The organism is Pseudomonas sp. 9.3L (assembly GCF_058536285.1).
In genome coordinates this window covers 1,243,229-1,299,996 of sequence record NZ_JBZUBK010000001.1, presented here as the reverse complement: position 1 = coordinate 1,299,996, position 56,768 = coordinate 1,243,229, and the positions used below count along the sequence as shown (strand labels likewise).

Genomic DNA, 56,768 nt, shown 5'->3' with positions numbered 1-56,768 from the left:
CGCCGACGGTTGCGCATCCACCGCCAGGTACCACCAGTGGCCCTGAGCGAATGCGCGGCATTTGACGGCGTCTTTTTCGGTCATTACCACCGGCAGTGAGGGCGTGAACGCCAACTGCGCGGCACTGTACGTAGCATGGTCCGCAAAGGCGTGTTTGATCGGGCGCCAGTTTAACCCTTCAAGGGTAGAGAAGAAACGCTGTGGGTTACCGATACCGGCCACCGCATGAAGGGCCTGACCGGGAGGGAAATGACTGATCGGCACACGCTCGCCCGACTGCACATTCACCAACGCAGCAGGGCGCAATGTCATGCCATAACCGGCCGGGTTGTCTTGTGCCTGGCCGTTGTACAGCACCGCGTCTACCTCGCTCAGGCGCTCGGGTGGCTCGCGGAGCGGCCCGGCTGGCAGGCACCGGCGGTTACCCAGCCCACGCGTGCCATCGATCAGCACCAGCTCCAGGTCGCGGGCGAGCCTGTAGTGCTGCAGCCCGTCGTCGCACAGGATCACGTCCAGCTCATGCTCGGCCAGCAGTGCCTGTGCGGCCTGTGCGCGGTTTGGGTCGATGGCTAAAGCAACGCCGCTGCGCTGCACGATCAGCAGCGGCTCATCCCCTGCGACCTGCGCCGTGTCGGCTGCCTGCACCAACCAGGGAAAACGTGGCGGATGCGCGCCGTAGCCCCGGCTGATAACGCCTACCCGCAGGCCTGCCTCGCGGCACCGCTCGACAAGCCAGAGGATCATGGGCGTTTTGCCGGTGCCGCCGACGGTGATGTTACCCACGACGATGACCGGAACCGGCGCCTTCCACCCGCCAGGGCTATTGGCCTTGAACGCCGCTCGGCGCCGCCCGGCTACGTGCCGGTACAGCGCTTCCAGCGGAGCCAGCAGGTGCAACGCAGGGTGGCCGTTGTACCACGCGGCCAGCAGGCGGTCAGAGAAGGCCATTAATGAGCCGCCTGTGCCTCGACCGTGGTCATGCTCAAGCGGCTGAAGCCCAGCTTGCCTGCTGCGTCCATGGCGGTGATCACCGCCTGGTGCGGGGTTTTGCCGTCGGCGCTGATCGACAGCGGCAACGTGGTATCCCCACCCGACTCTGCCCGCAGTGCAGTCATCAACGTATCCAGGTCACTTTTAGGCAGGAGGTGCTTGTTGATCGCATAGTTGCCATCAGCGCTGATGGCGATGTCCAGGCGCTTGGGCGAATGCTCCTCCGGCGTGCCATTGACGGCTTCGGGTAGTTCCACCTTTAACTGGGTTTCACGCGTGAACGTGGTGGTGACGACAAAAAACAGCAGGAGGATAAACACCACGTCGATCAGGGACGTGAGGTTGATGTCGATGTCCTCGCGCTGCCGACGGCTGCGGCGGAATTTCACGCTTTGCCTCCGTCGATGTCCACTTCACGGTCCCCGTGAACCACTTCCACCAGCTTGATCGCGTCCTGCTCCATGCGTACCACCAGCGCTTCAATGCGGCGCTGCAGCAGGCGGTGGAAGAATACGGCAGGAATGGCAACCATCAAGCCTGAGGCCGTGGTAATCAGCGCCTTGGAAATACCGCCTGCCAGCACAACGGCGTTGGTGGTATTGCCCGTGGAGTTGAACGCGCTGAAGATATCGATCATCCCCAACACGGTGCCCAACAGGCCAAGCAAGGGCGCCATGGCGGCGATGGTGCCCAATGCCCCTACATAACGCTCAAGCTCGTGAATGACACTGCTCGCGGACTCTTCAATGCACTCTTTCATGATCTCCCGACCATGACGAGAGTTGGCCAGCCCCGCAGCAAGAATTTCGCCCAGTGGGGAATTGGCCCGAAGCTCTTTGAGTTTTTCGTTGTTGAGCTGTTTATCCTTGAGCCACTTCCAGACCTGAGCCACCAGGTGCGGTGGGCTAACCCTGCTTGCGCGCAACGCCCACAAGCGCTCGGCAACAATAGCGAGGGCTGCGATAGAACTCAGAATGATCGGAAACATCATCCAGCCGCCGGCTTTGACTAATTCCCACACAGTACCGCCCCTCCCGAGCAAATTTCGCCACTCTATCACACCCGCCTTCAGCCCACCTGCCCGGCTAAGGTTGGTGGGCGCCATTGGTCGGCCGCCAAAGGCGCAGCCGCTCTCGCCAATGGCGAGGGGGTTGCTCACCGCCCAGCTGTATCTCCACGGCCCCGTGAATCGCACTGTCAAATACCGTAATGACACGCTCATTCAAGCGCGCAGCTACTTCTGAGTGAGGATGGCCGAAGCGATTGTTCCAGCCTCTGGAAATCAACACGCCTTTGGGCGCGAGGGTGTCCAACAGGAGCGCAGAGCTTGAGGTGCGGCTGCCATGGTGTGGGGCCTGGAGCCAATCGGCGTTGAGGCCTGGCCAGGCACGGACCAGCGCGCGCTCGGCGCGGGCATCGATATCCCCTGTTAGCAACAACCTCTCGCCCCCGGCGACCACTAACAGCACGCAGGAAGCAGGGTTGCTGTCTTGGGCCGCGGGCCAACGCCACGGCACGAAGTCGACGCCATCCCATGACCAGGGTGCTGCGCCCATACAGGCCTCGGCCTGCCAGGCGCGGGGGGCCGCCTCAGGCTGCCCGGCCAGTACCCGCCGAGGGCCGAGCTGAGTAACCACGGCCGGGCTACCGCCGGTATGGTCGAGGTGGTCATGGCTTAACACCAGTGCGTCCAGCCTGCGCACCCCGAGCCGGCGCACGCTAGGCACCACGATACGCTCCCCTGCATCGCCCTGCGTATAGCCCGGCCCGGTGTCGAACAGCAGGCTGTGCTCACGGGTACGCACCAAGGTGGCAAGCCCCTGCCCCACATCTAGCTGAATCACCTGAGCCTTGCCCCACCCCGGTTTAGGCAGGGGTGCAAACCCCAGTTGAAGCAGCAAGGGTGCGCCCAACCAGCGTAGGGGGGTGCCGGCAGGCAGCAACAGCAACACCGCCCCGAGGGCCGCCAACAGCCACGCCCAGAGCGGTAACTGCGGCGCCAGCCACGGGTCGGCCGCCGTGGCCACCACGCCGAGCGTGGCCAGCAGCCAATCGAGTGCCGTGCCTGCCAGCCATAGCAGCTGTTCGCCACCCCAGGGCAACCACAGGGCCAAGGTCCCCAGCAAGGCTAATGGCAGGACGACCAGGCTTACCCAAGGCACCGCGAACAGGTTGACCACAGGCGCGCTGAAACTAATGGCCAACCCCAGAGCGCTCATCACGCTGGCCAGGCCAATGGCGATGCATACCTGAGCGCGTGGCAACGCCTGCCACCAGCGCCATGCCCCCAGGCGCCCTGTGAAGCTGGCCAGCAACACCCCTACGGCCGCAAACGACAGCCAAAAGCCTGGGCTTACCGTGGCCATGGGATTCACCGCCAAGACCGCCGCCAGTGCGACCAGCAACGGGGTGAACGTCCCCAGGCGCCGTAAACGCCAGCGCCACAGCAGCATGACGCAGATCATCAGGCAGGCCCGTTGCACAGGCACCTCAAACCCTGCCAAAACCCCATACCCGAGTGCCCCTACCGCAGCACAGGCACAGGCACAGGGCAGCCAAGGCAACTTGGAGGGCCACACGCCCAGGCGCGCCAAACCCACCACTAGCCCGTACACCAAGCCAGCCAATAGGCCCACGTGCTGGCCGGAGATCACGAACAAATGGACGGTTCCGGTGGCCTGCAGGACCTGCCATTGCGCTCGCGTCATGCCTGACCCGTCGCCCAGCACCAACGCTATTAGCGCGCCTACGTTGGGGTGTGCGTTGGACGTCAACAGGCGTTGACGGACGCGTTCGCGAATGCCCAGCGGGGCCTCAGCCAGACGATAGCCGTGCTTCACGCTACCGGTTGCGCCTGTGCCACGGGCAAACAGCCAGGCTTCGTAGCCGAGCCCGCCGGGGTTGACCTGGCCTCTAGGTATGCCGAGTTTCAACGCAAGGCGCCAGCGCTCACCGCTGCGTACAGGCGGGCCGTTGCGCCAGCTCACGCGGATGCTCGACGGCAAGGCGGCGCGGCGCGAGCTGGCATCGGCCAAGTCGAATAGCAGGCTTTGCGCCGCCCGCGTAGGCAGGCCGGTAACCTCCCCCTCCACCCACAGCGTTCGGCCATCCAAGTGTGCAGGCAGGCGCTCTTCATTCAGGCGAGCGGCGACCAGCAAGGCCCAGCCCACCCCCATCAAGGCAGCCCCACACCAGCGCCCAGGGCGTGGTGCCCATAGCGCCAGCCCTAATCCGGCGATGCCAATCATCGCCATCACCCAGGTTGGAGCCAGGCCAGGCCACCAACGCGCCCCCATGACACCCAGCGCGAACGCCAACAACCCTCCACGCATGCCCTACCCTCCTTGATTGCCCTGGAGGATAGTGCGGGGCAATCAAGTCGGCAGAGGAAGGCTGTTACCAGGTGTTAGGCAATTACGTACGCATGCCACGCCCACTGACTAACAGCTTGGCGCACGCGACGTACAACACCACCGTGGCCACCACCATGAAGGTGAGTGCGGTCCCGATCTGGATATCCGACACGCCAAGGATCCCGTAACGGAAAGAGTTGACCATGTGCAGCACAGGGTTGGCCAACGACAGTGTCTGCCAGATGGGCGGCAGCAGGTTGATGGAGTAAAACACCCCGCCCAGGTAGGTCAGCGGCGTTAACACGAAGGTGGGGATGATGGAAATATCATCGAAGTTACGCGCGAACACTGCGTTAACAAAGCCAAGCAACGAAAAGATCGTGGCGGTTAGCAGTACCACGACTATGGTCACACCCAAGTGATGCACTTGCAGGTCAGTGAAGAACAGTGAGAGCAGCGTTACGATCACGCCCACGGCCAGGCCTCGAAGTACGCCACCGAGGGTATAGCCGATCAAGATGATATGAGGCGACACCGGCGACACCATGAGCTCTTCGATGGAGCGCTGGAACTTGGCGCCGAAAAAGCTGGACACCACGTTGCCGTAGGAGTTGGTAATCACCGACATCATGATCAGGCCCGGCACGATGTACTGCATGTAGGTAAACCCGTTCATGTCGCCAATCTGGCGACCGATCAGGTTCCCGAAAATCACGAAGTACAGCACCATGGTAATGGCCGGGGGTAGCAGGGTCTGAGGCCAGATCCGCATGAACCGCCGTATTTCTCGGTACACGATGGTCTGCAACGCAACCATGTTGTGGGAAAACTCGCTACTCATACGGCCACCTTACCCAGGTTCTTCTCAACCAAGGACACGAACAACTCCTCAAGGCGATTGGTTTTATTACGCAAGCTGTGCACTTCGATGTTGCGCGTGGCCAACTGAGCGAACAGTGACGTGATGCCGGCGTTTTTATCCACCTGTACCTCCAGCACCCGCGGGTCGAGCAAGCGGCACGGGTAACCTACGAGTTCGGGGGCCACGGGCAGGTCTTGGCTGAGGTCCAGCACGAAGGTTTCAACCGTCAACTTGCCCAGCAAATTACGCATGCTGGTATTTTCCGCGATGGTGCCCTGATCGATGATGCCGATGTTGCGGCACAGCTGCTCTGCTTCTTCCAGATAGTGGGTAGTGAGGATGATCGTAATCCCCTTGTTGTTCAGCTCGGTGAGGAAGGTCCACATCGAGCGACGCAACTCGATGTCTACGCCCGCAGTGGGCTCATCAAGGATCAACAGCTTGGGCTCATGAATCAACGCCCGCGCAATCATCAATCGGCGCTTCATGCCGCCAGACAACGAGCGAGAAGGAACATCGCGCTTGTCCCACAGCCCCAACTGGGTCAGGTACTGCTCAGCCCGCTCCTTGGCAACCTTCTGGGAAATACCGTAGTACCCCGCCTGGGTCACGACGATGTCGAAGGTTTTTTCGAACTGGTTAAAGTTGAACTCCTGCGGCACTACGCCCAGCAGGCGCTTGAGCCGAGCGGGGTCACGGTCCAGGTCGTGGCCGAACACGTTGACGCTGCCGCTGGTTTTGTTCACTAAAGTGGACAAAATACCGATGGTGGTGGATTTACCCGCCCCGTTCGGGCCGAGCAGTGCGAAGAAGTCGCCTTCGGCAACGTCCAGATCAATCCCCTTGAGGGCCTGGAAGCCATTGCCATAGGTCTTTGTTAGCTGCCGGATGGACAGTGCGGAACTCATGTCAGATCTGTACCAGTGGGAGAGGTGGCCGAACGTTAAGGGCCGCCGGGGTGAATTACAATGTTTTGCCGTGCGGTTTCATCCTGACGAAACCCTGGGCGTGGGTACAGTCACTCCCCCTGATAGTCACTATCACGGGCAAGCCATTGCGCCCTTTGCCTAGCATCACCGACCGGCGCACAGCGCCTTAAGTTTCCCCGGCCCGCCAAGCGCAGCGCTGCGCCACTGCCAGGTGCGTTGAATCGTCGCCAGGACAATCAGCCAAAGGGCGCTTATACTGCCGCGCCTTTCACACAGGAGAACGGTGATGGCCCTTTCGATCCTTGAGCACCATTTGACGCTGCTGCGTCACCTCAGAAGCATACTTGAGGCATTGGGCGAGGCTGAACAAGTGCCCGAGGAAAGCCACGCGCTGTTCCTTGAACGTTTTGATGAATTGGTCGCCACGCTGGCCACCGACGAGCAAGAAAGCCTATACCTGGGGCAAGACTTGCTCTGCCAGACCATTACCCGGTACCCGCAGATTGCCCACTTGGTACCCCGTGACCTGCTGTGGTTTTTCGGTGGCGATTGCCTGCACTACATGCCCGACGACGAAATCGAGCTGTACCAGCAACTCGAAGAGCGTCGTTATCAGGCCGAGCAGGACGATGAGCCGTTCGACTGGAACCAGGAAAAGCAGTTGCTAGCGTTGCAGGAGGGTGGGGCCAAGCATTGATACGGCTTCGGTTCAAGGCTTCAAAGCACACTTGCCTGTTAATTTCGGTCCCTACCTTAGCCATGAAACTTCTTCAGCTAAGGTAGGAACCGGCCGGCTTGCTCATTGGTTGAACAACCTTTCATTGGGCGGGCATCCAAGCCGAACGCGAACGCTCGCCCCTATGTGAATTTCTTCAGCTTTTAAGTTTTTTTAAGTTCTACCTTGCTGCCCATATATATGGGCTCCTCAGGCTCATCAGGATTGGGATCTATTTTCAATGTAAATTTCACCTCCGAACCTATTTTAATCGCTGGATCTTTATCATAATTAAAGAAAATCTCTATATCCTTATATTTTTCGCATTCAAGAAAGCCGTAACCGCCCTCATAATTCAGTCTTTTTACCGTGCCTTCCAGCTCCGTTACCGTATCTTCGAAATCGTCGATCATGATATTCACCTAACTATTTGGTTTCACAATTACTTCACTACACCGGAACTGCTCACCCAGCATTAGATATTAAACACGGGCAAGCAGTGATATTGCATTAAATTACCCCCCATCAGCCAGTTAAACCAAGTACTGTCCAAAGATCGTACCTAGGATTGACAACAGGCTCCCGGTACGGCGTATCAAACCGGTACTTACCAGAAGCTCGCGGGCTTGTTGTCGACGTACCTTCCTCTGTGGCCAGTGCTATAGACGACTCCACCGTTCCGCGGAAAATATTAGCCGTTATTAACGTATCTTCGATTTCATTGACCCCAGATGCGAAACGCGACTGGTTTGCCCATTCATAAAACCTGGCCGGCCTTCCTGTCAGCTTCAGAGGGTCAGGGCCATCCCAAAGGCTCATGAGTTTGCCGAGCCACCCGCTACGACTGTACGTAGGCATCGGTTCCAGCCGGGCGGCGCGGGCGTCGAAAACGTTAATGTTTACTTGGCTAATAAACTTTTGCGCAGAAGCCTTGGCGTTGGCTGGGAGGTTACGCACAGCCTGAACCATGCTCAGCCGTAGCGATTGACGCCCAAGCCTACTGGTCAGCAGTTGTTTCATACCTCGCCCGACCGCTTTCACGCCACGCCCTATCACTCGCGCAGTACGCCCCAGTAGTGTGATGGTACCCTTGAGGGCACTGAGCGCTGTCTTCAGCCCTCCCCATGCGGCAGAGAGTACGCCGGACACCATAGAGGCAATACCTAACGCCTTGGACAACTCCGGATTAGACTTGGCGGTTAACACTGAGGCCACTTCCAGCCCGAATGAAAGCGCACTCAATGCTGTCAGAGCCGCGAACAACAGCATTGAGGCAGTTCCGCCTGAAAACACGCTTGCCGCTACGCCTACGACCGTCAACGCCGCTGATAACGCTAGCCCACGCCAAGTGCTGCCCACTGCCATCGTTTGAGTACCATCCAGTTCTATGTCGAGCTGACCTATTAGATGCTGCTTACCCCACCGGCTGATCATAATTGCCCCGCTAGGGTCATGCAGATTGACTGGGTCCGGGCAGTGCTGGTAGGGATTAAGGCCACCCTCCCCGCAAGGGGCCAACCAGTCTGGTTGAGCGTAGCGGCACAGGGCTGGGTCGTAACTGCGCCTGCCATTGCCGGCGTGGTACTGGCCAGTGACCGGATCGAGGCGCATCCCGTTATAGCCGCTCAACACGCCGGCCAATACCGCCCCCTCACCAAATGGCAGCCGTGGGGCCAGTGACAGTTCGCCTTCATTGACCTGGCCGGCTACCCCTACCTGAGGGTCGTCGATGAGCCAGCGCACCTGCTCCCCGTCGTACTGCGCGAGACCCGCCGAGAGGCTGGTGCGACGCGTAACCTGGCGCTCCTTATCGAACCAGACCTCGCCAATCAGCTCGTCACCCTCATAACGCAACTCGCGGGTGCTTTCATCCTGCGTTACCTGCTGCGCCACCAGGCGCTGATAACCATCGTATTGATAGCTCGCAAGAACGCCTCCACCGCTATCGCGGACTTCAGTTAGCTGGCCGCTGGCGTTGTAATCAAGCTGGCGGCGCTGGGTATCGCGCTTTAAGTACCCGTTGCCAGTCCAGGCTAAGGGCACGGACTCTTGGCCAAACTGTGCCGACGTCATCTGAGTAGGGTCATCAGCGCCGTCATAGGTAAACACCTGTTTTCGCACACTGCCGTCAACCAACGTGCTTTCGTAACTAGCCAGGTTATCGAGTGCATCCCACGTAAACGCTTGAGCCTTAATCGAGTTGCCGTCGGCATCTGTTGGGCAGTGCGCTGAGTTGTCGGCGTCACAGGTATAGTGTTGCAGCCGGTCAAGTAGGTCGTAAGTGAAACGCTCACTGCACCGAAGCTCGCCCTTTTCGTAACTCGCCTTGCTGGCCAATCGACCATCACCGCGCCAGGTCATGCGCTGCTCGAAACGCACCGCCCCGTTGTGCAGGAAAGTCCGCTTTATTTCCTGCCCCAGGCCATTGTGCTGGCTAAGCACCTGCCACTGCTCCCCTGCTTGAAGCGCATGAGCCTGGCGCGATTGCAAGTGGCCCAACGCATCGTATTGGTAGGACACGTCCTCGTGATCCTGGCATACGCGCAGCAGGCGCCCCTCAGGATCGATAAAGCCACGCTGCCAATGGCCATCCGCGCGCAATGACGCCACGGTCGCCCCCCGAAGGGTCTTCCAATCGGCGCTGCGCACTTGGGTGCGGGCCGTGGCCTGGGCAACCTGCACGCGGCCGGGCAGGTTGCCTTGGGTAAAGCTGCTCTGCCAGGCGTCGTTCGCACTGGCCCCTGATGCCACAGTGACGACATCGCCTTTGCGCGTAAGGCTGGCCACGGTGCTGTCCCCTGCTTTCCACTGCACGCCACCGGCATCGACATGGGTGTGCAGCGGCGTCTTATCTGGCAGCGTGATGGTGTCGCCATCGAACCTGTAGGTGCGCTTGCCAACGGTACGCGATTGCAACGTAGAGCCTTCATGCACAGCCTGGGTGGCGACGGTTTTGCCGTCCACTTTGAGATGAGTAATCTGGTTGCTGAACCCATGATAGGCACGCTCGATCAGCGTTGAGTCCGGCCGAGTTATTTTAGTGACTCGCCCGAGGGCATCGCGCTCGAAGGCGTAGCGGCGTGTTTCGTCGCCCACCACGCGCTCACTGCTTACCACGCGCCCATTTTTATCGAGGTGTTGGGTCAAGTTCAGTTGGTGCTCGCCCGCACCGTCCGAGCGTGTTTCTGTACGTTCGAAGGTGCCATCGGTTTTAGTCCGGTATTCAGTGACCCGTTGAGAGAGGCGTTGTTGTGACAGGCCTTGCTCGGCGGTTAGCCGAGTGGTGCTGGTGTGGGCCGTCGGAATAGAGAATAACTCGGGGGAAGAGATATAAAAACCAAATGCCTCGCCTTCCTGTGTTCCAAAAAGCCGTGTGAAGAAATTTGAGACAGTCACATCTTCTTCCTCAGGCATGCCTTTCAATTCATTAAAATCAAAAGATAGCCTTGAAACAGTTTCTTCTACTTTAAAAACCCCGCCTTTTAAAACCTCGCACTCGAGTGGACATTCCTCCTGACGTGGATAATATGCGTTCGGACCCATATTTGAAACAACCGTTTTCGTGGTTGTCCAGTATTTCTCTGAACATTCAGCATATCTGCTATCTTTGGCGCCTCCCGCCCCTTGCAATAATTTCATAAGCTTCAATGGATCATAAGTCCCCCATTCAAATATCCGCAATCCTGATTTAAAACCCCGATCCATAAGATCTTCTAATTCATTACCAGTTGAAGGAGCCTTGCCTTCGTAATTCTTCAGCCCCACTAAAACATCCAGAAACTCAATTACTGTTTCTTTGCTTGCACTACCAAAGCCCCGATAGGAGACTTCCCGGATTTCGGCCTCGCTTTCAATCAATCGGGTCTCAGCTTTACCTAATCCATCCTCAACAACCACGCCCTCGTTCACCCAAGGCTGACGCCCAAGGCGTGGCTGTACCTGTGCTCGTTCAATCACCGCCTGACCGCCTGGCAGATAGTCCCATTGGTAACTCCCCACCACGTCCGAATCATCGAGCCCTTGCAGGTAACGCTCAAACAGCGGCAGGTAACCACTTGAAAGAGCCCGGCGCCATTCGCTGCGCCATACCCGTTGCAAGCCATCCAGATAGGTTTGACTCTGGTCCTTATTCGAATGGTTGTAGGTATGGGTCGCTTTCGCCCCATCCTCGGAGTATTCAGTAGTGATATCAACATCGGCCTTACGCTCATTGACACGGCCCTTTTTGCCCGCCCTGAGACGGTACTGCACTTCCTTGACCACTCGCCCGGCAGCGTCATAGGCCCATACCGTTTCGGTATCGCGCTCAATGCGCGCCAAGCGGCGCTGGCTATGCCGTGAATACCGCTCCTCGCTTACGGTCTGGGTGCCCGCCAAGGTTTCACACGTAGTGCGCACAGTGATATACGGCTCGTTAGGGTTGTCTTCAAACCACTGAATGTCTTGCTGTTTGAACGTTTCTGTGCCGAGGTGGGCGAGCTGTGTGTCCGTGCTGGCCCACTGTTTAACCTTGCTGGCACCGCTCGGTGTCTTCTTGGAAGTCACGGCCGACACATGTTTGAGGCGCTGATGCCACCATACCTCTCCTTCACCCTCCTGGGCCCAGCTAATGTCGTCGGTGAGCTGCCCCTCGAATCTGCCTTCTGCGCTTATTCCCTCGATAACGAGCTGCTGTGCCGGCTCAAGCAAGGTTCGACCTGCGCGGTCCACCACGCTATAGCCGAATAATTTCAAACCCTGCGAATTGCCGAACTCATCACATTGATACTCAGCCATCAAAGGCCGTGCTGCGTAATCCGGAACCGCTGGACAAGCCAGTGTTGGAAGAACAGGCAAACCCAGGCCGGTCGAAACCTTCGCTGCAATGGTGTTGGTGCCGCCCTCTCTTGGGTAATAAGCGCGGTAGAAGGTGTGTTGACCTTCCATGATCATTTTCAGCGTCAAGCCATCGCCGTCTTGCTCCGTTAGCAGCACGTCGACTGCTTTACCGAGCGCTTTGCGCTGTGGTGCCGGCAGAACACTGGTCAGCTCCTCAATAGCCGCGATCAACTTCAGGTGGTTTGCTTTACCAAATTTCCAGAAGATTTCACCCGTTGCCGCTTGATGCTTCACTCGCTGCGGCCCAGTAATAAGTACGGGGGTGTTGCCAGCTTCTGTCTCCAGCTTAATCTGCGCAATCGCATTAATCAGGTCATCCCCAAACCCTGTGTAGCGGAGAATTTGTGTTTCCCCCCCCTTCTGCGCCTTGAATTCAAGCCATTGACTATCAGCGGACGCTGCCCCTTTCAAGAGCTCCTGACGCTGTGAGTTGGCGTCCTGGCCGAACGCCTGCAAGTGATGCTCGCGCGCGCCATGCGCACCTCGTTCGCCTGAAACAATGTACAACGCGTTGTCTGTGTTCAGTAAGCGGCCTTTGTAACGGTAGGTGCTCACTTGGTTCTCTTGGCCATGACCTGGTACCAAGGCATGCAACGCAGCCTTTGGCCATAAAGGCTTCTTATCTTTGGGTCGAATGCCCGGCCGGTACTGTACATATTCGACCGACCCGTCAAGCTCCTCTAGCCGGCAAAGTACGCGGTCTAATGTTGGATCCTCGGCATAGCCGCACGTCACCTTCTGCACAATTTCAGCGGCTTTTTCACGCGTAAGGGTGCACAGCAATTTGTTTTTCAATTGCAGTGCAACCCTAAAGCCCTCATCACTTTCCGGCCATACCTGCATGAGAACCCGGGCATCCTCGCCCTCTGGGGTAGTGTAATCAGCCGTGAACAGAGTACTTTCTCCACTCTTGATACTCAGCAGTTGGAATTGCCCTTTTACACGGTTCCACTCCAAATCGAGCACTTCGCCGTACCGTGATTCGATACGGGAGGGCAACAGTTGTACGAACGGCCGTTTGTAACTTTCAATACGCTTATCAAGGTCTTTCGTATTGCCATGCTTTTCCCAGGCACTCACTGCCTCGTCATAATCCAACCTTGCGCCAATGTAATAACCTGCCGGTGAAATCACCAAGAGTACCCACTGCGTCCAATGCTCGGGCAAAGCAGGGAACTTAGGCCGGCTCTTTTGCTTAATCGCTTCGAGCGCCTCAACTATCTTCTGATGAAACTCCTCATCATGTTCAATATCATCACTCTTGCCAGGCTTGCTCAGCACTTCCCGACGGCCGCTGGGCAGTTCAATCGTGAACTCGCTGTAATCCTCGGTGCAGTACATGCGGAACTGATCTTTCTTAAGCGGCTGTTCCTTCCCAAGCTGCTCCCACTCTGCCTCGGTAAAGGTTACTCGCACGCCACTGGCCAGCGTTAATCGACGCTCACGCACATCCAGGCTGGAAAAGCGCCAGGCCCAGCCGTCACCTAGCCCGGCTTCATTGCCGCGCAAGGCAGAATAATGCAGGGTCAGGTCGCATATTGGCCCTAGCCCGCTCAACCCTTGCAGCGTGGCAACCGGGTAGTGCGCGTGGAACAAGCCCGTGCGCGGGTCCACTCCTGTTTCAGTCTGTCCCAGGGTGTCGAACAGTTCAGAATGCTCGGTATTGCCGTAGTCTTCGCATAAGACACTGGTTGGCTTATAGGGCTTCAAGGTATCAGACGGTATGTAATTGATCGCCTGGACTGTGTGCCAAAATTGGGCCTTGTCGAAGAAACCAACATGGCCGACCGTTTCTGCCGCTGCCGCTGCCGCTGCCTCTGGCCCTGGCTTTGCCTGTTTCTCTCTCGTGCGCTCTGGGTCGTCCAGCGTGATTCTATAAGTGCTTTCAGTGATGCGCCCACTCCATGTAATGCTATCGGCGGTTACCGATTTCGGCCATACCATGCCCTCCTTTCTATCCGTTGGCACACATGCGGCCACTCGGTAGCCTTTTTCGAAGGCTGCTTGGGCCAAGCGGAACACACATTCGCCAGCACACAAACCAACCGTAATCTCCAATGAGCCAGCGCCGGAGGTATGTGTCACCGTTGGGGCAACGAAGTCGGCTGTCACCTTATCGTGGGGATCAAAATCGACTTGCAGTTCACAAAAACGAGGCATCCACAGCAGCCCGCCATCCGTATCGCTCTCCTGAACCTGCAGTTCGGGCCAGGCCTCGGCTTTTAGGAACTTGACCATGGCACTGCGCCAGGCGTTCTGAGCGAGCGGGGCACCGTCTTTACCCAGCGGTGGTTTAAATACCGCCTCATGCAACAGCTTGCCATTGAACGGATGGTGCATCGATACGCGCACGGCGTCTGTGATAGCCGCCCCCTCGGGCACCTCCACTACAGGGCCCTGCGTACGGTTGCCCGCATCCGGTAGCGAAGTGAATATGCGCAGTGCATCACCCCTGTGCCAAAGCCCAAGATTTTGGGTATCAGTGACAACGAGGTTATCCGTAGAGGGGCTAGCCGAACCTGCCCGCAGGTAGGCAGATACGCTTGACGCGTTAAGCTCGGTTGCCCATGGCGCCAGCCACTTACCACTGGCTCGTTGAGCACTGGTAGGGGTCCACTCGTGATGGCCAACCACACGGTGCGAGAACGCATCGTACACCCAGGCATGCAAGGTGGTTCCTGCTGGCAAAGCCACTGCACCGTCCACCTTGCGACTTTCCCACCAGCGCGCGACGGTCAGTGTCACGCTCAATTCAGCACACTGCGGTACCCAGAACGCGTTGTTGGTAGCCGCTGGCGTGATTTGGCTGCCATTGCGCCACTCGCCAGCCCGCACGAGGTGGCTGTCGCGATTGATCTGCTCGCACAGCGCCTTGACCCATCCCGCCTCTACGTGCGCCGTGGTAGGTGTAAAGAAGTGCTGCTCAAACAGCGCCTGTGTCTTGAGATCCCGAACCTGCAAGCACAGCGTCTGCTGTGCGGTGAGCTGAAAGGCGTCATTGCACGCCAGCGCCTGCACCAGGTTATTGGTAAAGGGGGCGTTGCTGAAGGCCCGATATTGGGTGTGGCTCCAAAGACGCAAGGGTGTGACCGCGGTCGACCAGCTATTATCTTTCCCCCACCCGCCAGCAGTAATACCCGAGCCTAACTTAACAATGTGGTTGGCGAATGCCTGCGGCCATTGCGCAGCCTGAAGTTGGTTACTTTGAGCAGTATAGTCAAATCGCGTTATCTCACCATCTCGGCGGTTGACTAAAAACGCGCTTAGTTTTTCGTTAGGGGCCAATGCACGGCCAGCCTTTATAGGGACGGTGCTGCACCAGCCATCATCGACGCTACCCACACGTGCCAGCGTGAAGTCGGTCATATCAGGTAGGTAGCCATCAGGTTGAGTAGTGATCAGGTACGGTACCGCAAAGGGTTCGAGCTGGGCCCTATCCACTTGGTCAAGGCCCGCATCTGGCTTCACCTTGCCCTTGACTCCGTTCAACAAGTACACCTTTCCGATAGCGCTAAACAACAAATGCTGTTTATCGAAAACCCCGACCCTCACTGGCAGGGGATGGTCCACTTTTAACCGGCCATAGTTTTTTTGGGCATCTTCATCAACAGTGAATATAAACTTCGGATAACTGCTATTAATGCCTTCAACCTGCACACAACCGTAAAACCAAAAAAAACCAGCCCCAATACCATTGAGCGTCTCGATCAATAAGGGCCCAGAGGCAGGTGTGAGCGCGCTCCACTGTGCTCGATCCACCAGCGTTGCGCCTGCTTCAAGCAATGCCTCGATTCGTGTAGCTTCTTCTTGAACTTTTATACCCAACTCAGGCACCTGCTTGATGCCTGCATATTTAATATGTTGCTTTTGTGGGGTCAGGAGGTCTAGCCCGTCACTTCCGGCAAAATAATACGTGGCTTTAACACCATCGATTGTAAGGGTATCACCCCTCTGAAAATGCTTCTCAAACTGGGACTGGGAGTATGCCATTACCTGATCCTCGAGCGTGTAGCTGCCTATGAAGGCATTACACGACTCAAATCGGGCCTGCACAACTAGCAAAGTACTAGGTTGTATAGGTCGATTATCAGACAGTGTGCGCAGCAAGCAATGACTGTATGAGCTGGCTATGGATCAGCTACCGCGGTATGGGCGAGCCTCCCTTTGGCTAACCAGGCGTTAAATCTGAGAAATTTCTGCCAGAACAGATAGGTAATGCAACGGCCATCCAACTGCTTCTTACCAAGAAAAGTGGCGAAGGGCGCAATGCTCGTGACATTACTATGGGTAATATGCATGAGTAAGATGTTTAGAATATTTCGCTGAAAACGAAAAAAGACGCCTAGGCGTCTTCTTCAATTATTTACAAACGCCAGCGGTTCGCTGCAAGCAAAAATTTGGATACTTGTCACGAGCGCCTGCATCGATCGGTGGCTGGCGTGGTTTCGCTACGCGTTTTCAACAAGAAGTTGCAATAGCGTCTTATCGGCTTTAATAACACCGCATGTCTGCAACAGATCGTTCAGCCCTCCTAACATCCCTATGTCGTCGCGCGTAGGCTTACCTGCCAACGCTCGTCTCAATGCCATAAAAATTTTCATTCGACCAAATTCCGCTTCTTCGAACTTAAGCCCTGGCTCAAGAATTTTGTGTGCCGCCTTTTCAAGCTCAGTCTCCAGGTGTTGTTGTAGATCCGCTTTATTCATCATGTGCTTTACCATTTGCAAATTGTTATAGAAGGGTGCAGTGGCGACCTATGAATGGCTCAGGCTATACCCTGCAACACCGTACTGATTGAGGCGCGGTAGCAGGATGATAATCAGAATAAGGACAGGATCATGCTAGCTGACAAAACTGCTAGGTAGGCTAAAGAAGAGACCTGATGTAAAGCTGTTTTGTTGGAAAATTCAGAACAAAAAAAGGGCCCCTAAGGACCCTTTTGTGGCTAGCCACCTAAGCGACTTACCTGAATATGGAGCGGGAAACGAGACTCGAACTCGCGACCCCGACCTTGGCAAGGTCGTGCTCTACCAACTGAGCTATTCCCGCAATGGCGTCCCCTAGGGGACTCGAACCCCTGTTACCGCCGTGAAAGGGCGGTGTCCTAGGCCACTAGACGAAGGGGACAACTGCCCGAAACAACCTTGGTTGTTTCAGCTACCGCGGCCGCGATGGCCTCGGGTTTTACCTGCACCGCTCTGAAGCCGTGCAACTGTAAACTGGAGCGGGAAACGAGACTCGAACTCGCGACCCCGACCTTGGCAAGGTCGTGCTCTACCAACTGAGCTATTCCCGCAATGGCGTCCCCTAGGGGACTCGAACCCCTGTTACCGCCGTGAAAGGGCGGTGTCCTAGGCCACTAGACGAAGGGGACACGCTACAACATTCACTACCTGCAACGCTTCACAAAGTGCTTTACGCTGCAAGTGGCGCGCATTCTAGGGGCGCTTTCGATAACCGTCAACCCCTCGATAAAAAATTATTCAAATCAAGGGGTTTGGTCATGCTACCCCTTCACCTGGCCTGGGGCTATGCTGCGTCAAAGCGCACGCGCATAATCGCCTTCACCCTGAGCTGGCTCGATAGGCTGCCCTGTCGCCCTGCCACGCCTGGCACTACACTTACGCTATCGTACAAACGAGGTTAGCCCCGTGACGCATATGATGATCGCTGCAATTGTGATAGCGGGTGTCGCGATACTCATCGCTATTGGCTTCCTCAATAATGTGGTGGAAGCCAATAAATCGGAAAAAGTCCGTTTGGGTCATGAGCTCAAAGACCGCCTGCGGCGTTGCGCAGAACTCAACGAGCGCTTTCCGGGCCAATTCATTACCCCCGAGCTGAAAATGCTCATGCACCGCCTTGAGCACAACGTGGTCAAGCGGGCTCTGGCGCTGAACAAGGCCAACCTGGACCTTAAGGAACGCTTGGCCGAGCTTGAGCTAGACATGAGCAAGGCCGAGGGCGAAGGGGATGAAGACGCCAAGGGGATCGAAATCAAGAACCCCCCAGCACCGGTAGTCAGCGAAGCCCAAGCCAAAGAGGTCAGCTACTTGATCGAGGCCCTGCACCATCAGATTCTTCGGGCCGCCCAAGAGGGAGTATTCAAGCCAGGCGAGTCGCGCCATTGGGCGAACGTCATCCGCGGCCTGCTGGTAAAGCTGCACCTGGAGTTCTTCAACAACCTGGGGCAGCAAGCCTTTCAGGACGGAGACCCTGGTCATGCCCGGCTAGCTTACGAGCGGGCCATGCAATACCTGAAGAAACAGCCCGACCCCAGTGCCTATAGCGAAGAGACGGCCTACGTTCAGAAGATGGTCGCGCGTGCCGACGCCTTGGTACTGAACAAAATCCAGGCCAATGAGGGGGACCAGAACGAACTCACGGCGGGTCTAAAGGAAACCGAAGAGCAAACGGACTGGAAAAAGAAAGCCATCTACGATTGAGAGCCGCGCATGCCTGACATGCGCGCCCTCTTCTTAGACCTACCTTAAAAGCTGCCAACATCGGTGGCGTTCAGGAATATCTGCGCCAGTTGCTCCACACCTGCCTGATCGGCCTCGGTAAACCGGCCAACTCGTGGGCTGTCGAGGTCGAGTACGCCAATCAGGCGCCCCTCCTTCACCAAGGGTACAACCAGTTCGCTATTGGACGCGCTGTCGCAGGCAATATGCCCTGGGAAGGCGTGTACGTCCTCCACGCGTTGCGTTGTGCGAGTTTGCGCGGCCGCCCCGCACACGCCTTTAGAGAACGGCATACGCACGCAGGCGACTTTTCCCTGGAAGGGGCCTAGTACCAACTCTTCCTGGCGATTCAGGTAAAAGCCCGCCCAGTTCAGGTCTGGCAATTCGTTGAAGAGAAACGCTGACAGTTGCGCGGCATTGGCCACGAAGTCCTGCTCTCCAGACAACAGCGCCTGGAGTTGCGCACATAACAAAGCATAGCCATCCAGGCCTTCGCCAGTAGCGTTCAGATCAATCATGGTTGGTTTCCAGCATTTGCAAGCCCACCCAATAGCGGGCGAATTGATAGGCACAGCGCCCGTTTCGGTTACCGCGCGAGGTGGCGAAGCGCACTGCCAGCACGTCGAAGGCCTGGTCACGCGTCCACGCTAATCCCACCTTGCCGGCCAGTTGATCGACCCAGTGGGCCACCACTTCCAGGTAATGCGCCTGAGTAAAGGGATAGAACGACAGCCATAGGCCGAAGCGGTCAGAAAGCGCGATCTTGTCTTCCACGGCTTCGCTAGGGTGCAACTCACCTTCTACCCGCGTCCAGTTGTCGTTGTCGCTTTGTTTTTCAGGCACCAGGTGCCGTCGGTTAGAAGTGGCATACAGCAGAACGTTATCCGGTGCTTGCTCCAGCGAGCCGTCGAGCACGCTTTTGAGTACGCGATAGTCCCCCTCCCCTGCCTCAAAGGACAAGTCATCGCAAAACAGCACGAACCTTTGGGGCAGCCGCTGAAGCTGTTCTACGACGCGTGGCAGGTCTGCCAGGTGATCGCGCTCGATTTCGATCAGGCGCAGGCCTTCGGTGGCGTACTCGGCCAACAGCGCTCGCACCAGTGACGACTTGCCGGTGCCGCGCGACCCCCAGAGCAGTGCATGGTTCGCGGGCAGGCCTTTGATGAATTGCCGGGTATTGCCTTGTAGCTGCTCACATTGCTTGTCTATCCCTTGCAAGTCATCAAGGCGGATGTCCAGGCTAACGTCCAGCGGCATGAGGTAGCCATCGCGCCCCTCGCGGTGCCAGCGGGCGGCCAGCGTGGCATGCCAGTCGATCACAGGGCGTGGGGCAGGCAAGAGGGGCTCCAGGCGCGCCAAAACCGCATCGGCGCGTTCGAGAAAGGCAGATAAACGGGTGTCCAAAACTTCTCCTCGGCGCTTACACGCGCTATACAGAGTGCAAAACGGGCCCCTTCGAAGGCACAGCCCATGAGCGCCCCTTCGACTATGCTAGGGGGTGCTTTATCAAGATAACAGCGCGGTACCCATGGGCATAAAGTTCAACCACCGATTGTCCTACAAGCAAGCCCGCCTGACTGTGGTGGTGGGCCTGATACTGGGTACGCTATTGAGCGTGGTACAAATCTCGCTCGATTATGCCAGCAGCCGAGAACTGCTTAAAAGCCAGATCGCCTCGCTGCTTGAAATCAGTCAGAACCCGGCGTCCCGCATTGCTTACAACATCGACCGGGAGTTGGCCCTGGAACTCACGCGCGGGTTGTTGCGATCCGAGTCAATCGTGCGCGCCCGCCTTACCGACGACGACGGCACCCTGCTTGCGCAGGTAGAGCGCCCACGGGCAGAGACGCCTTATCGATTCATCACCGACCCCCTGTTCGGCCCCAGCCTTGAAGTGCAAACAGACCTGTTCCTGGAGCACTTGCCTGCGGACCACCTTGGCACGCTGCAGGTGGCGGCAGACACCGCCGCGCTAGGCGGGCGCTTCATCGAGCGTGCCGAAGTTACCCTGATCAGCGGCTTTCTACGCACCACGCTGTTCACGGCGATCTTACTGGTCATGTTCTATTTCATGCTCACAAAACCGCTGGTGGCGGTGGTCGAGCGCCTAAACCGGGCCAGCCCGAACATCGCACACCCCCAGCACCTGCCGTACCCGCCCGGGCATGAACACGATGAAATTGGCGTGTTGGTGCAGGTGGCCAATCAGCAGCTGGACCGCATGGCGGCTGAAATCCGTCAACGCCACGCCGCTGAAGACCAACTCACCGCCTACCTCGATGAGCTGGAAGACATCGTGTCGGCGCGGACCACTGAGCTTGAAGCCAGCAACCAGCGCCTAAGCCAGTCCAACCAGGAACTGGACGACGCCCGGCGCACCGCCTTGGAAATGGCCCAGGCCCGTTCGGCGTTTTTGGCCAATATGAGCCATGAGATCCGAACGCCTCTCAACGGCTTGCTGGGCATGCTCACGCTTACCCTGGACACCCCCCTCACCAATGACCAGCGCCAACAGCTCACCATTGCTCATCACTCGGGCAAGGTACTGGTAGAGCTGCTCAACGATATCCTGGACCTGTCCAAGTTCGATGCTGGCCAACTGGAGCTGGAACACCTGCCGTTCGACCTGGCGGTGTTGGTCGAAGACACGGCTAACCTGTTCGTTCAGAACGCTGCAGTAGGGGTAGAGCTGACCTGCCTGATAACACCCGACTTCCCGGCCTTGGTGATCGGAGACGCCATGCGCGTGCGGCAAATTGTCAGCAATTTGCTGTCCAACGCGCTTAAATTCACCCCGAGCGGGCGCGTGGATGTACGGCTGTCCGGCGTAGGAGAGCATGCCCGCATTGAGGTGCGAGACACTGGCATTGGCATCCCGGACGACGCTCAAAGTCGGATCTTCAAGCCCTTCACTCAAGCAGGCGCTGCGATCAGCCGGCAATTTGGCGGGACCGGGCTTGGGCTGGCCTTGACCAGCAACCTGTGCACAGCCATGCAAGGCCGGCTGAGCATCAGCTCCAAGGCAGGCGTAGGCAGCCGCTTCTATGCTGATCTGCCCTTGCCTGTTCATGCCATGGCGGAGCCCGCGCCTCGACTGAGTGGCCGGGTGGCCGTTGTCAGCGAAGGGCACAGTGGGCTAGTCGAGATGCTGGAAGCCTACCTGCCCCTTTGGGGGCTCGCCTATCAACGCTGCGACCCTGATCAAACCCTGGGACATCCTGAGCCCGACCTGTTGATTACGGATGATGCCACCTACCTGCCTTCTGCGCGGGGGCACGTAAAGGCGCCGTTACTCTTGGTGGCGACCTATGGCAACTTCCTGTCCAGCGAGCGCGCCCGTGAGCTCGCACCGCTGCAACAACTGCCGCGCCCCTTGGCCCGCCAGGCACTGTTGGCCATTCTGCGTGAGCATTTGGAAGAGCAGGCCCCACGCCAACAGCCCCTGCCGTTACCGCCTGAGGTCGCACCGCCTACCCGCCGGGTGCGCATACTGCTGGTTGAGGACAACCCGGTAAACCAGCTCGTGGCCAAGGGAATGTTGAGCAAGCTGGGGTGCCAGGTGCAGGTGGCCGTCAATGGTGCTGAAGCCTTGGTAGCCCTCGATGCGCAGCCAGTGGATCTTGTGCTGATGGACTGCAACATGCCGGTGATGGATGGGTATGAGGCCACCCGGCGTATTCGTCAACGCGGGCACTGGGCGCACCTGCCGATCATTGCCCTTACGGCCAATGCCATGCCCGAGGAGCGCGACCGCTGCAAGGCGGCTGGCATGAACGACTACCTGGCCAAGCCATTTCGCCGGGAGGACCTCATTGCCCTGATCGACGTGTGGAGCCCTTCGGCGCCTTAAGCGAGCAAGGCTTCTATCTGCGGCGCCAACTGCTCAGGGCGCGTGGTAGGCGCGAAGCGTTCGATCTGCTCGCCACTGGCGCTCACCAGGAACTTGGTGAAATTCCACTTGATCGCACCCGTGCCCAGCACGCCCGGCGCCTCGCGCTTGAGCGCAACGAACAGAGGGTGTGCTTTAGGCCCATTCACGTCGATTTTGCGGAACAACGGAAAGGTCACGCCGTAGTTGAGTTCACAGAAGGCCGAGATTTCGTCTTCCGTGCCCGGCTCCTGGCCGCCGAACTGGTTGCAGGGGAAACCCAACACCACCAGACCGCGGCCCTGGTACTGCTGCCAGAGCTGCTCAAGCCCTTGGTACTGCGAGGTGAATCCGCACTTGCTGGCCGTGTTCACCAGCAGGTAGGCCTTGGCTGGAAAATCCGCCAAGGCGCACTCGCCCCCTGCAATCAAAGGGCACGGGATGTGCAACAGGGAGGCGGCCATCAGACCTTCTCGCCCTGCTCGTCGATCAACTGCAAGCACACCGAGTTGATGCAATACCGCAGGCCGGTGGGTGGTGGGCCGTCTGGGAAGACATGACCCAAATGGGCATCGCAGGTGGAGCAACGCACTTCAGTGCGGATCATGCCGTGTGTGGTGTCGCGAATTTCCACCATGGCCTGCTCTCCAATAGGCGCGTAGAAGCTTGGCCAGCCGCAGCCTGAATCGAATTTGGTCTTGGAATCGAATAATTCCGTATTACAACAGATGCAGTGATAGATACCCTGGGTTTTCTCGGTATTGTACTTCCCCGTAAAGGGGCGCTCGGTACCGGCGAGCCGGCAGACGTTGTATTGCTCGGGGTCGAGCATGTCATGCCACTCTTGCAGGGTTTTTTCAATCTTTTGCATAGCTTTACCTCGGCTACGGAAAAGTCACCAAGCGTGGCCTTTTCCGTGATGGGGACGGCACGTATGATTGTGCCTTTGATTGCGACCAGTCTGTCACCCGCGCATCGCTCGTTCAAATTCATTTTCGGCGCCACCCGGCCACTCTTCGGACCTCATCATGCAGTTCAGCAAATCAAACAAGCTCGCCAATGTCTGCTACGACATTCGTGGGCCGGTACTCAAGCACGCCAAGCGCCTCGAAGAAGAAGGCCACCGCATCCTCAAGCTGAACATCGGCAACCCTGCGCCGTTTGGTTTCGAGGCCCCTGAGGAAATCCTGCAGGACGTGATCCGTAACCTGCCTACCGCCCAGGGCTACAGCGATTCCAAAGGGCTCTTCAGCGCGCGCAAGGCCGTGATGCAGTACTACCAGCAAAAGCAGGTAGAGGGCGTGGGCATCGAGGACATCTACTTGGGCAATGGCGTGTCCGAATTGATCGTGATGTCCATGCAGGCCTTGCTCAACAATGGTGACGAAGTACTCATCCCGGCACCTGATTACCCGCTCTGGACAGCAGCCGTCAGCCTGGCGGGCGGCCATGCTGTGCATTATCTGTGCGACGAGCAGGCCAACTGGTGGCCAGACCTGGATGACATGAAGGCCAAGATCACGCCCAACACCAAGGCCATGGTCATCATCAACCCCAACAACCCCACCGGTGCGGTGTACTCGCGCGAGGTGCTGCTGGGCATGCTGGAGCTGGCCCGGCAACACAACCTGGTGGTGTTCTCTGACGAGATCTACGACAAGATCCTTTACGACGAAGCCGTGCACATCAGCAGCGCGTCGCTCGCCCCTGACCTGTTGTGCCTGACCTTCAACGGGTTGTCCAAATCCTATCGGGTCGCGGGTTTCCGCTCCGGCTGGCTGGCGATCTCCGGGCCCAAGTACAACGCCCAGAGCTACATCGAGGGCCTGGATATTTTGGCAAACATGCGCCTGTGCGCCAACGTGCCTAGCCAGCATGCGATCCAGACGGCCCTTGGCGGCTACCAGAGCATCAACGACCTGGTACTCCCCCCTGGGCGCCTGCTGGAGCAGCGCAACCGTACCTGGGAGCTGCTGAATGCCATCCCCGGGGTGAGTTGCGTGAAGCCCATGGGCGCACTCTATGCCTTCCCGCGGATCGACCCCAAGGTGTGCCCTATCCATAACGACGAGAAATTCGTGCTCGACCTGTTGCTGTCCGAAAAGCTGCTGGTGGTTCAGGGCACGGCCTTCAACTGGCCATGGCCTGACCATTTCCGGGTGGTGACCCTGCCAAGGGTGGACGATCTGGAACAGGCGATCGGGCGCATCGGCGGGTTCCTGCGCGGGTACCGGCAATAAGGGCAAGCATCGGGCACACGCGCTGCGCGTCGTGCCCGGAACATACCTGAAGGGCCTCCCGGCGGTCGCCGCCGCTACGTATAAAAGTCAACAAAACCTGTAGGAAACGTCTGAAGACACAGTTTGAAATAGTCGCCTGGTTGAATCACGCCCTTAGGCGTCTTATATAGCCGACTACGCTTCACACCTATCCGTCAGGAGTAACTCAACACCATGATGCGCATTCTGCTGTTCGTGGCCACCAACCTTGCGGTCGTGCTCATCGCCAGCATTACCCTTAGCCTCTTCGGCTTCAACGGCTTCATGGCGGCGAATGGAGTAGATCTCAACCTCAGCCAGCTCTTGGTCTTCTGTGCCGTGTTCGGCTTCGCAGGGTCGTTGTTCTCGCTGTTCATTTCCAAATGGATGGCCCGCACCAGTACGGGCACTCAGGTCATCACCCAACCGCGTACTCGTCATGAACAATGGCTGCTCCAGACCGTAGAGCAGCTGTCCAGGGAAGCTGGCATCAAAATGCCTGAAGTCGGCATTTTTCCAGCATACGAAGCCAACGCGTTCGCCACGGGCTGGAACCGCAACGATGCATTGGTCGCAGTAAGCCAGGGTCTGCTCGAGCGGTTTTCACCGGATGAAGTGCGCGCGGTACTGGCTCATGAAATCGGTCACGTGGCCAACGGCGACATGGTGACCCTGGCCTTGATCCAAGGGGTGGTAAACACCTTCGTGATGTTCTTCGCGCGGATCATCGGCAACTTCGTCGACAAGGTGATTTTCAAGAACGAAGGCGGCCAAGGCATTGCCTATTACATCGCAACGATTTTCGCGGAGATCGTGCTGGGCATACTGGCGAGCATCATCGTGATGTGGTTCTCCCGTCGCCGTGAGTTTCGCGCTGACGACGCCGGTGCACGCCTGGCTGGCACGGGTGCAATGGTCAATGCGCTACAACGACTGCGCGCCGAGCAGGGAATTGCAGTGACCATGCCCGACAGCCTTACCGCTTTTGGCATCAACAGCGCGCTCAAGCATGGCCTGGCCGGGTTGTTCATGAGCCACCCACCACTGGAAGCCCGTATCCGCGCGCTGCAACAGCGGGGCTAAGAAGGATCGCAGGCGTAGAGGGCGGCGCAAGTCGCCCTTTTTTGTACCCAAGGCCCTTGAGTGAAGCAGAGCTGTGATAGATAAAGGCTTACTGCCTGAGCTTACGCACGCGGGGAGACAACGGCAGTTAGCGAAGTTGGCGTCAGACGCTTTCACCAACTGTCGTTGACGTCTACAGTGCCTGGCGTTGGGTGACAAACCCATGCCACCCAACAGCTAACAAAAAACCCCTGTCTGATCGCTCAGGCAGGGGTTTTAGCTACAGCATTACCGCTTAGTCTTCACGGTACCGGCGCAGCTTCAACTGCTTACCAGCAACGCGAGTGTCCTTGAGCTTGGCCAGCAGGCGGTCCAGGCCGTCTTCTGGCAACTCGACCAGGCTGAAGCTGTCGCGCACCTGGATACGGCCGATGGTTTCACGCACCAGGCCGCCCTCATTGAGGATGGCACCCAGCAGGTTTTTCGCGGCGATACCGTCACGAGCCCCCAGGGCGGTACGGCAACGTACGCGACCTTCACCCAATGGCATTGGCGCACGACGCTCATGGCGTTCGCCGCTACGCTCACCACTGCGCTCACGTGAGGTAGTGGTGGTCGGCACCAGCGGCTGGTCACGTTCGACAGTTGCCAGATCCAGCGCCTGCCCATTGGTCGCCTTGCTCAGCAGTGCGGCTGCCAATGCACGTGGGCTGCAACCGATGTCTGCGGTGAGACGGTCCAGCAGCTCGCCATGGCTGGCTTCGGCATCTGCCACCAGCGGCGCGAGGCTGTTGGTAAGTTTCTTGATGCGCGCGTCCAGTACTGCCTGGGCATTAGGCAAACGAACCTCGGTCACCTTCTGACCGGTTACGCGCTCGATCACCTGAAGCATACGGCGCTCACGCGGCGTAACCAGCAGCAGTGCACGGCCGTCGCGACCTGCACGGCCAGTACGGCCAATGCGGTGCACGTAGGACTCTGGGTCGTAGGGCATGTCTACGTTGAACACGTGGGTGATACGGGGTACGTCCAAGCCACGCGCAGCAACGTCAGTGGCGACGACGATGTCCAGGCGGCCATCCTTGAGCGAGTCGATTACGCGCTCGCGCTGGTTCTGGGCAATGTCACCGTTAAGGGCAGCAGCCTTGTAACCCTTGGCTTCAAGGGCGCTGGCCAGATCCAGGGTTGCTTGCTTGGTGCGGACGAAGGCGATAAGTGCATCGAACTCTTCCACTTCGAGCAAGCGCAGCACGGCTGCGGCCTTCTGGTCGGCATGAACCAGCAGGTAAGCCTGCTCGATCGCCGAGACGGTCTGGGTTTTGCTTTGGATCTTGACGTGCTTGGGGTCTTTGAGGTGACGCTCAGCGATTGCCCGGATGGACTGCGGCAGGGTAGCCGAGAACAGCACAGTCTGGCGGGTTTCCGGCATGGCCGCGAAGATCACTTCGAGGTCGTCCATGAAGCCCAGCTTGAGCATTTCGTCAGCTTCGTCGAGCACCAGGTGGTTGACGGTCGCCAGCACCTTTTCGTCGCGACGCAGGTGGTCGCACAGGCGGCCAGGGGTGGCTACAACGATCTGGGCACCGTTGCGAATGGCTTTGAGTTGCGGGCCCATCGGGGCACCGCCGTATACAGCGACTACATTCACGCCAGGCATCTGCTTGGCATAGGTTTCGAATGCAGTGGCTACTTGTAGCGCCAACTCACGGGTTGGCGCCAGGATCAGGGCTTGCGGCTCACGCTTGCTCGGATCGATACGGGACAAAATTGGCAGTGCGAAGGCTGCGGTTTTACCGGTACCGGTCTGTGCCTGGCCGATCATGTCATGACCGGCAAGGATGATCGGGATCGATTGCTGCTGGATCGCAGAGGGTTCTTCGTACCCTGTGGCGACGACTGCGGCAACGATGCTGGGATGAAGTTCGAGCGCGGCGAAGCCGCCGGATTCCTGGGTCATGGGTCTGCCTCTAAGTGCATCCGCAAAGACCCATGCTCCAAAGCTGCACATGCCGTAAGACTTCGAGAGTCACCCTGGCAACTTTGGCGGCGGGGATTTGCGAAAACGATTGATGAATGAATCGTCAGGAGAGCCCGCTAGCGCGGACGTCAGCCGAAGCTGTCTTCGGAGAATGCTACCTAAACGTGGCCCGTTAAATGGCCGGCGCGCATGATACCTGAAAAGCGCGCCACCGGGTGAGTTTTTTCACCCCGAGACAGCGCTGCCTCGCTTGCCCCTGCCCGCTGCACCTAAGACGCCGGGCGCATCGCCGCGAGCAGGTAATCCACCGAGTAACCCAGGGAAGGTGCCAGTGCTGAGCACCGGTCACGAAGGGCCTGCATATCGAGCTGCTGATCCAGCGCGGCCGGGACCAGCAGGATGACGTTGCCCTCCTTGACCGGTAACTCCCAGTAATGATGACGGTACAAGCCGCGCAGCAGCGCAGCGCCAAGGGGCTTGCCATCGTTGCCGGCCCACTGGTTGATGATCAGCCAGCCGCCGGGGCTGAGCCGCTGCTGGCATTGCTCCAGAAAGCGCCAGGCCAGGTGAGCCACACCCGGCCCCTGATCGGTGTACAGGTCAACGAATATCAGGTCGGCGGACTCGGCGGTGGGCAATAGCGCCAACGCGTCGCCAATACGGATATACAGCCGCGGATCATCGGTAAGCCCAAGGTACTCCATGGCCAGGCGCGGCACGTCCGGGCGCAACTCGATGCACTCCACATCCTCCAGAGGCAGGTGGGCCAGGCAGGCTTGCGTCAGATTACCAGCCCCTAGCCCCAAAAACAGCGCAGTTTCAGGGTGCGGGTGGCAGAGCGCCCCGATGAACATGGCACGGGTGTAGTCGTACTCCAGCCACGCCGGGTCGGGCATGAAGACGCAGCTTTGCTCGATGGCCGCGCCGAACTCCAGAAAGCGGTAGTCGCCTACCTCCCAGATGCGGATCAGGCCGAAGTCGTCTTGCACCTCTGCCAGCAGCCGCTCTTGGCTGGCAGCGGGGGCAGGCGGGGTTGGTTGGTCCACGGCGGGCCCGTCTCCAAGCGGAAACCGCGCATTCTCCTCCACTGCCTGGCGATTGACCAGCGCAGCACATCGTTGGGCAGTGCGGTAGTATTTCGGTTTTGACACGCCTATCCCATTGCCACGAGGTTCACCATGCCCGCCCCTTGGAGCCCAGACAGCTGGCGCTCGCTGCCCATCCGCCAGCAGCCTACCTACCCCAATGCCGACCACCTGGCCCGTGTTGAACACACCTTGGCCGGGTTCCCACCCCTGGTATTTGCAGGTGAGGCGCGTGAGCTGCGCCGGCAGTTCGCTGAAGTGACACAAGGTCGTGCCTTCCTCCTACAAGGGGGCGATTGCGCCGAAAGCTTCGCCGAATTTTCTGCCGCGAAAATCCGCGATACGTTTAAAGTGCTGCTGCAAATGGCGGTGGTCATGACCTTCGCCGCAGGCTGCCCCGTGGTGAAGGTGGGTCGCATGGCAGGCCAGTTTGCCAAGCCTCGCTCAGGGGACGGTGAAACTCAGGGCGACCTTACCTTGCCCGCCTACCGAGGCGACATCGTCAACGGCATCGGTTTTGATACCAAGAGCCGTACCCCCGACCCTGAACGCCTGATGCAGGCGTACCATCAATCCACGGCCAGCCTGAACCTGTTACGCGCGTTTGCCCAAGGTGGCTTCGCCGACCTGCATCAGGTGCACAAATGGAACCTGGATTTCATCGCCGGCTCCTCGCTAGCGGACAAATACCATCGACTTGCTGACCGCATCGACGAAAGCCTGGGGTTCATGCGTGCCTGCGGCCTGGACAACCTGCCGCAACTGCGAGAAACCAACTTCTTCACTGCTCACGAAGCGTTGCTGCTCAATTTTGAGCAGGCGTTCGTGCGCCGCGACAGCCTGACCAACGATTGGTATGACTGCTCAGCACACATGCTGTGGATTGGTGACCGCACTCGCCAGCTCGACGGTGCCCATGTGGAATTTCTGCGCGGCGTGAACAACCCCATTGGGGTAAAAGTTGGGCCGAGCATGAGCAGCGAAGACCTGGTGCGGCTGATCGATATCCTTAACCCGGAAAACGACCCTGGCCGCCTCAACCTGATCGTGCGCATGGGCGCGGGCAAGGTGGGCGAGCACCTCCCGCGGCTGTTGCGCGCCGTGGAACAGGAAGGCAAGCATGTGTTGTGGAGTTGCGACCCCATGCACGGCAATACCATCAAGGCCAGCAGCGGCTATAAAACCCGGGATTTTGCCCAGATCCTTGAAGAGGTAAAGGATTTCTTCCAGGTGCATCAAGCCGAAGGCACCTACGCGGGGGGCATTCATATCGAGATGACCGGCCAAAACGTGACCGAATGCATTGGTGGCGCCCGCCCTATCACCGAGGACGGTTTATCCGACCGCTACCACACCCATTGCGACCCCAGGCTTAATGCTGATCAGTCGCTGGAACTGGCGTTCATGATTGCCGAAACCTTGAAAGCCGTACGGCGCTAACCCTGGGTATAGGGCAGCAATGCCAGGCCCTCGGGCCTGGCGCACTGAACCTGCACCGTCTCCAGCCCCAGCCAGGCCGCCAACCCCAACAGGGCACGGCCCAGCGCCTGGAGGGCGTCAGGGTTCAAACCCTGAGGCTGCGCGTGGAGGGCATGCACGCGTAGGCACGAGGCAGCCCTGTCAGCCCGCACATCGACCCGTGCAGGCAACTGCTCCTGGTAGAGAAAGGGCATCACGTAGTAGCCATACACCCGCTTGGCGGGGGGCGTGTAGAACTCCAACCGGTAGCGAAAGCCAAACAACCGCTCCAAGCGGTCCCGGTCCCATACCAACGAGTCAAAGGGTGACAACAACGCCTGCGCCGTCACCGGCCGGGGTAGCCGTTGAATAGGTACGCACCAGGCCGGGCGCTGCCAGCCCTCTACCTCGCAGCGCAGCAGACTGCCTGCCTCTGCTAACTCATATAACCGCAACCGCGTGTGTTCCGGGCTGAGGCGAAAATAGGCGCGTAGATCCTGCTCGGTCGCTACACCCATGGCCTTGGCAGCGTGCAGTAACAGTGCTCGCTGCGCTTCAGCGGGTTCTGGGGTAGGGGTGGCCAGTATGTTTGGGGGCAGTACCCGCTCGGGCAGGTCGTAGAACCGCTCGAAGCCCACTCGGTAGGCCACCGTGACCTGCCCTGCGGCGAACAGCCATTCCAGGGCCATCTTTTCAGCGGTCCAGTCCCACCAGGGCCCCGCCCTGGCCGTCCGCGTAGCGAGGCTGCCCGCCGACAGCGCGCCCTGGTCTCGCACACGCCCCAGCACGGCGGCTACCTGCTCCGGCTGTTCGGCACCAAAGCGGGCAAGCTGTTGATAGATCCCCTGCCCTGCCGCGGCGTTAGCCATCCGCCAGCGCAGCAACGGTTGCAGCGCCACAGGCAGCAATGAGGCCTCATGCCCCCAATACTCGAATAACCGGCGGCTTTTGTGTGGCCCCCATGCCATTGCATCCAGCGCGTCCCTGGAATAGGCACCCAGCCGGGCGTACAACGGCAGGTAATGAGAACGCACCAGCGCATTGACCGAATCCAACTGCAGCGCCCCCACGCGCTCGATCACCGCTGACAGGTGACGAGGGCTGGGCGAGCTATCGGCGCGGCTTCCAAAGCCTTGTGACCACAGCGCAAGGCGGCGGGCTTCACTGGCAGAGAAGCGTAGGCGGGGCGTTATCGACATGCGGGGTTACACCTTAAGCGCTAGCAACAGTGCGCAAAGCAGCAAGAAACCACAGAAGGCCAGGCGCAACGTGCGCTCAGACAAGGCATACGCCAGGCGCACCCCCCAACTGATGCTAAGCAACCCCCCTACTGCCATCGCGGCGCCCATGGGCCAATTGACGTGATGATGCAGCGCATAGGTGACGAGAGTAATCCCTGTACTGGGCGCCGCCAAGGCCAGGGACAAGCCTTGGGCCACCACTTGGGAAGCACCGAACACCGCCGTTAATGCAGGCGTGGCCACCACGGCGCCGCCGACCCCGAACAGCCCGCCCACCAGCCCTGCCACGCCCCCTAATGCTCCCAGCCAGGGCCAACCATGTTTGAGCTGGGGCTGTGGTGTCGGCGTGCGGCTCATCAGGCACAAGACATTCAACGCGATCAAGACCAGCAGAAACCCGATGAAGCCTTTACGCATGGCAGTAGCGTCTAGCCCAAGCGCCAACAACGAGCCCACCCACGCGCACACCAACCCGGCGGCGCCTAACGCCACAGCGTGCCGAGGGTCGATCCGGTTGCGTTGGTGGTAGCGCCATAGGGCAAGTAGGACGTTAGGCACTACCATCACCAGTGCAGTGCCCTGCGCCAGTTGTTGATCGAGCCCGAACAGTAGACCGAGGGCCGGGATGGCAATGAGCCCTCCGCCAATCCCGAACAGCCCACCCAGCGTGCCTAACAGCGCACCAAACACCCCATAACCTAGCCACTCCACCGGGCTACCTCCTCTAAAAGAAACAGATCGTACGGTAAATGAACATTTAACGAACTTCTGAATGCCTGCACGGTTCGAAAATTCAAGTTGCTCACCCTCTTAACACATAGAGCCGGCATGGATTGAATGGCACACTAAATACACGTGCAGCACTATTTCTAGTCATTCGACATCAAGGATTAGCATGAAAGCCGAACACTCCTCCAAACAGACGGCCGATTCTGGCGATCGCTTGCTGCTGGATAACCAGCTGTGCTTTGCCCTGTACTCCACATCCCTGCTGATGACCAAGGTCTATAAGCCATTGCTCATCAAGCTGGGGCTGACCTACCCGCAATACCTGGCCATGCTGGTGCTTTGGGAGCATGACGGAATGACGGTGGGTGAAATCAGCACGCGCCTGCTCACGGACCCAGGGTCCCTTACCCCATTACTCAAGCGCCTGGAAAGTATTGGGCTACTCAGCCGTACCCGCAGCAAGGAAGACGAGCGCGTTGTGATCGTGAACCTGACCGCCCAAGGGCGTACGCTGCGTGAAGAGGCCATACAAGTGCCGGCGTGCGTTATAAAAGCGGTGGCACTGGAGCCTTCGGAGATGGACAGCCTACAAACGACCCTGCTAGAGCTGCGAGCACGCCTGCAAGACAACGTGTAACTCCCCCTGCCTACCCAGGTGCGCCTTGCTTGGGTAGGTGATCGCCACTCGTCAGACCAACCGCCCATGCCTTGCCAAGCCGCAACAGGCCCTATAGATTCACAACCCATTATTTTGTACGCAAAATTATCATACACAAGATAAGGTATTGAATCATGCAAACTCTTTATACCGGCACCTCTACTGCCACCGGCGGCCGCGACGGCCGTGCCAGCTCTAGCGACAAAGCGCTCGACGTGCAGCTGTCTACCCCCACCGGCCTGGGTGGCAGTGGTGGGCCAGGCACCAACCCGGAGCAACTGTTCGCAGCCGGTTATTGCGCGTGCTTTATCGGCGCCTTGAAATTTGTGTCGGCTCAGCAAAAGCGCAGCCTGCCTGCTGACGTGTCCGTTACCGCCGATGTAGGTATCGGGCAGATTGAAGGGGGCTTTGGCCTGGACATCGACCTGAAGGTCAGCCTGCCCGGCCTGGAACAGGCAGACGCCGAAGCGTTGGTTGAGGCCGCGCACAAGGTGTGCCCGTACTCCAATGCAACGCGCGGCAATGTGGATGTCCGTCTGCACGTACTGGTGTAACGCCTGCAGGTGTGTCGCAGGTACAAAAAACCCGGCGTCAGCCGCAATGCTGTTCACTTAAGGATTGTTGACTAATCCTCAGGCAGCAGGAAAATCCGGAATCTAATTATGGATTCCGGATTTTTTATGTCTGTCGCTCAGGATTTAGGCACTGTTCTGGACTTTGCTGAGCAGCCTCTCTCGCGCCTCGACGTCTTTACCGATCACATTCCGCAAGAGTGGATCAGCACTGCCGTAACTTTGGCGGAGAAGGCGACCATCCGACGTCGACGCCTGCCCTCTGACATGGTGCTCTGGCTAGTTGTCGGGATGGCGCTTTTTAGAGGCGAGCCGATCGTCGAGGTCGCGCGCCGACTCAATATCTGCGCCGAAGGCTTGGCCAATGAGGTGCTCCTGGCAAAAAGCGGCTTGTCACAGGCGCGTCAGCGCCTGGGCAATCAGCCTGTGCAATGGCTATTTCGACAGTGCGCCAATGCCTGGGGATACGAGCGTTACCCGCAAGACGACTGGCATGGACTCCAGGTTTTTGCCGTAGATGGCGCTTTGTTCCGAACGCCGGAAACACCGCAGTTACGGGAGCACTTCGGCTCAGGCAACACCTCCTCCAATCGGCAGACGCCGTACCCGGTGCTGCGTCTTGTCGCCCTGATGAATGCCCGCTCCCACATCATCGCCAATGCAGCCATCAGCCCTTACCGCAAGGGAGAAATCCCTTTGGCCAAGGACTTTATCGAGAGCATACCCAGCCACTCGGTCACCTTGCTGGACAAGGGTTTTTTCAGCGCTGATCTGTTGTTAAGCATTCAAAACGCTGAGCAGGACAGACACTGGATGGTCCCCGAGCGCAAGGGCACGGTCAGAACCGAAGTCGAACACTACGGCGATGGCGATTATCTGGTGCAGATGAAGGTCTCGCCGCAGGCACGTAAAAAGAATCCGGCTTTACCTGAGTACTGGCAAGTGCGCGCGGTGACCTACGACGTCGAAGGAAAAGAGAAGACGGTCTTTACCTCGCTTCCGGCCGCAAAATTCAGCGCAGAACAGGTCGCAACGCTTTACCACGAGCGCTGGGAAATTGAGTTGGGGTTCAGGGATATCAAAAGCTCGATGCAAGACAATGCACTGACGCTTCGCAGCAAGACCGTGGATTTGGTGTATCAGGAATTATGGGGGGTATTGCTGGCTTATAACGTGGTTCGCCGGGAAGCCAGTCAGGCTGCGGTTGCTCACAAGCGAGCGCCGAGCGAAGTCAGTTTCAAGTTTGCCTGTCAGCACATCGCCAGCCATTTGGTGGTCATGGCTGGGGCGGTATCGCCGTCCCATACCCCAAGGCGCCTGGAAGAACTTCGGGGCAGTATCGGCGTGCTCTTCATAACAAAACGCCCCAGACCGGCAAGGCCCAGGGCGGTGAAGATGTCAAAAACCCGGTATCCAGTTAACCGCAAGGCTGCTCCGCTTAAGTGAACAGCATTGCGGCGTCAGCCGGGTTTTTGTCACTCGGGCACGCCTTACTTCGCACGGCCTTTGTATGAACCGCCTTCGCGAGTGTCGATCTCGATCATGTCGCCGATTTCAATGAAATCTGCAACCGACAGCTCGGTGCCGTTCTTCAGCTTGGCAGGCTTCATGACCTTGCCGGAGGTGTCGCCACGTGCAGAGCCTTCGGTGTAGTCGACCTGACGCACGATGGTGGTCGGCAGCTCTACGGATACCAGGCGTTCTTCAAAGAAGACGGCTTCGCACACATCGGTCATACCTTCTTCAACAAAAGGCAATACGGCTTCGATGTCTTCAGCGTTCAGCTCATACATGGTGTAGTCGGTGGTGTCCATGAAGGTATAGCTGTCACCGCTGATGAACGACAGGGTGGCCTCTTTACGGTCGAGAATCACGTCGTCCAGCTTGTCATCGGCAGAGTAGACCGTTTCGGTCTTGTAGCCGGTCAGCAGGTTCTTCAGCTTGGTCTTCATGATCGCGCTGTTACGGCCCGACTTGGTGAATTCAGCCTTTTGTACCAGCCATGGATCGTTATCAATCTTGATAACGGTGCCGGGTTTGAGCTCTTTACCAGTTTTCATAACGCTATTCCGAATAGGGTGGTGACGTGTCGTAGCCGCCTATAATAGCGAATTTCGGGAAAACTGCACCAGCGCCATGGCAAGGTCTGGGCGAGTGGCCAACTCAGCGCACCATTGCCTGGCGTGATCGCTTATGACCGGCCAGTGCGGCGCATAGGCTGCCCACGCGGTGGCCACGTCGCCATCCATGTTCCAGGCGCGCCACAAACCGCACAGTGCATCCTGGGCTGCCGGCGGCAGGCCATGGGTATACAGATCAAGGAACGCCTCAAGCTTTTCCCAATGCGCGTATTCGTCCTGCTGGTAAATGTGCCACAGCAGAGGCTGGCCAGCCCATTGCGCCCTTACGAAGGAGTCTTCGCCCCGCACGGCATTGAAATCGCACGCCCATAGCAGGTGGTCGTAGGTGTGCTGAGAAACGAAAGGCAGTACCTGTAGCCCAAGGCTGCCGCGGGTAATGGTATCGCCCGCCGCCAGCGCAACCCCTGACCAGGCCTGCACATCAGCCAGCACACGGCCCTCCGGGACAAGCATGTGCGTGGGCTCAGGCGCATTGGCAAGTTGATCGAGCCAGCTTGCAAGGCCCTGGTTTTCATAGGCGAATAGCGAAATGAATCGAGCACCCGGCACCGCCTTTACCCCCAGTGCCTGCCATAGCTGCGTACGGCCTTGAAGGGTTGCCTGAAACGCATGGCGCTGAGCGAGCACACCTGCTTCGCGCAGCAGGCCCCCGGTATCTTCGCGAAAGCCTGGGAAAAAGAAATATTTGCGCAGGCCACCTGACTTCATTGACGGCAAACCATGACAGCCGCCTACCCAGGTCTCGGCGCTCAGGTACTCCAGGTTGATCCACAGCGGGCGATTGGCCTGGGTAGCCATTGCGTTTTCGTAGGGCTCGGGCAACTGGCAGGCAAAGGCCTCAATCACCACACTGGCGGTGTCAGTCGCTTGCCAGGGGCTAGGCCAATGGCACACCTCGACCCCCTGGACCTGTTGTGTAGCACAGCCTGGCTGCGCGCCGGGGCACAGCCGAGCAAACGCCGCCAGGTCGTCGATCCAGAGCCGGACGGCCAGCCCATGCTCATGCACCAGTTGACGCGCCAGGCGCCAGGTCACGCCGGCGTCGCCGAAGTTATCGACCACCTTGCAGAAAATATCCCACCGGTTGTGCATGGCGCTCCCCTGAAGGTGGCAAAGCCGCAAAGTGTGAGGTGGGTATGCCCAACCTGTAAAGCCTGCCCGCTCAGCGAGGCGAGTGCTGTGCCACAATACCCTTACGCCTAGATGGAGCCTTTGCCATGCCACTTGCTCGCAACCGCCGCGCTGCTCTCGCGCACCTGTCCGCCCCACGCTTGGTGCTCTGCATTGTGCTGGGCGTCTGGCTGGGCGTCGTGCTTGCCTTGCTTACCGGCTGGGCCGTATGGCGCTACGGTTACGGGGCGCCGTTACCAACGGGCAACCAGCCTGCGCCTGCGTCGGTGGCTCCAGTGACGGCCTTGCCACCGCCCCGCCAGACGCCGCCTGTTGCACCACCTGCCCCAGTACCCACGTTCACTGCGCCACCCCAGGCCGAAGCGCAGGCCATGTTCGACCAATACCAACAGCGCCTTCGGGAGCAAGCCTTGGAGGACGGGGAAGCCGCAGCCAGGGCTAACCCGGCCAACCAAGGCAATGCGCCTTGCCAGTTCTGGCTGGAACAAGCCCGTACGGCGCCAAGCGCGCACGCCCGTGAGCAGGTCGTCGCCCTATGCCAATGATCAACAAGCGCAGCCTTCAGGCCTTGATCGTCGCGGCGCTTGAGCGTGACCTGGATGTCGCTCAGCGCGCGGCTCAAACCGCCTACGAAGCGGCGACGCATGAAGAGAATGTGGCGGAGAACAAATACGACACCCTTGGGCTGGAAGCCTCTTACCTGGCTACCGGCCAGGCACGGCGCATGGCTGAAATCACTCAGGCGCTGACCCGGCTACGCGCCTGGGCCGTTGCCGCCCATGCACCTGAACGCGGTATACAAGTGGGAGACTGCGTTGCCCTCGAAGACGCCCAAGGGGGCATCCGCGTACTGTTGCTGGCCCCTGACGCCGCTGGTCTGGTGGTGCAGGCCGGCGGCGAGACGATTACCTTGATTACGCCCCGCGCACCCTTGGGCCAGGCGCTGATGGGTAAGCACGAAGGCGACGACATCAGCATGGCCGTAGGCAAGCGCCTAAGTGATTACCAGGTGCTAAAGGTGTATTAAGCGTTAGCGCCTGGCAGCCCGCGCTGTTGCGCCATGCGCGAAGACTCCGCTACCACCTCAACGCTGTCTGCCTCTGTGGGCTTGGCCAAAGGGCTGTTCATCCTTAGCGCGTAGAACTGATCGATGTAAGTTTGGATATGTTCGGGCCTCAACGCAGGCAATTGCCCGTGCTGCTCTCCCATCAGGCGCCAGGCGATGAAGTTCACCACGGAGGCGACCGGCACCTGCATACGCGCACCGGGTATCTTGGCTTTGTCGTGGTGTGCTTCCACCATGTAATCCAGGCAGCCTTTGAACAGGCCCTGTAAGCGATTCTGCTGCTCAGGGTTCAGCAATGCGCCCTCGCCCCCCTTCACTGGGAGACAGTACAGCCCCGCCCAACCGTGGTACGCAGTGATCGCCGCCTCGCGTTTGGTCAGGGCATCGGTGCCATCGAACACCGCCATTTCCAAGCGGTCCGCCAGGGCGGGCTCCAGTTCGCCCGCGCCACCGTCCACAGGGGTATTGGCGCCACGGCGCAGCGCGTTGGTACCCATCAGAATGGTCACGTTGGAGAAATCCAGCAGGGTCTCCAACGCGACCGCCTCAAGCTGCTTACGGCTGGGGTCGGTCAAGCGCTTGATGCCGTCCATGTCATCGAGATCAGCCTCGTCTAGCAATAAAATCGGATTGGTGCACCCGGCCCGGTTGAGCAGTAAGCCAATCTTGCCCATCGCGTCGGTGTCGGCGGTCACGAACTCATCTTGCTCAAGTGCCGACCACTCCTTGGCCATGAGCGAATTGATACCGCCGGCTTGTTTATCCGGCATGACCAGGCTCTGAACGGGCAGCTCAAGTAATGTGGGCAGTACGTGTTCTGCATAGCGGCTTTTACCGGTACCGGGTGCGCCTGCCAGCATCATCATCTGCTTATTGACTGAGGGGACCTCAGCCCAGCGGTGCCAGTCGTCGGTGTCCTTGAGTGACAGCAGGTCGAAACTCTTGTCCGCCAAGAGCGCCGCAGGCAATTCTCGCTGCAATGACCGAGCGGCGATACCCAGGGTAAAGCCGCTGAGCTTGTCGCGCAGCTCGGGCGGGTAGCGATGCAGTTGCTCATGCATCCGCGCCAGCAGGTCAGCCCGCCCGGCATCGGTCTTCATGACCCGTACCTCTTGGGTCTTCATGGGCCGGCCAATCATGAAGTCCTGGCGCCAATGCATCATGCCGCGAATCAGCCCGTAGTTAACCTTGTCACCCTTCTTGGCAGCAGCAAACGCCTGTAGCAGGAAAATGTCGATCTTGCGGCAGCTGGTCTGGATATGGTCTGGCAGCGTCTTAAGGTAAGCGGCGTTCTCCGATTGGCGCCGCACGTGGGTTTTTTCCAGTGCCTCGGCGTAGCTGAGCTTAGCCTTGGTGGTGACCGCTTCGCGCACGCCGTTGAGCAGCTCCTTGCCTTCAAGGTACACCGGCGACAGCATCCCCATGGCGGTGAGCCCGCGCGCCGTGCCCTGTTGGTCGGCTGGAGCCTTGGCCTGGATCAGCGCGTCGACCATGGTGTAGGCACCATAGACCGCGGTGCCGGCTACCGCCCCGCGTACGAGCGCTTTCCCTGTCTCGGCCCCTGCTTTCTGCCAATTGAAGCTGTTGGCAAGTACGTCGTCGACATCCTTTTTGAGGGTGTCTTCCAACTCCCCATACGACGCCGCTACTGCGGGCCGCGGCCTCATATCCACGTGATCGGTCAGCTCGATATCAGTGGGGTGCGAGGATAAGCGGCTGTAGCGTTGGGTCGGCTTCAGTGCTGTGGGTAGCACCGCCTCGCCAGCGCTGGCAACCGCGTCAGCGAGGCGTTGCAGCGTATGCCGTATAGGCTGTGCGCCCCTTCTGGGTGAGGGTGCAGCGCTGAGGGGCCCGCCGCCTGCCCCCAGGATGGGCTGACTGTGGGTAGGGCGTGCACCGCGCAATGCATTGCCGGCCTCAAGGTCGATGTCAGGCGTAACGGCCCGACCCAAGCGAGGCAGCGTGAGGTGATAGGTCATATAAAAACGCTCCTAGGCGAGGGGGTTAAAGCACGAAACCTTGGCGGGACAGCTGCTGATGCACGCTCTTGCGGCGGGCAGTCAGGTGATCGATCGCGTGATCCAAGGCTTCCACACTCAGCCCCTGCGCCGGGAAGCGCAGCTGTAGGTAGAAACAATCATGACGTGGGTGCATCGAAACCACCGGGCCGTCGGCCAGGCAGTTCAGGGCCAGAAGTGCCCGGTACAGCCCAGATTTATCCGAACAGGCGCTGGCCCCACGCTGTGGGTCACCGAGGGGGGTGTACAGGTGCAGCGCCTGCTGCGGCTCGCTCCACTCGAAGAATACCGAAGTACTGTCGGCCAAGGTAAGGCCCGTGCAGCCGTTGGCGGCCAATTCGAAGGTGCCGATGCGATCACGGCGACCCAGCGAGCGAAGAAGATGATTGATCGTGTCAAAGCCCATGGTACATCCCAACAAAATCTAACGTGAGTAAACCCGGTATTAGCCAGGGAGCGGTCACGGATATGAGAAATATTAGTGTTATTATTCTCAATGAGTGGCGGTTCGAGGGTTTTGGTTCCAGACTTTTTTAAGTCGGGCAAGGGTGCGAATGGACGGCGCGCAGGCGAAGGCGATGCGCGATCAATGGGCGGGGCGGTATACGGGAAATAAAGCGCTAAATGCAAAAAAACTATTCAACGCTGTGCGCTAAAGGGGTTTCTAATGTGGCGGTGAGGAAGGGAGGCTTTTGCCAAGGATAAGGGTTTGACTGTCGCTGGTGTGTTCGCTGAGAACATCAGTGGTACAAAGCTGGATCGTCCAGAGTTGATGCGTTTACTCGACACGGCCAAGGCGGGTGATGTTCTGCTGTGTGAGTCGGTAGACAGGCTATCTCGCCTCTCGCAGGATGATTGGGAGTCTCTCAAGACCGCTATCAAAGCGAAGGGACTTCGACTGGTGGTAGCCGACTTGCCCACCACTCACATGCTGGTACAGGACAAGGGCATCACTGGTCAGATCATGGAAGTGATTTCCAAAATGCTATTGGATTTAATGGCCACCATGGCCCGGCCAGACCAAGAGAAGCGTGTGGAGCGTATTAAGAAAGGTTTGGAGAACAAGCATGCAGCCGATCCTAATGGAAGCCACCTGGCAAGGGTAAGAACATGGTCACTTGGACGCAGGTAGTGAAGCTGCTCAACAAGCATCCAGATATGATTGCTGATGACATCGCTAAGCTCGCCGAGTGTGGTGTTGCCACGGTGTACCGGATCAAATGTGAAACCAAGAATGCTCAGGGCTAGGTATAGACACGAATACAACAGACGACACCTAAGGAGGTGCAACGGATGAACGCTCAACCTAAAGCCTATCAGAGGCTTGCAGGCAGCATTGCTCTTTAACAATCGAGACTTATTTGTGGTTCCCTTTAGAGATTTGCCATAAGGCCCGGTCGGCATGCGCTTGATTGCTCTGGCACAGACCCAAGGCCACCAACTTATTTTTTCTGATTGCACGGGCAGTCGCCCTCAGTGTGCATCATCCGCGCGGCACGACATCACTGTTCCGTAAACGCGAGATTCTGGGTATCATGCTGATCCTTGTGAAAGCTTTAAAAGGAATTAAGTATGTCATTCGAAGCTTACCTAAAAATCGAAGGAATCCCCGGAGAAACACTCTCGGAAGGTTACGAAAACTGGATTGAATTACAAGACTTCGACCTCTCCGCCAGTCAGACAGCCTCCACTACAGCTACATCTGCTGGTGGTGCAACTTCTGGTCGTGCTTACTTAAGCGATTTGCTCGTCCGCAAGGCTGTAGATAATGCCACACCCAAACTTCATGAAGCTTGCTGTAGTGGCAAACACTTTAAAGAGGTTTCGATTCATATATTCAGAGCGGGCGATCCAAAAGTTAAGTATCTCGAAATAGTGCTTGAAGAAGTTATCTTTAGCTCTTTTACCTTAACTGGCAACGGCGGTCAGCCTAATGCCTTTCCTAGTGAGCTGATTGCGTTAAACTATGGCCGTATCAAACTGGTCTACTCCAAACAAAGCCGGAAGACGGGGCAGAGCGCTGGACAAGTTGCGGGCGGATGGGATGCCATCAGTAATAAAATTTATGCTTGAATAGTTGCGTGTGTTTGGAAAGAGAGCAAGTCATGAACTTTGAAATGCCAGAAGCAATACCGCCCGGCGTTAATGTTGATGTAAACATGAAACTTGCGAACGATCAGTGGAGAAAGGACCCTGCTATCGGTGCATTCATGAGCTGGTTTTATTACAAAGTACATAACCGTGGCCCCTGGGACTATAAACAGAAAAATAGCGCATGGGAAAATTTTGGCAATTTTCACTATGGTGCCGTGGGTAGAGCTGGTCAGCTGCCTGATCAAATTCTACTGAGAGCTGCGGGTTTTGCACAGAGAAACGCAGGCACGCAGAGCACCATAGTGGATTGGGGGAAGTGGTACTGGCGTCCGCCGTATGGAGATGACCCAACGGACCAACACTGGATAGAACAAGGTATTGAATATGCTAAGTCAAAAGGATACTAAGCCCCGTAATTTATACAAGATTTTATTTTGGGGTCTATTGAGTATTCTGATTATTAACTATCTTCTTGATACGGTGGTTGGTGGTATAGCAGATGCTGATGACCTTGTTATCAAAAAGGAGGTAAAAGGCGGGGCTTGGATATATGTGACTCACTACGGTGCGCCTGCAACCGATCTAGATACTTTAAGATTCTATATTGGCAATCAGATTCAAGGAACCGATCAAGAGATCTTAAAGAAACTAAATAAAGAGTCCTTTTTTATGATTACCGATAGCAGTGTGCAAGACGTGGTTATTCACGATACTTACAATGGAGTAGGTATTGACGTAAGAGGTGCTGTCTACAATTATTACAGCAAGCAGTATACCGACGGTGAAAAATTTAAGAGCTACCGCATTAGCTTGAATCAGCAAGATGACCGACGCTGAATCATGCTATGTGAGCCACTCCAGCTTAGATACTGCTCCAATACCTCGTCCAGCAGCAAAAAAAGCCGCCTTCGAATATACATGTCTGTTCTAGGCGGCGGGGACGTACTAATGCAGTAATTGCAAAACTTGCCAACAGAAAAACCCTACCAGTAGCAACCCGGCGCCAATCCCACATGCTACGGTAGGCACCAAGAACCATATCCATATTCGGTGAATCTTTAAGCTGTAAAGCTGGTAGGCCGCCGTGAACGCATTTATCGCATTAGGCCCATTCGAGGCAGTGATGATTTTGTTTGTGCGATTCATGTGAGCGTTACCCCAGATCATCTTCGTGATTTCCCATGAGATGAAAAGGAGCAGGGACAGGAGCGCAAGTAGTCCGCTTAGGGCATACAGCCAATTTGGCAGCTTCGTTATCAGTGTCGACCAGAACGCGAAATACCCAGCATAGCCTGCAACCATGACAAGGTTCGTATAGCTGGTAGCTTGAGTCATTAGCTTTTCATTAAGGTGCATCAGCGTTGCCACATCCTTGTCATGTTCACAGCGTCGCTGAAATTTTTTGATCTCTTCGATTTCTTCAAACATTAAGTTCACCGCGCCTGTTACTTGCTCGTTCCAATCACCTTCGCTTGGCCTCATAATACCTCTTTGTAAGCTAACACTAGTTTTTATCTGCCGGCGTTTTCTAACAACAACATCTATTGCACGTGTGTTATATCCCTCATCCTGCAAGACTAGGGCAGAAAACAGTGCATCCTTGCCCGTCTGTATCTGTTAGCCAAGCAACGTGCTCGGCTTGCTCCATTCAGTAGGTGGTTCATCACTAATCGTGACTAGTGCTTCATACGTACGAATCGCAGCAGCCGCTGCGGCTTGATCCATAATTTTCCGGGTAGTGTTTTTTGCCTGCTCCTTTTGAGTCGAAGGGGGGAAGCTCCCAGTCCATAAGGTCGTTAGCTTGTGCCTCGTAAAACCCGCCTTTGTTAATTCCGCGTAAAACTTGTCACGCTGGCTGCTGGTAACACCTTTGTCCAAGTCAAAAGTCAGTGTGGCGTAGAGAGTCATCTTATTCACCCCTCTCTTTATTCGCCTGCGCTACTACAGACGCCGCTAGCGCTTTGGTTTCAGCACTGTACTTACTACTTTCAAGGACCATACCGGCTTTGTGTTCCATCTCGGCGCTTGTTTGACTGCTGGTATTACGCTGAGCAAGGGCAGACGCTGCGAGGCTTTTCGCTATCCGAGAGGCTTGCGAATCACGCATAGTTTCAGATGCCTGAGTGGCAATCTTGCTGGAGGTACCTTTTGTATTCTTACTCATGGTAGTGATTCTCTTGGTAATGAGATAACCCCATGGCCGGCCAGCAGCTTGGAACCGCATGTGTTGACTGAGCTTTGCGTGTCCGTTGTAATGAATCGGCTCATGCAGGGCGTTCGTCTGGCTTGAGTGAGCAAGTGACTGCGTTAAGTTTGGTCGCTGAACCGTAGTCACTTGCGCCTTTTCCTTTGCCATTCTTGCCAAAGCCAAAAACACTACATGTAGTGCGTCGTGCGCTGGTGAACACAGGATATTGTGGCTCTCGGCCCATTGCAACATCAAGAAATGTGGATAAGGTGTGGGCAAAATGTGGGGTGAAACCCTTCTCTTGGCTGGGAGCCGCGCCAGCACTGGGTTGTAGGAAAGCACTTAGGAATTTCGCCATTCGTCATGTAGGGCAGAAGTGAAACCAGACTCAGTTCATCACTAGCTGCACTCAGCTTTTATAGGTGCTCTGATATATAGCTGCTGACCTCCCTGTCGCCTGATCTACGGTTACTGTAATCAGTTGGTCGCTCGTGCAGCACGAGCGATAAGTGCGTGATTTTTAAATGGTATTTCTACAACACCACATTAGAGAGCAACCCTTCGTTGTCGAAGAGGAGCGACTGATGATCGTCCTCCATGGCGAAAACTCAAAACTGGGTGTGCATACAGAATCTGTTCGAATCCTGATTCGAGTTAGGCAGTGAGCGGCAGCCGGTAGGCTGCCAGTGATCGCAGGGAAGCAGCGTGATACGCATTTGGAGGTCAGTAACATTTGCTTGGCGCAGATGACCGTCACACACTGAGAGATTTTGGTGTGTAACCTACTGATTAGAAAGGAAGATTTCTGATAGGTGGCGGACCCTCGAAGATCGACAAGCGCCAGTGATGTACTTGCTCTATTCAGCCAATAACGTGGGAGTAAATCCCAGCATTGATAAGCTAGAAGAATGTTTGATTATGCCGCGTGTAGAGCTTATCTATGCACTAGACGTACAGAGCGAGTATCGCCTGATCGAACGTCATATAAGCCTTATGTACTAAAGCTACAGCCTTTCTGAGAGAGGCCGTAAATACATGATCACGTATCCCCTCGGCGCTTTATGTAGAGTAGGTTGCACGTGGCTCGTGTACGCATTCTTGAAGATCACCGCCAATCTTCCTGATGGCACCTTGCCTTTCTTTGTTCCCCGCTACGCTTACTACTCCACACTTCAGAGTTAGAAGGAGTCACCATGGCCGAAATCACATATCCGTGCTATTGGGAGAAGAAAGACAATTCAGGACAGTGGTACTGGATTTACTATGCAAGCAACGGCAAGGCTATTGCACGCAGTAGTGAGAGCTATATTGCACGTGCTGACTGTGAGCGCTCGATAGAAATACTCAAAGGTTCATCGACCTCACCGGTTTTCTACGACAACTGAGGGCCGTAAGAGTAGTACAAACGTGTAGTGCAACGAAAAACCCCGTGAATCCTAAGCTACTGAATTCACGGGGCTTTCTTTATGTGGCGGTGAGGAAGGGATTCGAACCCTTGATACAGTTTCCTGTATACACACTTTCCAGGCGTGCTCCTTCAACCACTCGGACACCTCACCGTAGCTCTTCACACCGCAGTGTGTCGAGGCGCGCTAATGTAGTCGAAAGCAGCCTGGATGGCAAAGGCTTTTTTGATGATTTTCATGTGGTTGGGCCGACTTGCAGGGTACTCGCTGCAGTCGGCAACCAACCTAAGCGTCAGCTGGCCAGGTTCTTGGCCGTTTCTGGAGCATATTCAGAGTTAGCGATATTGCCTTTGTAACAGGCGACCCCTGCCTTCAGCGGCGATGTTGGGATAGCGCCATCTTTCACTGAATCCACCAGGCCTTTGACATTGTTTTCCAAGGTCGTACCCACGCCTTTAGCAGCACCGGCGATGCCGCCTGCGACGCCATCTTCGCTCTTGCTTATGCCTCCTGCAGTATTGCTTAGCCCAGGGATCATCCAGGTTTTTTCCGCGACCTTGCCCATCAGCTCCTTGAAGCCGCCCTTACCCTGCGCTTCAGGTGCGGTTTCCTGCTTCTGGCTAAGCGCCGCTCGCTCGCTCGGCGTGGTGAAGTCGACAACGTCCTTGCGAGGCTGCGACGCCCCCTGAGGTGGTGCCGAGTTGGGTTGGCTGTCTGAGACGTTGCCATACCCGCCGGATGGGGGCGTGTTACCGATACCAATGCTCATACACATCTCCTGCTAGGCTCGCGCCGATAGGGTTGCTGGCCGGGAAATTGCGGCTAAGCCTGTGTGGTCTCACATAGGATCGGGTTCCGAAACCATACGACGATTGGATCAGGCCGCGTGGAACGTGACCGCCGGGTCACCCTTCGTGCTTTACCCCAACCGGGGCGGTCGGTAACGTCTGCGCTTTCAACCTGAAGGAACCGCGTCATGTCCGACCTGATCGAGTACCGCCTGGAAGACGGTGTCGCCACGCTCACCCTCAACAACGGCAAGGTCAATGCGCTCTCCCCCGCCGTGATCGAGGCCTTCAACCACGCGCTGGATCAGGCCGAGGCCGATCGCGCCGTGGTAGTGATTACCGGGCAGCCAGGCATCCTTTCGGGTGGCTACGACCTCAAGGTAATGACCGCCGGGCCGCAGCAGGCGGTGGGCCTGGTGACCGCAGGCTCCACACTCACGCGGCGGCTGCTCTCCCACCCTTTCCCCGTGATCATGGCCTGCAACGGCCATGCCGTCGCCAAGGGGGCATTCCTGTTACTGGCGGCTGACTACCGTATCGGCGTGGAAGGGCCGTATCACATTGGCCTGAATGAAGTGATGATCGGCATGACCATGCACCAGGCCGGTATCGAGCTTGCACGTGATCGGCTGCGCCGGTCGGCCTTCCACCGCGCTGTGATTTGCGCAGAAATGTTCGACCCTGAAGGTGCGGTCAGCGCGGGGTTTCTGGACGAATTGGTCAGCCTGGACGCCTTCGACGCCGCCGTTGCCAAGGCTGCACAGCGGCTTAAAAGCCTGAACATGCGTGCGCACCGCAACACCAAGCTCAAGGTTCGGGAGGCGCTGCTTACCGCGCTGGATGCCGCCATCGCACAGGATCGCGACCAGTTCACGGTAGGTTAAACCTGGCACGCGCAATGTCATTTGCCGCTCGGTTTGGGCAACCGTAAACTGCATGGCCGTCGTTTTGAGAGTAGCGGGCATGCTGTATTTCGTTCGCATGGCCTTGTTGGGCATGCATTTTTTAGTAGTGGGGGTACTAGGCCTTTTTGTCGGGCTGGCTCGGCCATTCAACCCAGACAACAACCGGGTGTTCGCAAGGCTGTATAGCAAGCCGGCCCTTGCCCTGTTCGGCCTGCGCCTGGAGGCAGACATTGCGCCGCTTCAGGCCCAGCCGCCGGGCTATGTGATCATTGCCAACCACCAGTCCAATTACGATGTGTTCTTCCTGGGCGCCATCGTGCCTCGGCGCACCGCGTTCATCGGTAAAAAAAGCCTGGGCTGGGTGCCGCTGTTCGGTCAGTTGTTCTGGCTCGGGGGGAACGTGTTGCTCAACCGGGACAATGCCTACCAAGCCCGGCGAGCCTTGCACACCACCAGCCGCGTGCTGCGCGACGAACGCACCTCGATCTGGATCTTCCCGGAAGGTACGCGCAATACCGGCGACCGGTTACTGCCCTTTAAAAAGGGGGCGTTCACCATGGCGCTCGAAGCCGGGGTGCCTATCATTCCGGTGTGTGCCAGCCGCTACCTGCACCGCTTGGATTTCAACCGGCGGCACAGTGGGACCATACACGTACGCGCCCTGCCCCCCATCCCGACGCAAGGGTTAACCGCCAAGGACATCCCTGCACTCATGGCCCAGTGCCAGGCAGTCATGCAAACGTGCATCGATAAGCTGTCTGCGCCCACTGAACTGCGCGCGCAAGCGCCACTCTGATCAGCGTCATCACCGGAGCACCTCACCATGGGCCGAGTCGTCGCCGCGGCAGCCTACAGCGCTGGCAAAAAGATCACTGACATCGATATACAAGACGGCCGTAAATGGGCCTACCAAGAGGGCCATTTTGTGTGGATCGGCCTGGAAGAGCCCGATGCCGCTACCCTCGCCCTTCTACAGGTCGAATTTGGCCTGCACGACCTGGCCATCGAGGATGCACTGGAGCGGCACAGCCGGCCTAAGCTAGAAACCTTCGGCGACGCCTTGTTTATCGTCACCTACTCACCCGTACGCAAAGGCGGCCGGTTGGAGTTCATCGAAACCCACATTTTCGCTGGCAAGGGTTATGTCATCACCTGCCGCAATGGGCACTCTGCGTCCTATGCCTCGGTACGCCAGCGCTGCGAAGCGCGGCCCTTGCTGCTGGAACACGGCGAAGACTTCGTGCTGTACGCCATCCTGGATTTTGTGACGGAGAACTACCAGCCGGTTACTGAAAGCATCCATCAAGAAATCGAGACGCTGGAGCAGAACGTCTTGAGCCAAGCGCTGAATGAGCATGACATTCAGCGCTTGCATGGCTTACGCAGAGACCTGCTTAGAATGCGCCGCTACCTCGCCCCAATGGTAGAAATCAGCGAAGAGCTGCAACGGCTGGATTTCCCCTTCATCGACCACAACATGAGCCCTTACTTTCGTGACGTTCAGATTCACGTGAGGCGGCAGATGGAAGACCTTACCGGTATTCGAGACATTGCTAGCCACACCATTGAAATTGGCATGCTGCTCGAGTCCGCGCGTCAGAGCATTACGCAGCGCAAGTTCGGTGCGTGGGCCGCTATCCTGGCGTTCCCGACCGCCATCGCGGGCATCTACGGCATGAATTTCGAAAACATGCCGGAGCTCACGTGGCATTACGGCTATTACGCCGTACTGGGGGTTATCGTTAGCGGGTGTACCGCCCTGTACCTGAGCTTCAAGCGCTCGGGGTGGCTATAAGGCGCGTGGCTAGGCAGGCGCTCTGTCGGGGCCTGCCACAAAGCGCATCATCCACTCGGCCACCAGGGCGCCGTCATGGTCATGTGCCAGGCTGTCCACCGCTGCCTGGTAAACCTGTTCGCTGAAACGTTGTTGGCGCAGGTCCAGCAAGGCACGGGAATACGCCTGCTCAAACTCGGGGTGGCCCTGGAAGCACAGCACCTGATCGTTGATTCGGTAGGCGGCATACGGGCAGAACGCGCTGGACGCAATGACCGTGGCGCCTTCAGGTAACGCCGTTACCTGATCTTGGTGACTGATCAATAACGTCAGGTCTTCGGCCTGAGGCGCCATCCAGGTGGCTTGCTCGGCCAGTGTGTAACGGTGAGAGCCTACGCCCCACCCCTGCTCTGCGCGTTGCGCCTTGCCACCAAGGAGCAATGCCAGCAATTGATGCCCGAAGCAGATACCCAACAGCTTGTCACCGCGCTGGTAGCGCTCAAGCAAAAATCCTCTGAGGGTTTCGATCCAGGGGTCATCGCCAAATGAGTCTGCCTTGCTTCCTGTGACCAGGTACGCGTCGTAATGCGCTGCTGCCTCGGGGTAATGCCCCTCCACGACATTGAACACGTCGAACTCCGCAGGCACCGACTGACGCTCAAACAGCGCTTTGAACATAGCCCCGTAGCCAATGAAGGGGTCGACCAGCGCTGGATGGATATGGTCGGTTTCAAGGATGCAAATGCGCAACGGCATGGGGGTAGTTCTCGATTCGCAACGAGCGGGATTGCCTGGTGCAAGCCTGCCTCTGAACCCTACCCATTGCAAGCAGGTACCCAAGCGGGGCGCGAGGCTGACCTGGGGTATCTTTTTAACTCATGGACGAACGGTTGGAACGCTATTGGCGTCCCTGGAAGCCGTCTATTACAGGCACTGAAACGATACGGCAAGAGGTTTTCTGCCAAGTTTGTTTGAAAAAGACTCATTCTTGATCAAATTGTACTGGACAGTTCTGGCCACCCTTCTACATTGAAGATGTTCCAGTGATGCGGATACGTGTTCCCGTGCGCTGCGACCAGCCAATACGCAGTGAAGCCGCCATGACCACCGGGTGGCGCTGGTCAACAAGAATAAAGGCTAGATGTCATGTTCAAGCACCCCAAACTTCGCCAGGCGGGGCTGATCGTGTTTGCGACCACCCTGTTACTGATAGTGCCCAACCTTAGCCGGGTGTTTGGCTAAGTACAAAACGTACCTATTGTTTCGGCCCTGCTACATGGCCGCCCAAGGAGGGCCGCCTACGCCTAAATGGAGCTGCTTGGTTAGAGCCGCCCGTGAGGGGCGGCGCGTGAAGGGTTATGCGTGTTGGTGAACAGGCCTGTGCTTGACGCCCCAGCCCTCGATCTCCCCTCCTAGCGGTTCGACGATGCATTCGAAGTCGTGCTCGAATTCGCCAATACCTAAGTGGGTGGCATACATCAACTTCGATAGCTCAAGGTTCCAGGCGCCGTCCGGCCGCTCCATGACTTGGGCATTGAGCGACTCACCCTGGAACTGGTGCGCCGCTTCGCGGGCACGGTCTTCGTCAGGGAATACGGCGTAGAACTCGATGGGATGGATGCTGGCAAAATCAAAACCACCCTCCTTCATTTTGCGCAGCAATACGGTGCTGATGTCTTCCTGATAGGCATTGCTCATGTCTCGTCCTCCCAAAAGCGATGGATAGACTCTCCGTGTGGCTCGCAAAGCGGTCACTAGCATGAAGCGGTAGCGGGTAAAGGTAGAGATGCAAAGGCGACCTGGGTCGCCGGCCAGGTGATGCAGGAACGTCAGGCCACTTCGTCGATGGCAGTGATCTTCACGCTGTGTTGCTCTTCCAGTAGCTTGGCCGTCGGCGCGGGCGAACGCCCTTCAAAATCGTTCAGGTCAAGCTCTTTGCTCACCGTGAATAAATGGGCGCGAATGGCCAGGGCAGCCTCTTCGTCGCTAGGGCGACCTTCGGCACTGAGCGTCAGGCTGTTCAAGATGCCCTTTTGATCGACGAAGGTGATGTTCCACTCTTTCATTGGTATCTCCGTCAGGCCGTGGATAGGTGGGCGTATGGCAGGCATACGTTGCCTGCTCACAATGGACCGAAAGGTCGGCAGGGTCGTTCCACCTGAATTAGCCACAAGGCAATTGAGCGGCGTGAAATAAAGCGGATGGGCAGCCTTGCGAACCGCGCCAACCCTCACTACCTTTAGCGCCTTTCCGTCCTTGCCCCAGGAGCCCCACATGGCGCCGTTCGCAGTCTGCCATTTTCTTCCCCGTTTCGGCTTGGCCGCCGCCATCGCGGGCGCACTGGGGCTTGCGGGCTGCCAAACCTGGGTGGACGACCACAACAGCGAAAGCCTGCCCCTCACCATGGGCGTGCAGCCACTCAAAGGCCTGGGCCAGAACGTCTCGGTACGTCGCAACAGCCTCGGCATGCCCCTGATCGAGAGTGGCAACTTCCACGATGCCCTGTTCGCCCTCGGTTACGTGCATGCCAGTGACCGTATCAGCCAGATGGTGGGCATGCGTCTGCTCGCCCAGGGGCGTCTGGCTGAAATGATCGGGCCTGGGGTGCTGGACGCTGACCGTTTCATGCGTACCGTGGACCTCAAGCGTCGCGCTCACGAGCTCTACGCCTCCGCCTCACCGCGCCTTCGCAACTTTTTCGAGATTTACGCCCGTGGCGTGAATGCCTGGCTGTTCCGCTACCGCGACAAGCTGCCGATGGACCTGGCCCAAAGCGGCTATCAGCCCGAGTACTGGAAGGGCGAGGATTCCGCCCTGGTGTTCTGCCTGATGAATTTCAGCTTACAGATGAACGTTCAGGAGGAAATCAACAGCCTGGTGCTGGCGCAGAACGTGGGCGCTGACCAGTTGGCCTGGTTGCTACCCACCTACCCCGATGAGCCCTTGCCTGTGGAAGAAGCCGCCAAGCTCAAGGGCCTGTCCCTGGCCGGTGCGTTCGCCAGCCTGGATACCGTCAGCGAGCAACTGGCAGGCCTTGGTCAACTGGGTGTCGCCGCCTCCAACAACTGGGCGCTTGCGCCGCAGCGCAGTCGTAGCGGCAAGAGCCTGTTTGCCAACGATACTCACCTGCCGATCGGCTTGCCCAGCGCCTGGAATTTCGTACAGCTGCGGTCACCGAAATTCCAGGCTGCCGGTGTCTCGCTGGCAGGTGTTCCAGCGGTGGTCGCCGGCTTCAACGGCAAGCTGGCCTGGGGCATGACCATGGTCATGGGTGATAACCAAGACGTATTCCTGGAGCGGGTAAAACGCGAAAACGGCGCGCTGATGTACCAGGCCGATGGCAAATGGCTGCGGGCCTTCGCGCGTAACGAGACCTTTATCGTCAAGGGCCAGAAGCCGGTGCGCGAGGTGATCTACGAAACCCGCCACGGCCCGCTGCTCAATACGGCGCTGGGTGAGCGCACCCTGGGCGTGCAACCTCAGCCGTTCGCCAGCGGTTACGGCCTGGCGTTGCAGATGCCGGACCTCAAGGACGACAAGAGCCTCGATGCCTTCTTCGACCTGTCCCGCGCGCAAAGCGTGGAGCGCGCGTTCGATACCAGCCGCGAGATACGGGCTATCTCCTTGAACATGGTCTTCGCTGACGCCACAGACATCGGCTGGCAGGTCACCGGTCGCTACCCCAACCGCAAGGAAGGCAAGGGTCAGGTGCCCTCCCCGGGCTGGGACAGCCGGTTCGACTGGGACGGGTACGCAGACTCAATGCTTCACCCCTACGACCAAGCGCCCGCCAGCGGCTGGCTGGGCACGGCCAACCAGCGGACGGCGCAGCCAGGCTACGGCATGCAGCTGTCCAGCTCCTGGTATTACCCCGAGCGCAGTGAACGCTTGGCTCAACTGGCCGCCAATGGCAAGCAGGACACGCGCAGCATGATCGCGTGGCAGTACGACCAGACCACCCTGTTCGCCGACAAGCTCAAGCGCATGTTCCAGGCCCCCGGCATGGCCCAGCCGTTGAAGCAGGCCATCGAAGCATTACCAGACGCAGACCGCGCCAAGGCCAAGGAAGCGTTCACGCGGCTGATGGCGTTTGATGGCCGCCTGGGCGCCGAGTCTGCAGACGCCGCGCTGTACGAGCTGTTTTTGCAGGAAAGCGCTCGTCAAACCTTCCTGGACGAGCTAGGCCCCGACGACAGTCCGGCCTGGAAAGCTTTCGTAGCCAATGCGGACCAATCCTACTCTGCGCAGGCCGACCACCTGCTTGGCCGCGACGACAGCCCGTTCTGGGATGACCGAGGCACCCCGGCCAAGGAAGACAAGCCCGCGATCCTGGCCCGCAGCCTGGCCGCAGCCATTACCCGTGGCGAAGAAGCGATGGGCACAGACCATAAGGGCTGGAAGTGGGGCACGCTGCATCAATACCGCTGGACCACGGAAGGCACCAAGCTGGCGCCCTGGCTGGACACCACGCAACGCGCGGGCCTCGCGGCCCTGGACAGCTATCTTAATCGCGGCCCGGTTCCGGCCGGAGGCGACCACACTACCCTCAACGCCGCCGCCTGGCATTGGGGCAGCAACTTCGATGTGTGGCTGGTGCCAGCGATGCGTATCGTGGTGGATTTCGGTCAGCCCGAACCGATGATCGGCCTCAATAGCACCGGCCAATCCGGCAACCCGGCCAGCCCGCATTATGCAGACGGCATCCAGAACTGGCTGAAGGGCCAGTATCTGACCTTCCCGTTCCAGCCGCAAAACCTGGAAAAAGCCTATGGCACCCAGCGGCTAACCCTGGTGCCGGGGAAATAACAAGGTGGGCCTGTCACCGCGCGGTGCCTTAGCGCTTGAGCGCCTTATTACCCTTGATGCTGGGCGTATGGCAGTGCTTGCGCACGTCAGAGACTTGGCCCTGCCAGATTGCTGGGCCGCCGCAGGCTTTGTTCGCAGCTTAGTGTGGGACAGCCTTCATGGCCGTGCCTATTCCCCCTTGCGGGCAGACATCGACGTCATCTGGTTTGATCCCACTCGCGCCACACCGGAGCAGGACCAGCTCTTGGAAGCAAAACTTCGCGCAACCGCACCAGCACTGGACTGGTCCGTGAAGAATCAGGCGCGTATGCATGTACGCAATGGGGACATGCCTTACGCCTGCGCCACGGATGCAATGCGTTATTGGTGCGAAATCGCAACAGCCGTCGCGGTGAGGCTTGGGCAGGACGGTACGGTGGAGGTCGCGGCACCTTTTGGTCTTGATGATTTATTCAGTCTGATCGTTCGGCCAACCGTCCGTTTCCAGGGCGACAAATACCACATCTACAGGGCAAGGCTTGAAGATAAAGGATGGCATCGCCAGTGGCCGCTATTGACCATCATGCCCTAGGCAACGGCTTTCTTGGGCATACCTTCTTCCACAATGCCTTAATACGCGCCGAGAACCCGTCGCCGCTACGCCTTTAGGTGCAACTTCCATCGAAACCGGTGGCTCTGAACAACAAGCCCCTGTCAGCGAATGCGCCATGGACCTTGTTATTGCCCGCCCCGAAGGCCTGTATTGCACGGCCGGTGATTTTTATATCGACCCCTGGCGGCCGGTGCCGCGCTCAGTCATTACCCATGGCCACGGCGACCACGCCCGCGTAGGCAATGGCCACTACCTGTCGACGGACATCGGTGCCGGCATACTCAAGGCCCGGCTGGGTGCGGATATCAATTTGCAAACCCTGGCGTATGGCGAGCAACTGGTCCACAACGGCGTGACCATTAGCCTGCACCCGGCAGGCCACGTGCTGGGCTCGGCCCAGGTGCGTCTGGAGTACCAAGGGGAAGTGTGGGTCGCCTCTGGTGACTACAAGGTAGAGCCCGACGGTACCTGCGCGCCCTTCGAGCCGGTGCGCTGTCATACCTTCATCACTGAATCTACGTTTGGCTTGCCCATTTACCGCTGGCAGCCCCAGGCCGAAATCTTCGATGAGGTCAATCAGTGGTGGCAGGCCAACGCCGCACAAGGCAAGGCCAGCGTGTTGTTCTGCTATGCCTTCGGTAAAGCCCAACGCCTGCTGCATGGCATCGATGCCAGTATTGGCCCGATCTTGTCCCACGGTTCGGTCGAGCCGTTGAACCGGGTGTACCGGGAGGCCGGCGTGTATATCCCGGAAACCCTCTACGCCGGTGACTTCAAGAAAACCGACCCAGCTCTGCGCTCGTCACTCATCATCGCGCCCCCTAGCGCGGGTGGTAGCACCTGGATGCGCCGATTCGGCGAGTACAGCGATGCTTTCGCCAGCGGCTGGATGCGCCTGCGCGGTACCCGACGGCGGCGCGGCGTGGACCGCGGTTTCATATTGAGCGACCACGCCGACTGGCCCGGCCTGCTGTGGGCCATCGAGCAGACCGGGGCACAGCGGGTGATGGTCACCCATGGCTCGGTGAACGTGTTGGTACGTTACCTGTGCGACCAGGGCCTGGACGCTCAAGGCTTTACCACTGAATACGGTGACGAGGACGAAGCGGCAACGGAGGCACAACCCCAATGAAAGCCTTCGCGACGCTTTATGCCGAACTAGACGCTACTACGTCCAGCAATGCCAAGCTGGCTGCCATGCAGGCGTACTTTGCTCAAGCCGAACCTGCCGATGCTGCATGGGCTGTGTACTTTTTATCCGGCGGCAGGCCTCGCCAGTTGGTGCCCACACGCTTACTGCGGGAAATGACCATTGCCCTGTCCGGGCTACCGGAATGGTTGTTCGAAGAGAGTTACCAGGCAGTGGGCGACCTGGCTGAAACCGTTTCGTTGGTACTGCCCGAATCCGAACACACTAGCGAGGCGGGCCTGGCCTGGTGGATGGAGCATGAGCTGCTACCGCTGCGTGGCCTGCCGCCTGAGGAATTGGCGCAGCGTTTACCCCCTCTGTGGTTTGAGCTGGACCGACAGAGCCTGATGGTGTGCTTAAAGCTAATCACCGGCAGCTTTAGGGTGGGCGTGTCCAAATTGCTCGTCACCCGTGCCTTGGCACAATTGGCCAGCCTGGACAGCAAGCGCGTGGCCCAGCGGTTGGTAGGCTATACCGACCTGTCTCACCGCCCTTCCGCTGAGGGTTACCTGAAGCTGGTGGCCCCGGAAAGCGAACACGAGCACGCTCAGCGCGGCGGCCAGCCTTACCCGTTTTTCCTTGCGCACGCTCTGCAACAGCCGGTGGACCAGTTCGATACGTTGCTAGGCCCTTGTCAGGACTGGCAGGTGGAGTGGAAGTGGGACGGCATCCGCGCGCAACTGGTCAAGCGCGACGGCCGGCTATGGGTGTGGTCCAGGGGTGAAGAACTGGTCACGGATCGCTTTCCTGAGTTCCAGGCACTGATCGACCTACCGGACGGCACCGTAATCGACGGTGAAATCGTGGTGTGGAAGGCGCCTGACGCTTCAGCAGACAGCGCACCTGCTGTACAGCCCTTTGCGCTATTGCAGCAACGGATCGGCCGTAAGACCCTGAGCCGTAAGCTGCTGGATGACATTCCCGTGGTACTGCTGGCGTATGACCTGCTTGAGCACGAAGGCCACGACTGGAGAAACCAGCCGCAACACACGCGCCGGGTGGCCCTGGAAGCCATCGTGGCTAATGCCGCCAACCCCGTGCTGGAACTGTCCCCACTGATCGAAGGCAGCAGTTGGGCTGACCTCGCTGCGCAGCGTGAAGCCTCCCGCCGCTTAGGCGTGGAAGGCATGATGCTCAAGGCCCGCGATGCCCTCTATGGTGTGGGTCGCACTAAAGACATGGGTACCTGGTGGAAGTGGAAGGTCGATCCTTTTACCGTCGACGCGGTGTTGATTTACGCCCAGGCCGGGCATGGCCGCCGGGCAAGCCTGTACACCGATTACACCTTCGCTGTGTGGGACGGGCTACCCGGTACGGAGCGGACCCTGGTGCCGTTCGCCAAAGCCTACTCGGGCTTGACCGATGTCGAGATGCGCCAAGTTGATGCGATCATTCGCCGCACCACGGTAGAAAAGTTCGGCCCAGTGAGAAGTGTTACCCCCACCTTAGTGTTCGAGCTGGGCTTTGAGGGCATTGCCTTGTCAAAGCGCCACAAAAGCGGGATTGCGGTGCGATTTCCCCGAATGTTGCGTTGGCGTCACGATAAGCCCGTCGAGGAAGCCGATAGCCT

General features: G+C 58.1%; 49 protein-coding genes, 5 tRNA genes and 1 pseudogene (2 of these 55 running past the window's edge). 23 read left to right on the top strand and 32 right to left on the bottom strand.

Going from position 1 to position 56,768, the window contains the following annotated elements; genetic code table 11:
• The 6 genes from lpxK to AC4LE2_RS05920 form a co-directional block, all read right to left on the bottom strand.
• Positions 1 to 948: the 5' portion of a tetraacyldisaccharide 4'-kinase gene (gene lpxK / locus AC4LE2_RS05945; protein ID WP_491824808.1), read on the bottom strand. Its footprint begins 63 nt before the window's first position; only the first 948 of its 1,011 coding nucleotides appear in the window; the start codon lies at positions 946 to 948; the stop codon falls past the left edge of the window.
• A complete protein-coding gene (locus tag AC4LE2_RS05940; RefSeq protein WP_491824806.1) occupies positions 948 to 1,379 on the bottom strand; it encodes an ExbD/TolR family protein in 432 nt (143 codons plus the stop codon). The genes lpxK and AC4LE2_RS05940 overlap by 1 nt, the downstream gene beginning before the upstream one ends.
• On the bottom strand, positions 1,376 to 2,011 hold the full coding sequence (locus tag AC4LE2_RS05935; RefSeq protein WP_491828061.1) for a MotA/TolQ/ExbB proton channel family protein: 636 nt from the start codon (positions 2,009 to 2,011) through the stop codon (positions 1,376 to 1,378). The genes AC4LE2_RS05940 and AC4LE2_RS05935 overlap by 4 nt, the downstream gene beginning before the upstream one ends.
• 64 nt (positions 2,012 to 2,075) lie before the next feature.
• Positions 2,076 to 4,322 carry a DNA internalization-related competence protein ComEC/Rec2 gene (locus AC4LE2_RS05930; RefSeq protein ID WP_491824804.1) on the bottom strand — a complete coding sequence of 749 codons (2,247 nt, stop codon included), beginning with the start codon at positions 4,320 to 4,322 and terminating at the stop codon, positions 2,076 to 2,078.
• A gap of 82 nt (positions 4,323 to 4,404) precedes the next feature.
• Complete coding sequence (locus AC4LE2_RS05925) at positions 4,405 to 5,184, bottom strand: ABC transporter permease (RefSeq protein ID WP_491824803.1); 780 nt, start codon at positions 5,182 to 5,184, stop codon at positions 4,405 to 4,407.
• Complete coding sequence (locus AC4LE2_RS05920) at positions 5,181 to 6,113, bottom strand: ABC transporter ATP-binding protein (RefSeq protein WP_491824801.1); 933 nt, start codon at positions 6,111 to 6,113, stop codon at positions 5,181 to 5,183. Before AC4LE2_RS05920 ends, AC4LE2_RS05925 begins: the two co-directional genes overlap by 4 nt.
• A gap of 307 nt (positions 6,114 to 6,420) precedes the next feature.
• Here AC4LE2_RS05920 and AC4LE2_RS05915 point away from each other — a divergent pair, with 307 nt between their 5' ends.
• Positions 6,421 to 6,831, top strand: a complete 411-nt coding sequence (locus tag AC4LE2_RS05915) for a PA2817 family protein (RefSeq protein WP_491824799.1) — start codon at positions 6,421 to 6,423, stop codon at positions 6,829 to 6,831.
• A 182-nt stretch (positions 6,832 to 7,013) separates the two neighbouring features.
• On the opposite strand, the gene AC4LE2_RS05910 is transcribed toward AC4LE2_RS05915, so the two are convergent.
• From AC4LE2_RS05910 to AC4LE2_RS05880, 7 genes are all read right to left on the bottom strand, one after another.
• The gene (locus AC4LE2_RS05910; protein WP_491824798.1) at positions 7,014 to 7,262 is read right to left on the bottom strand and encodes a hypothetical protein; all 249 of its coding nucleotides are present in this window, start codon (positions 7,260 to 7,262) and stop codon (positions 7,014 to 7,016) included.
• A 112-nt stretch (positions 7,263 to 7,374) separates the two neighbouring features.
• Positions 7,375 to 15,717: an RHS repeat-associated core domain-containing protein gene (locus AC4LE2_RS05905; RefSeq protein WP_491824796.1), complete on the bottom strand. Its 8,343-nt coding sequence runs from the start codon at positions 15,715 to 15,717 to the stop codon at positions 7,375 to 7,377.
• Positions 15,718 to 16,175: 458 nt separating this feature from the next.
• A complete protein-coding gene (locus AC4LE2_RS05900) occupies positions 16,176 to 16,436 on the bottom strand; it encodes a hypothetical protein (protein ID WP_491824794.1) in 261 nt (86 codons plus the stop codon).
• 264 nt (positions 16,437 to 16,700) lie between these two features.
• A tRNA-Gly gene (locus AC4LE2_RS05895) sits at positions 16,701 to 16,776 on the bottom strand.
• Between the two features lie 2 nt (positions 16,777 to 16,778).
• Positions 16,779 to 16,854 (bottom strand) — tRNA-Glu (locus tag AC4LE2_RS05890).
• 93 nt (positions 16,855 to 16,947) lie between these two features.
• Positions 16,948 to 17,023, bottom strand: a tRNA-Gly gene (locus AC4LE2_RS05885).
• 2 nt (positions 17,024 to 17,025) lie between these two features.
• Positions 17,026 to 17,101: transfer RNA gene (locus tag AC4LE2_RS05880), tRNA-Glu, on the bottom strand.
• Positions 17,102 to 17,378: 277 nt separating this feature from the next.
• Here AC4LE2_RS05880 and AC4LE2_RS05875 point away from each other — a divergent pair.
• Entirely contained in the window at positions 17,379 to 18,173 is a 795-nt protein-coding gene (locus AC4LE2_RS05875) for a hypothetical protein (RefSeq protein WP_491824793.1), read from the top strand.
• 44 nt (positions 18,174 to 18,217) lie between these two features.
• On the opposite strand, the gene AC4LE2_RS05870 is transcribed toward AC4LE2_RS05875, so the two are convergent.
• Both AC4LE2_RS05870 and AC4LE2_RS05865 read right to left on the bottom strand, forming a co-directional pair.
• A complete protein-coding gene (locus tag AC4LE2_RS05870; RefSeq protein ID WP_491824791.1) occupies positions 18,218 to 18,709 on the bottom strand; it encodes a GAF domain-containing protein in 492 nt (163 codons plus the stop codon).
• Positions 18,702 to 19,595, bottom strand: coding sequence for an ATP-binding protein (locus AC4LE2_RS05865; RefSeq protein ID WP_491824789.1), 894 nt, complete (start codon positions 19,593 to 19,595; stop codon positions 18,702 to 18,704). Before AC4LE2_RS05865 ends, AC4LE2_RS05870 begins: the two co-directional genes overlap by 8 nt.
• Positions 19,596 to 19,719: 124 nt before the next feature.
• On the opposite strand from AC4LE2_RS05865, the gene AC4LE2_RS05860 reads away from it, so the two are divergent.
• Positions 19,720 to 22,041, top strand: coding sequence for a response regulator (locus tag AC4LE2_RS05860; RefSeq protein WP_491824787.1), 2,322 nt, complete (start codon positions 19,720 to 19,722; stop codon positions 22,039 to 22,041).
• Here the strand turns inward: AC4LE2_RS05860 and AC4LE2_RS05855 are convergent.
• Positions 22,038 to 22,523 (bottom strand): glutathione peroxidase, encoded by a 486-nt coding sequence (locus AC4LE2_RS05855; protein ID WP_491824785.1) that lies wholly within the window; start codon positions 22,521 to 22,523, stop codon positions 22,038 to 22,040. The genes AC4LE2_RS05860 and AC4LE2_RS05855 overlap by 4 nt on opposite strands.
• On the bottom strand, positions 22,523 to 22,930 hold the full coding sequence (gene msrB, locus AC4LE2_RS05850; RefSeq protein ID WP_491824783.1) for a peptide-methionine (R)-S-oxide reductase MsrB: 408 nt from the start codon (positions 22,928 to 22,930) through the stop codon (positions 22,523 to 22,525). Before msrB ends, AC4LE2_RS05855 begins: the two co-directional genes overlap by 1 nt.
• 157 nt (positions 22,931 to 23,087) lie before the next feature.
• On the opposite strand from msrB, the gene AC4LE2_RS05845 reads away from it, so the two are divergent.
• Together AC4LE2_RS05845 and htpX are read left to right on the top strand one after the other, a co-directional pair.
• A complete protein-coding gene (locus tag AC4LE2_RS05845; RefSeq protein ID WP_491824781.1) occupies positions 23,088 to 24,299 on the top strand; it encodes a pyridoxal phosphate-dependent aminotransferase in 1,212 nt (403 codons plus the stop codon).
• Between the two features lie 213 nt (positions 24,300 to 24,512).
• A complete protein-coding gene (gene htpX / locus AC4LE2_RS05840) occupies positions 24,513 to 25,400 on the top strand; it encodes a protease HtpX (RefSeq protein WP_491824780.1) in 888 nt (295 codons plus the stop codon).
• Positions 25,401 to 25,674: 274 nt separating this feature from the next.
• On the opposite strand, the gene AC4LE2_RS05835 is transcribed toward htpX, so the two are convergent.
• The gene (locus AC4LE2_RS05835) at positions 25,675 to 27,336 is read right to left on the bottom strand and encodes a DEAD/DEAH box helicase (protein WP_491824779.1); all 1,662 of its coding nucleotides are present in this window, start codon (positions 27,334 to 27,336) and stop codon (positions 25,675 to 25,677) included.
• 290 nt (positions 27,337 to 27,626) lie between these two features.
• On the bottom strand, positions 27,627 to 28,403 hold the full coding sequence (locus tag AC4LE2_RS05830; RefSeq protein ID WP_491828060.1) for a spermidine synthase: 777 nt from the start codon (positions 28,401 to 28,403) through the stop codon (positions 27,627 to 27,629).
• A 132-nt stretch (positions 28,404 to 28,535) separates the two neighbouring features.
• Between AC4LE2_RS05830 and AC4LE2_RS05825 the strand changes: the two genes are divergently transcribed.
• Positions 28,536 to 29,882, top strand: coding sequence for a class II 3-deoxy-7-phosphoheptulonate synthase (locus tag AC4LE2_RS05825; protein ID WP_491824777.1), 1,347 nt, complete (start codon positions 28,536 to 28,538; stop codon positions 29,880 to 29,882).
• Here AC4LE2_RS05825 and AC4LE2_RS05820 read toward each other — a convergent pair.
• Both AC4LE2_RS05820 and AC4LE2_RS05815 read right to left on the bottom strand, forming a co-directional pair.
• A complete protein-coding gene (locus AC4LE2_RS05820; RefSeq protein ID WP_491828059.1) occupies positions 29,879 to 31,093 on the bottom strand; it encodes a winged helix-turn-helix domain-containing protein in 1,215 nt (404 codons plus the stop codon). The genes AC4LE2_RS05825 and AC4LE2_RS05820 overlap by 4 nt on opposite strands.
• A 12-nt stretch (positions 31,094 to 31,105) precedes the next feature.
• Positions 31,106 to 31,852 carry a sulfite exporter TauE/SafE family protein gene (locus AC4LE2_RS05815; RefSeq protein WP_491824776.1) on the bottom strand — a complete coding sequence of 249 codons (747 nt, stop codon included), beginning with the start codon at positions 31,850 to 31,852 and terminating at the stop codon, positions 31,106 to 31,108.
• 184 nt (positions 31,853 to 32,036) lie between these two features.
• On the opposite strand from AC4LE2_RS05815, the gene AC4LE2_RS05810 reads away from it, so the two are divergent.
• The 3 genes from AC4LE2_RS05810 (at position 32,037) to AC4LE2_RS05800 (ending at position 34,546) form a co-directional block, all read left to right on the top strand.
• On the top strand, positions 32,037 to 32,507 hold the full coding sequence (locus AC4LE2_RS05810) for a MarR family winged helix-turn-helix transcriptional regulator (protein WP_491824774.1): 471 nt from the start codon (positions 32,037 to 32,039) through the stop codon (positions 32,505 to 32,507).
• A gap of 155 nt (positions 32,508 to 32,662) precedes the next feature.
• Positions 32,663 to 33,082, top strand: a complete 420-nt coding sequence (locus AC4LE2_RS05805) for an organic hydroperoxide resistance protein (RefSeq protein WP_491824772.1) — start codon at positions 32,663 to 32,665, stop codon at positions 33,080 to 33,082.
• A 108-nt stretch (positions 33,083 to 33,190) separates the two neighbouring features.
• Complete coding sequence (locus AC4LE2_RS05800; protein ID WP_491824771.1) at positions 33,191 to 34,546, top strand: IS4 family transposase; 1,356 nt, start codon at positions 33,191 to 33,193, stop codon at positions 34,544 to 34,546.
• Between the two features lie 44 nt (positions 34,547 to 34,590).
• Here AC4LE2_RS05800 and AC4LE2_RS05795 read toward each other — a convergent pair whose 3' ends face one another.
• Positions 34,591 to 35,160, bottom strand: a complete 570-nt coding sequence (locus AC4LE2_RS05795) for an elongation factor P (protein WP_491824769.1) — start codon at positions 35,158 to 35,160, stop codon at positions 34,591 to 34,593.
• Positions 35,161 to 35,199: 39 nt separating this feature from the next.
• On the bottom strand, positions 35,200 to 36,333 hold the full coding sequence (gene earP / locus AC4LE2_RS05790) for an elongation factor P maturation arginine rhamnosyltransferase EarP (protein ID WP_491824767.1): 1,134 nt from the start codon (positions 36,331 to 36,333) through the stop codon (positions 35,200 to 35,202).
• 125 nt (positions 36,334 to 36,458) lie between these two features.
• Here earP and AC4LE2_RS05785 point away from each other — a divergent pair, with 125 nt between their 5' ends.
• A complete protein-coding gene (locus AC4LE2_RS05785) occupies positions 36,459 to 36,917 on the top strand; it encodes a hypothetical protein (protein ID WP_491824766.1) in 459 nt (152 codons plus the stop codon).
• The gene (locus tag AC4LE2_RS05780) at positions 36,917 to 37,399 is read left to right on the top strand and encodes a GreA/GreB family elongation factor (protein ID WP_491828058.1); all 483 of its coding nucleotides are present in this window, start codon (positions 36,917 to 36,919) and stop codon (positions 37,397 to 37,399) included. The genes AC4LE2_RS05785 and AC4LE2_RS05780 overlap by 1 nt, the downstream gene beginning before the upstream one ends.
• On the opposite strand, the gene AC4LE2_RS05775 is transcribed toward AC4LE2_RS05780, so the two are convergent.
• Positions 37,396 to 39,417 carry a hypothetical protein gene (locus AC4LE2_RS05775; protein ID WP_491824764.1) on the bottom strand — a complete coding sequence of 674 codons (2,022 nt, stop codon included), beginning with the start codon at positions 39,415 to 39,417 and terminating at the stop codon, positions 37,396 to 37,398. The two genes, AC4LE2_RS05780 and AC4LE2_RS05775, sit on opposite strands and share 4 nt — an antisense overlap.
• A gap of 25 nt (positions 39,418 to 39,442) precedes the next feature.
• The gene (locus AC4LE2_RS05770) at positions 39,443 to 39,862 is read right to left on the bottom strand and encodes a type III secretion system chaperone (protein ID WP_491824763.1); all 420 of its coding nucleotides are present in this window, start codon (positions 39,860 to 39,862) and stop codon (positions 39,443 to 39,445) included.
• A gap of 279 nt (positions 39,863 to 40,141) precedes the next feature.
• Here AC4LE2_RS05770 and AC4LE2_RS05765 point away from each other — a divergent pair.
• The 4 genes and pseudogenes from AC4LE2_RS05765 to AC4LE2_RS05750 form a co-directional block, all read left to right on the top strand.
• Positions 40,142 to 40,704, top strand: a pseudogene (locus tag AC4LE2_RS05765) (recombinase family protein); the annotation flags it as partial.
• Between the two features lie 324 nt (positions 40,705 to 41,028).
• Positions 41,029 to 41,529 carry an Hcp family type VI secretion system effector gene (locus AC4LE2_RS05760; RefSeq protein ID WP_491824761.1) on the top strand — a complete coding sequence of 167 codons (501 nt, stop codon included), beginning with the start codon at positions 41,029 to 41,031 and terminating at the stop codon, positions 41,527 to 41,529.
• Positions 41,530 to 41,561: 32 nt separating this feature from the next.
• Positions 41,562 to 41,957: a polymorphic toxin type 44 domain-containing protein gene (locus tag AC4LE2_RS05755; RefSeq protein WP_491824759.1), complete on the top strand. Its 396-nt coding sequence runs from the start codon at positions 41,562 to 41,564 to the stop codon at positions 41,955 to 41,957.
• Positions 41,935 to 42,387 (top strand): hypothetical protein, encoded by a 453-nt coding sequence (locus AC4LE2_RS05750; protein ID WP_491824758.1) that lies wholly within the window; start codon positions 41,935 to 41,937, stop codon positions 42,385 to 42,387. The genes AC4LE2_RS05755 and AC4LE2_RS05750 overlap by 23 nt, the downstream gene beginning before the upstream one ends.
• A 108-nt stretch (positions 42,388 to 42,495) precedes the next feature.
• On the opposite strand, the gene AC4LE2_RS05745 is transcribed toward AC4LE2_RS05750, so the two are convergent.
• Together AC4LE2_RS05745 and AC4LE2_RS05740 are read right to left on the bottom strand one after the other, a co-directional pair.
• A complete protein-coding gene (locus AC4LE2_RS05745; RefSeq protein WP_491824757.1) occupies positions 42,496 to 43,032 on the bottom strand; it encodes a hypothetical protein in 537 nt (178 codons plus the stop codon).
• Between the two features lie 427 nt (positions 43,033 to 43,459).
• Positions 43,460 to 44,080 carry a hypothetical protein gene (locus AC4LE2_RS05740; protein WP_491824756.1) on the bottom strand — a complete coding sequence of 207 codons (621 nt, stop codon included), beginning with the start codon at positions 44,078 to 44,080 and terminating at the stop codon, positions 43,460 to 43,462.
• Positions 44,081 to 44,931: 851 nt separating this feature from the next.
• Here AC4LE2_RS05740 and AC4LE2_RS05735 point away from each other — a divergent pair.
• Positions 44,932 to 45,123 carry a YegP family protein gene (locus tag AC4LE2_RS05735; protein ID WP_491824755.1) on the top strand — a complete coding sequence of 64 codons (192 nt, stop codon included), beginning with the start codon at positions 44,932 to 44,934 and terminating at the stop codon, positions 45,121 to 45,123.
• An 84-nt stretch (positions 45,124 to 45,207) separates the two neighbouring features.
• On the opposite strand, the gene AC4LE2_RS05730 is transcribed toward AC4LE2_RS05735, so the two are convergent.
• Both AC4LE2_RS05730 and AC4LE2_RS05725 read right to left on the bottom strand, forming a co-directional pair.
• A tRNA-Ser gene (locus AC4LE2_RS05730) sits at positions 45,208 to 45,297 on the bottom strand.
• Between the two features lie 139 nt (positions 45,298 to 45,436).
• Positions 45,437 to 45,913, bottom strand: coding sequence for a hypothetical protein (locus tag AC4LE2_RS05725; RefSeq protein WP_491824754.1), 477 nt, complete (start codon positions 45,911 to 45,913; stop codon positions 45,437 to 45,439).
• 207 nt (positions 45,914 to 46,120) lie between these two features.
• Here AC4LE2_RS05725 and AC4LE2_RS05720 point away from each other — a divergent pair, with 207 nt between their 5' ends.
• From AC4LE2_RS05720 to AC4LE2_RS05710, 3 genes are all read left to right on the top strand, one after another.
• Entirely contained in the window at positions 46,121 to 46,816 is a 696-nt protein-coding gene (locus tag AC4LE2_RS05720) for a crotonase/enoyl-CoA hydratase family protein (protein WP_491824752.1), read from the top strand.
• 79 nt (positions 46,817 to 46,895) lie between these two features.
• Entirely contained in the window at positions 46,896 to 47,633 is a 738-nt protein-coding gene (locus AC4LE2_RS05715; protein ID WP_491824750.1) for a lysophospholipid acyltransferase family protein, read from the top strand.
• Positions 47,634 to 47,660: 27 nt separating this feature from the next.
• Positions 47,661 to 48,632 (top strand): magnesium and cobalt transport protein CorA, encoded by a 972-nt coding sequence (locus AC4LE2_RS05710; protein WP_491824748.1) that lies wholly within the window; start codon positions 47,661 to 47,663, stop codon positions 48,630 to 48,632.
• Between the two features lie 9 nt (positions 48,633 to 48,641).
• Here AC4LE2_RS05710 and AC4LE2_RS05705 read toward each other — a convergent pair whose 3' ends face one another.
• The 3 genes from AC4LE2_RS05705 to AC4LE2_RS05695 form a co-directional block, all read right to left on the bottom strand.
• Entirely contained in the window at positions 48,642 to 49,367 is a 726-nt protein-coding gene (locus tag AC4LE2_RS05705) for an amidotransferase (RefSeq protein ID WP_491824746.1), read from the bottom strand.
• Positions 49,368 to 49,967: 600 nt separating this feature from the next.
• The gene (locus AC4LE2_RS05700; RefSeq protein ID WP_491824744.1) at positions 49,968 to 50,309 is read right to left on the bottom strand and encodes a ribonuclease E inhibitor RraB; all 342 of its coding nucleotides are present in this window, start codon (positions 50,307 to 50,309) and stop codon (positions 49,968 to 49,970) included.
• A gap of 131 nt (positions 50,310 to 50,440) precedes the next feature.
• The gene (locus tag AC4LE2_RS05695) at positions 50,441 to 50,677 is read right to left on the bottom strand and encodes a hypothetical protein (protein ID WP_491824743.1); all 237 of its coding nucleotides are present in this window, start codon (positions 50,675 to 50,677) and stop codon (positions 50,441 to 50,443) included.
• A gap of 208 nt (positions 50,678 to 50,885) precedes the next feature.
• Here AC4LE2_RS05695 and AC4LE2_RS05690 point away from each other — a divergent pair, with 208 nt between their 5' ends.
• The 4 genes from AC4LE2_RS05690 to AC4LE2_RS05675 form a co-directional block, all read left to right on the top strand.
• Positions 50,886 to 53,417: a penicillin acylase family protein gene (locus tag AC4LE2_RS05690; RefSeq protein WP_491824742.1), complete on the top strand. Its 2,532-nt coding sequence runs from the start codon at positions 50,886 to 50,888 to the stop codon at positions 53,415 to 53,417.
• Between the two features lie 67 nt (positions 53,418 to 53,484).
• Complete coding sequence (locus AC4LE2_RS05685; RefSeq protein ID WP_491828057.1) at positions 53,485 to 53,988, top strand: nucleotidyltransferase family protein; 504 nt, start codon at positions 53,485 to 53,487, stop codon at positions 53,986 to 53,988.
• 136 nt (positions 53,989 to 54,124) lie between these two features.
• Positions 54,125 to 55,141: a ligase-associated DNA damage response exonuclease gene (locus AC4LE2_RS05680; RefSeq protein WP_491824740.1), complete on the top strand. Its 1,017-nt coding sequence runs from the start codon at positions 54,125 to 54,127 to the stop codon at positions 55,139 to 55,141.
• Positions 55,138 to 56,768 carry the 5' portion of an ATP-dependent DNA ligase gene (locus tag AC4LE2_RS05675; protein ID WP_491824738.1) on the top strand. Its footprint extends 28 nt past the window's final position, so the window shows 1,631 of its 1,659 coding nt (coding positions 1-1,631); it begins with the start codon at positions 55,138 to 55,140; its stop codon lies off the right edge, out of view. The genes AC4LE2_RS05680 and AC4LE2_RS05675 overlap by 4 nt, the downstream gene beginning before the upstream one ends.

Excerpts from the sequence above, each read along its gene's own strand:
- AC4LE2_RS05930 (WP_491824804.1), bottom strand. The coding sequence starts at position 4,322 with ATGCGTGGAGGGTTGTTGGCGTTCGCGCTGGGTGTCATGGGGGCGCGT.
- AC4LE2_RS05925 (WP_491824803.1), bottom strand. The coding sequence starts at position 5,184 with ATGAGTAGCGAGTTTTCCCACAACATGGTTGCGTTGCAGACCATCGTG.
- AC4LE2_RS05920 (WP_491824801.1), bottom strand. The coding sequence starts at position 6,113 with ATGAGTTCCGCACTGTCCATCCGGCAGCTAACAAAGACCTATGGCAAT.
- AC4LE2_RS05915 (WP_491824799.1), top strand. The coding sequence starts at position 6,421 with ATGGCCCTTTCGATCCTTGAGCACCATTTGACGCTGCTGCGTCACCTC.
- AC4LE2_RS05910 (WP_491824798.1), bottom strand. The coding sequence starts at position 7,262 with ATGATCGACGATTTCGAAGATACGGTAACGGAGCTGGAAGGCACGGTA.
- AC4LE2_RS05905 (WP_491824796.1), bottom strand. The coding sequence starts at position 15,717 with ATGGCATACTCCCAGTCCCAGTTTGAGAAGCATTTTCAGAGGGGTGAT.
- AC4LE2_RS05900 (WP_491824794.1), bottom strand. The coding sequence starts at position 16,436 with ATGATGAATAAAGCGGATCTACAACAACACCTGGAGACTGAGCTTGAA.
- AC4LE2_RS05870 (WP_491824791.1), bottom strand. The coding sequence starts at position 18,709 with ATGATTGATCTGAACGCTACTGGCGAAGGCCTGGATGGCTATGCTTTG.
- AC4LE2_RS05860 (WP_491824787.1), top strand. The coding sequence starts at position 19,720 with ATGGGCATAAAGTTCAACCACCGATTGTCCTACAAGCAAGCCCGCCTG.
- AC4LE2_RS05855 (WP_491824785.1), bottom strand. The coding sequence starts at position 22,523 with ATGGCCGCCTCCCTGTTGCACATCCCGTGCCCTTTGATTGCAGGGGGC.
- msrB (WP_491824783.1), bottom strand. The coding sequence starts at position 22,930 with ATGCAAAAGATTGAAAAAACCCTGCAAGAGTGGCATGACATGCTCGAC.
- AC4LE2_RS05845 (WP_491824781.1), top strand. The coding sequence starts at position 23,088 with ATGCAGTTCAGCAAATCAAACAAGCTCGCCAATGTCTGCTACGACATT.
- htpX (WP_491824780.1), top strand. The coding sequence starts at position 24,513 with ATGATGCGCATTCTGCTGTTCGTGGCCACCAACCTTGCGGTCGTGCTC.
- AC4LE2_RS05835 (WP_491824779.1), bottom strand. The coding sequence starts at position 27,336 with ATGACCCAGGAATCCGGCGGCTTCGCCGCGCTCGAACTTCATCCCAGC.
- AC4LE2_RS05825 (WP_491824777.1), top strand. The coding sequence starts at position 28,536 with ATGCCCGCCCCTTGGAGCCCAGACAGCTGGCGCTCGCTGCCCATCCGC.
- AC4LE2_RS05810 (WP_491824774.1), top strand. The coding sequence starts at position 32,037 with ATGAAAGCCGAACACTCCTCCAAACAGACGGCCGATTCTGGCGATCGC.
- AC4LE2_RS05805 (WP_491824772.1), top strand. The coding sequence starts at position 32,663 with ATGCAAACTCTTTATACCGGCACCTCTACTGCCACCGGCGGCCGCGAC.
- AC4LE2_RS05800 (WP_491824771.1), top strand. The coding sequence starts at position 33,191 with ATGGATTCCGGATTTTTTATGTCTGTCGCTCAGGATTTAGGCACTGTT.
- AC4LE2_RS05795 (WP_491824769.1), bottom strand. The coding sequence starts at position 35,160 with ATGAAAACTGGTAAAGAGCTCAAACCCGGCACCGTTATCAAGATTGAT.
- earP (WP_491824767.1), bottom strand. The coding sequence starts at position 36,333 with ATGCACAACCGGTGGGATATTTTCTGCAAGGTGGTCGATAACTTCGGC.
- AC4LE2_RS05785 (WP_491824766.1), top strand. The coding sequence starts at position 36,459 with ATGCCACTTGCTCGCAACCGCCGCGCTGCTCTCGCGCACCTGTCCGCC.
- AC4LE2_RS05775 (WP_491824764.1), bottom strand. The coding sequence starts at position 39,417 with ATGACCTATCACCTCACGCTGCCTCGCTTGGGTCGGGCCGTTACGCCT.
- AC4LE2_RS05770 (WP_491824763.1), bottom strand. The coding sequence starts at position 39,862 with ATGGGCTTTGACACGATCAATCATCTTCTTCGCTCGCTGGGTCGCCGT.
- AC4LE2_RS05760 (WP_491824761.1), top strand. The coding sequence starts at position 41,029 with ATGTCATTCGAAGCTTACCTAAAAATCGAAGGAATCCCCGGAGAAACA.
- AC4LE2_RS05755 (WP_491824759.1), top strand. The coding sequence starts at position 41,562 with ATGAACTTTGAAATGCCAGAAGCAATACCGCCCGGCGTTAATGTTGAT.
- AC4LE2_RS05750 (WP_491824758.1), top strand. The coding sequence starts at position 41,935 with ATGCTAAGTCAAAAGGATACTAAGCCCCGTAATTTATACAAGATTTTA.
- AC4LE2_RS05745 (WP_491824757.1), bottom strand. The coding sequence starts at position 43,032 with ATGAGGCCAAGCGAAGGTGATTGGAACGAGCAAGTAACAGGCGCGGTG.
- AC4LE2_RS05735 (WP_491824755.1), top strand. The coding sequence starts at position 44,932 with ATGGCCGAAATCACATATCCGTGCTATTGGGAGAAGAAAGACAATTCA.
- AC4LE2_RS05725 (WP_491824754.1), bottom strand. The coding sequence starts at position 45,913 with ATGAGCATTGGTATCGGTAACACGCCCCCATCCGGCGGGTATGGCAAC.
- AC4LE2_RS05720 (WP_491824752.1), top strand. The coding sequence starts at position 46,121 with ATGTCCGACCTGATCGAGTACCGCCTGGAAGACGGTGTCGCCACGCTC.
- AC4LE2_RS05715 (WP_491824750.1), top strand. The coding sequence starts at position 46,896 with ATGCTGTATTTCGTTCGCATGGCCTTGTTGGGCATGCATTTTTTAGTA.
- AC4LE2_RS05710 (WP_491824748.1), top strand. The coding sequence starts at position 47,661 with ATGGGCCGAGTCGTCGCCGCGGCAGCCTACAGCGCTGGCAAAAAGATC.
- AC4LE2_RS05705 (WP_491824746.1), bottom strand. The coding sequence starts at position 49,367 with ATGCCGTTGCGCATTTGCATCCTTGAAACCGACCATATCCATCCAGCG.
- AC4LE2_RS05700 (WP_491824744.1), bottom strand. The coding sequence starts at position 50,309 with ATGAGCAATGCCTATCAGGAAGACATCAGCACCGTATTGCTGCGCAAA.
- AC4LE2_RS05695 (WP_491824743.1), bottom strand. The coding sequence starts at position 50,677 with ATGAAAGAGTGGAACATCACCTTCGTCGATCAAAAGGGCATCTTGAAC.
- AC4LE2_RS05690 (WP_491824742.1), top strand. The coding sequence starts at position 50,886 with ATGGCGCCGTTCGCAGTCTGCCATTTTCTTCCCCGTTTCGGCTTGGCC.
- AC4LE2_RS05685 (WP_491828057.1), top strand. The coding sequence starts at position 53,485 with ATGGCAGTGCTTGCGCACGTCAGAGACTTGGCCCTGCCAGATTGCTGG.
- AC4LE2_RS05680 (WP_491824740.1), top strand. The coding sequence starts at position 54,125 with ATGGACCTTGTTATTGCCCGCCCCGAAGGCCTGTATTGCACGGCCGGT.